This window comes from Rahnella sp. BCC 1045, assembly GCF_019049615.1.
Classification (GTDB): domain Bacteria; phylum Pseudomonadota; class Gammaproteobacteria; order Enterobacterales; family Enterobacteriaceae; genus Rahnella; species Rahnella contaminans.
The window spans coordinates 57,672-115,342 of the sequence record NZ_JAFMOZ010000125.1 but is presented as its reverse complement, the minus strand read 5'-3'; the positions used below and the strand labels follow the sequence as shown (position 1 = coordinate 115,342).

At 53.4% G+C, this 57,671-nt stretch carries 48 protein-coding genes and 1 other annotated feature (2 of these 49 cut by a window edge); of the genes, 21 read left to right on the top strand and 27 right to left on the bottom strand.

All coding sequences use genetic code 11. The features are described 5' to 3' along the window. Both acrB and J1782_RS12350 read right to left on the bottom strand, forming a co-directional pair. On the bottom strand, positions 1 to 2,648 hold the 5' portion of the coding sequence (acrB, locus tag J1782_RS12355) for a multidrug efflux RND transporter permease subunit AcrB (protein ID WP_152327893.1). 505 nt of this gene lie to the left of the window's left edge; the window shows 2,648 of its 3,153 coding nt (coding positions 1–2,648); its start codon is at positions 2,646 to 2,648; its stop codon lies off the left edge, out of view. A gap of 16 nt (positions 2,649 to 2,664) precedes the next feature. Continuing rightward, the gene (locus J1782_RS12350) at positions 2,665 to 3,840 is read right to left on the bottom strand and encodes an efflux RND transporter periplasmic adaptor subunit (RefSeq protein WP_152327894.1); all 1,176 of its coding nucleotides are present in this window, start codon (positions 3,838 to 3,840) and stop codon (positions 2,665 to 2,667) included. Positions 3,841 to 3,981: 141 nt separating this feature from the next. Here J1782_RS12350 and acrR point away from each other — a divergent pair, with 141 nt between their 5' ends. Together acrR and mscK are read left to right on the top strand one after the other, a co-directional pair. Then, positions 3,982 to 4,629: a multidrug efflux transporter transcriptional repressor AcrR gene (acrR, locus tag J1782_RS12345; protein ID WP_195814286.1), complete on the top strand. Its 648-nt coding sequence runs from the start codon at positions 3,982 to 3,984 to the stop codon at positions 4,627 to 4,629. A gap of 180 nt (positions 4,630 to 4,809) precedes the next feature. Further along, positions 4,810 to 8,193: a mechanosensitive channel MscK gene (mscK, locus tag J1782_RS12340; protein WP_371819777.1), complete on the top strand. Its 3,384-nt coding sequence runs from the start codon at positions 4,810 to 4,812 to the stop codon at positions 8,191 to 8,193. A gap of 64 nt (positions 8,194 to 8,257) precedes the next feature. Here mscK and rsmS read toward each other — a convergent pair whose 3' ends face one another. Then, positions 8,258 to 8,431 carry a pleiotropic regulatory protein RsmS gene (gene rsmS, locus J1782_RS12335; RefSeq protein ID WP_101075801.1) on the bottom strand — a complete coding sequence of 58 codons (174 nt, stop codon included), beginning with the start codon at positions 8,429 to 8,431 and terminating at the stop codon, positions 8,258 to 8,260. Positions 8,432 to 8,526: 95 nt separating this feature from the next. After that, positions 8,527 to 9,063, bottom strand: a complete 537-nt coding sequence (gene priC / locus J1782_RS12330; RefSeq protein WP_152327897.1) for a primosomal replication protein PriC — start codon at positions 9,061 to 9,063, stop codon at positions 8,527 to 8,529. Positions 9,064 to 9,198: 135 nt separating this feature from the next. Between priC and J1782_RS12325 the strand changes: the two genes are divergently transcribed. The 9 genes from J1782_RS12325 (at position 9,199) to J1782_RS12285 (ending at position 18,731) form a co-directional block, all read left to right on the top strand. Then, positions 9,199 to 9,567 (top strand): DUF454 family protein, encoded by a 369-nt coding sequence (locus tag J1782_RS12325; protein ID WP_152327898.1) that lies wholly within the window; start codon positions 9,199 to 9,201, stop codon positions 9,565 to 9,567. A gap of 184 nt (positions 9,568 to 9,751) precedes the next feature. Next, positions 9,752 to 10,303 carry an adenine phosphoribosyltransferase gene (apt, locus tag J1782_RS12320; RefSeq protein WP_152327899.1) on the top strand — a complete coding sequence of 184 codons (552 nt, stop codon included), beginning with the start codon at positions 9,752 to 9,754 and terminating at the stop codon, positions 10,301 to 10,303. Positions 10,304 to 10,378: 75 nt separating this feature from the next. Further along, positions 10,379 to 12,343, top strand: a complete 1,965-nt coding sequence (dnaX, locus tag J1782_RS12315) for a DNA polymerase III subunit gamma/tau (protein ID WP_217153248.1) — start codon at positions 10,379 to 10,381, stop codon at positions 12,341 to 12,343. Continuing rightward, positions 11,676 to 11,740, top strand: a sequence feature (DnaX frameshifting element). (Overlaps the previous gene by 65 nt.) A 41-nt stretch (positions 12,344 to 12,384) precedes the next feature. After that, complete coding sequence (locus J1782_RS12310) at positions 12,385 to 12,714, top strand: YbaB/EbfC family nucleoid-associated protein (RefSeq protein WP_013576599.1); 330 nt, start codon at positions 12,385 to 12,387, stop codon at positions 12,712 to 12,714. Then, positions 12,714 to 13,319, top strand: a complete 606-nt coding sequence (gene recR / locus J1782_RS12305; RefSeq protein ID WP_095924987.1) for a recombination mediator RecR — start codon at positions 12,714 to 12,716, stop codon at positions 13,317 to 13,319. Before J1782_RS12310 ends, recR begins: the two co-directional genes overlap by 1 nt. A 169-nt stretch (positions 13,320 to 13,488) precedes the next feature. Further along, positions 13,489 to 15,354 (top strand): molecular chaperone HtpG, encoded by a 1,866-nt coding sequence (htpG, locus tag J1782_RS12300; RefSeq protein ID WP_165059721.1) that lies wholly within the window; start codon positions 13,489 to 13,491, stop codon positions 15,352 to 15,354. 181 nt (positions 15,355 to 15,535) lie between these two features. Beyond that, positions 15,536 to 16,180, top strand: a complete 645-nt coding sequence (gene adk, locus J1782_RS12295; protein WP_217153247.1) for an adenylate kinase — start codon at positions 15,536 to 15,538, stop codon at positions 16,178 to 16,180. A 230-nt stretch (positions 16,181 to 16,410) separates the two neighbouring features. Continuing rightward, on the top strand, positions 16,411 to 17,373 hold the full coding sequence (gene hemH, locus J1782_RS12290; protein ID WP_217153246.1) for a ferrochelatase: 963 nt from the start codon (positions 16,411 to 16,413) through the stop codon (positions 17,371 to 17,373). Between the two features lie 38 nt (positions 17,374 to 17,411). Next, entirely contained in the window at positions 17,412 to 18,731 is a 1,320-nt protein-coding gene (locus J1782_RS12285; RefSeq protein WP_152327904.1) for an inosine/guanosine kinase, read from the top strand. A 58-nt stretch (positions 18,732 to 18,789) separates the two neighbouring features. Here the strand turns inward: J1782_RS12285 and J1782_RS12280 are convergent, their stop codons facing one another. From J1782_RS12280 to copA, 6 genes are all read right to left on the bottom strand, one after another. Next, complete coding sequence (locus J1782_RS12280) at positions 18,790 to 20,034, bottom strand: sensor domain-containing diguanylate cyclase (RefSeq protein WP_152327905.1); 1,245 nt, start codon at positions 20,032 to 20,034, stop codon at positions 18,790 to 18,792. Positions 20,035 to 20,180: 146 nt separating this feature from the next. Continuing rightward, positions 20,181 to 21,872: a YbaL family putative K(+) efflux transporter gene (gene ybaL / locus J1782_RS12275; RefSeq protein WP_165059330.1), complete on the bottom strand. Its 1,692-nt coding sequence runs from the start codon at positions 21,870 to 21,872 to the stop codon at positions 20,181 to 20,183. A 230-nt stretch (positions 21,873 to 22,102) separates the two neighbouring features. Then, complete coding sequence (locus J1782_RS12270; protein ID WP_217153245.1) at positions 22,103 to 23,320, bottom strand: MFS transporter; 1,218 nt, start codon at positions 23,318 to 23,320, stop codon at positions 22,103 to 22,105. Between the two features lie 62 nt (positions 23,321 to 23,382). Beyond that, positions 23,383 to 23,862 carry a Cys-tRNA(Pro)/Cys-tRNA(Cys) deacylase YbaK gene (gene ybaK / locus J1782_RS12265; protein WP_152327908.1) on the bottom strand — a complete coding sequence of 160 codons (480 nt, stop codon included), beginning with the start codon at positions 23,860 to 23,862 and terminating at the stop codon, positions 23,383 to 23,385. 247 nt (positions 23,863 to 24,109) lie between these two features. Beyond that, positions 24,110 to 24,910: a TraB/GumN family protein gene (locus J1782_RS12260; protein WP_217153244.1), complete on the bottom strand. Its 801-nt coding sequence runs from the start codon at positions 24,908 to 24,910 to the stop codon at positions 24,110 to 24,112. A 49-nt stretch (positions 24,911 to 24,959) separates the two neighbouring features. Then, on the bottom strand, positions 24,960 to 27,509 hold the full coding sequence (copA, locus tag J1782_RS12255) for a copper-exporting P-type ATPase CopA (protein WP_217153243.1): 2,550 nt from the start codon (positions 27,507 to 27,509) through the stop codon (positions 24,960 to 24,962). Positions 27,510 to 27,703: 194 nt separating this feature from the next. On the opposite strand from copA, the gene J1782_RS12250 reads away from it, so the two are divergent. From J1782_RS12250 to cueR, 3 genes are all read left to right on the top strand, one after another. Beyond that, entirely contained in the window at positions 27,704 to 28,624 is a 921-nt protein-coding gene (locus tag J1782_RS12250; protein ID WP_208949908.1) for an extracellular solute-binding protein, read from the top strand. Next, positions 28,590 to 29,381, top strand: a complete 792-nt coding sequence (locus J1782_RS12245) for a molybdenum ABC transporter permease (protein ID WP_217153242.1) — start codon at positions 28,590 to 28,592, stop codon at positions 29,379 to 29,381. The genes J1782_RS12250 and J1782_RS12245 overlap by 35 nt, the downstream gene beginning before the upstream one ends. 71 nt (positions 29,382 to 29,452) lie before the next feature. Further along, positions 29,453 to 29,854: a Cu(I)-responsive transcriptional regulator gene (cueR, locus tag J1782_RS12240; RefSeq protein WP_152327913.1), complete on the top strand. Its 402-nt coding sequence runs from the start codon at positions 29,453 to 29,455 to the stop codon at positions 29,852 to 29,854. A 9-nt stretch (positions 29,855 to 29,863) separates the two neighbouring features. Here cueR and J1782_RS12235 read toward each other — a convergent pair whose 3' ends face one another. The 5 genes from J1782_RS12235 to tesA form a co-directional block, all read right to left on the bottom strand. After that, entirely contained in the window at positions 29,864 to 30,319 is a 456-nt protein-coding gene (locus tag J1782_RS12235; protein WP_101075535.1) for an NfeD family protein, read from the bottom strand. Continuing rightward, positions 30,319 to 31,239 (bottom strand): SPFH domain-containing protein, encoded by a 921-nt coding sequence (locus tag J1782_RS12230; RefSeq protein ID WP_152327915.1) that lies wholly within the window; start codon positions 31,237 to 31,239, stop codon positions 30,319 to 30,321. Before J1782_RS12230 ends, J1782_RS12235 begins: the two co-directional genes overlap by 1 nt. Positions 31,240 to 31,474: 235 nt before the next feature. Continuing rightward, positions 31,475 to 32,332 (bottom strand): co-chaperone YbbN, encoded by an 858-nt coding sequence (locus tag J1782_RS12225; protein ID WP_152327916.1) that lies wholly within the window; start codon positions 32,330 to 32,332, stop codon positions 31,475 to 31,477. Positions 32,333 to 32,429: 97 nt separating this feature from the next. Then, positions 32,430 to 33,206: an SDR family oxidoreductase gene (locus tag J1782_RS12220; protein ID WP_217153241.1), complete on the bottom strand. Its 777-nt coding sequence runs from the start codon at positions 33,204 to 33,206 to the stop codon at positions 32,430 to 32,432. A gap of 111 nt (positions 33,207 to 33,317) precedes the next feature. Beyond that, complete coding sequence (gene tesA, locus J1782_RS12215; RefSeq protein WP_254303068.1) at positions 33,318 to 33,947, bottom strand: multifunctional acyl-CoA thioesterase I/protease I/lysophospholipase L1; 630 nt, start codon at positions 33,945 to 33,947, stop codon at positions 33,318 to 33,320. Here tesA and ybbA point away from each other — a divergent pair. Next, complete coding sequence (gene ybbA, locus J1782_RS12210; RefSeq protein ID WP_165059341.1) at positions 33,918 to 34,604, top strand: putative ABC transporter ATP-binding protein YbbA; 687 nt, start codon at positions 33,918 to 33,920, stop codon at positions 34,602 to 34,604. The genes tesA and ybbA overlap by 30 nt on opposite strands. Then, complete coding sequence (ybbP, locus tag J1782_RS12205; protein WP_217153239.1) at positions 34,601 to 37,033, top strand: putative ABC transporter permease subunit YbbP; 2,433 nt, start codon at positions 34,601 to 34,603, stop codon at positions 37,031 to 37,033. Before ybbA ends, ybbP begins: the two co-directional genes overlap by 4 nt. A gap of 155 nt (positions 37,034 to 37,188) precedes the next feature. Here the strand turns inward: ybbP and purK are convergent, their stop codons facing one another. Both purK and purE read right to left on the bottom strand, forming a co-directional pair. Further along, on the bottom strand, positions 37,189 to 38,253 hold the full coding sequence (gene purK, locus J1782_RS12200) for a 5-(carboxyamino)imidazole ribonucleotide synthase (RefSeq protein WP_217153238.1): 1,065 nt from the start codon (positions 38,251 to 38,253) through the stop codon (positions 37,189 to 37,191). Further along, positions 38,250 to 38,759, bottom strand: coding sequence for a 5-(carboxyamino)imidazole ribonucleotide mutase (purE, locus tag J1782_RS12195; protein ID WP_152327922.1), 510 nt, complete (start codon positions 38,757 to 38,759; stop codon positions 38,250 to 38,252). The genes purK and purE overlap by 4 nt, the downstream gene beginning before the upstream one ends. Positions 38,760 to 38,939: 180 nt before the next feature. Between purE and J1782_RS12190 the strand changes: the two genes are divergently transcribed. Next, positions 38,940 to 39,572, top strand: coding sequence for a tRNA-(ms[2]io[6]A)-hydroxylase (locus tag J1782_RS12190; RefSeq protein WP_152327923.1), 633 nt, complete (start codon positions 38,940 to 38,942; stop codon positions 39,570 to 39,572). Here the strand turns inward: J1782_RS12190 and lpxH are convergent. Continuing rightward, complete coding sequence (gene lpxH / locus J1782_RS12185; protein ID WP_152327924.1) at positions 39,556 to 40,278, bottom strand: UDP-2,3-diacylglucosamine diphosphatase; 723 nt, start codon at positions 40,276 to 40,278, stop codon at positions 39,556 to 39,558. The two genes, J1782_RS12190 and lpxH, sit on opposite strands and share 17 nt — an antisense overlap. Before the next feature lie 11 nt (positions 40,279 to 40,289). After that, positions 40,290 to 40,784, bottom strand: a complete 495-nt coding sequence (gene ppiB / locus J1782_RS12180; RefSeq protein ID WP_152327925.1) for a peptidylprolyl isomerase B — start codon at positions 40,782 to 40,784, stop codon at positions 40,290 to 40,292. A 227-nt stretch (positions 40,785 to 41,011) separates the two neighbouring features. Here ppiB and cysS point away from each other — a divergent pair, with 227 nt between their 5' ends. Next, positions 41,012 to 42,403 (top strand): cysteine--tRNA ligase, encoded by a 1,392-nt coding sequence (gene cysS, locus J1782_RS12175; RefSeq protein ID WP_217153237.1) that lies wholly within the window; start codon positions 41,012 to 41,014, stop codon positions 42,401 to 42,403. An 89-nt stretch (positions 42,404 to 42,492) separates the two neighbouring features. Further along, the gene (gene alkA, locus J1782_RS12170; protein WP_254303067.1) at positions 42,493 to 43,356 is read left to right on the top strand and encodes a DNA-3-methyladenine glycosylase 2; all 864 of its coding nucleotides are present in this window, start codon (positions 42,493 to 42,495) and stop codon (positions 43,354 to 43,356) included. Here the strand turns inward: alkA and J1782_RS12165 are convergent, their stop codons facing one another. The 3 genes from J1782_RS12165 to J1782_RS26390 all read right to left on the bottom strand — a co-directional run bounded on the left by J1782_RS12165 (position 43,357) and on the right by J1782_RS26390 (position 47,491). After that, positions 43,357 to 45,624 carry a PAS domain S-box protein gene (locus J1782_RS12165; protein WP_217153235.1) on the bottom strand — a complete coding sequence of 756 codons (2,268 nt, stop codon included), beginning with the start codon at positions 45,622 to 45,624 and terminating at the stop codon, positions 43,357 to 43,359. Positions 45,625 to 45,829: 205 nt separating this feature from the next. Beyond that, positions 45,830 to 47,269, bottom strand: coding sequence for a magnesium transporter (mgtE, locus tag J1782_RS12160; protein ID WP_208949917.1), 1,440 nt, complete (start codon positions 47,267 to 47,269; stop codon positions 45,830 to 45,832). A 9-nt stretch (positions 47,270 to 47,278) separates the two neighbouring features. Then, a complete protein-coding gene (locus J1782_RS26390) occupies positions 47,279 to 47,491 on the bottom strand; it encodes a YfgG family protein (protein WP_152327930.1) in 213 nt (70 codons plus the stop codon). 510 nt (positions 47,492 to 48,001) lie between these two features. On the opposite strand from J1782_RS26390, the gene J1782_RS12155 reads away from it, so the two are divergent. After that, positions 48,002 to 50,233, top strand: a complete 2,232-nt coding sequence (locus tag J1782_RS12155; RefSeq protein ID WP_235937366.1) for an EAL domain-containing protein — start codon at positions 48,002 to 48,004, stop codon at positions 50,231 to 50,233. A 72-nt stretch (positions 50,234 to 50,305) separates the two neighbouring features. Here the strand turns inward: J1782_RS12155 and ppx are convergent, their stop codons facing one another. The 5 genes from ppx to purM all read right to left on the bottom strand — a co-directional run bounded on the left by ppx (position 50,306) and on the right by purM (position 56,756). Beyond that, on the bottom strand, positions 50,306 to 51,856 hold the full coding sequence (gene ppx / locus J1782_RS12150) for an exopolyphosphatase (RefSeq protein WP_152327932.1): 1,551 nt from the start codon (positions 51,854 to 51,856) through the stop codon (positions 50,306 to 50,308). A gap of 22 nt (positions 51,857 to 51,878) precedes the next feature. Beyond that, positions 51,879 to 53,948, bottom strand: coding sequence for a polyphosphate kinase 1 (ppk1, locus tag J1782_RS12145; RefSeq protein ID WP_152327933.1), 2,070 nt, complete (start codon positions 53,946 to 53,948; stop codon positions 51,879 to 51,881). Positions 53,949 to 54,252: 304 nt separating this feature from the next. Next, positions 54,253 to 54,828, bottom strand: a complete 576-nt coding sequence (gene speG, locus J1782_RS12140; protein ID WP_152327934.1) for a spermidine N1-acetyltransferase — start codon at positions 54,826 to 54,828, stop codon at positions 54,253 to 54,255. Between the two features lie 224 nt (positions 54,829 to 55,052). Then, entirely contained in the window at positions 55,053 to 55,691 is a 639-nt protein-coding gene (gene purN / locus J1782_RS12135; protein WP_217153234.1) for a phosphoribosylglycinamide formyltransferase, read from the bottom strand. Between the two features lie 27 nt (positions 55,692 to 55,718). After that, positions 55,719 to 56,756, bottom strand: a complete 1,038-nt coding sequence (gene purM / locus J1782_RS12130; protein ID WP_165059354.1) for a phosphoribosylformylglycinamidine cyclo-ligase — start codon at positions 56,754 to 56,756, stop codon at positions 55,719 to 55,721. Between the two features lie 358 nt (positions 56,757 to 57,114). Here purM and upp point away from each other — a divergent pair, with 358 nt between their 5' ends. After that, positions 57,115 to 57,671 carry the 5' portion of a uracil phosphoribosyltransferase gene (upp, locus tag J1782_RS12125; RefSeq protein WP_104922995.1) on the top strand. The gene runs 70 nt beyond the window's last position, so the window shows 557 of its 627 coding nt (coding positions 1–557); it begins with the start codon at positions 57,115 to 57,117; its stop codon lies off the right edge, out of view.

Here is a 57,671-nt window from a genome sequence, read left to right as displayed (position 1 = left end):
ACGACAATCAGTGAGATGGCGTACAGTGCCGGAGCCTGGTTACCTGACAGACGTTCCTGATAAGACAAACCAGTCCAGTCAAAGCCGATACCGTTTGGCAGTTTAGAAGCCAGAGACTCCATCATTGCCATCGCATCACCACTACTTTTACCCGGTGCTGGCTGACCCAGGATTTCCATCGAAGGCAGACCATTATAACGTTCCAGACGCGGTGAACCGTATTCCCATTTCGCGCTCGAGAACGCGGAGAACGGTACCATCTGGCCTGCGCTGCCACGGACATACAGATTATTAATATCGGAAGGCAGCATGCGATATTTGTTTTCAGCTTGTACGTACACCTTCTTCACACGACCACGGTCGATGAAGTCGTTGACGTAGCTACCACCAATCGATGCACCTAATGTGGTGTTGATGTCGGAAATTGAAACGCCAAGAGCCGTTGCTTTTTCCTGATCAATTTCGATTTTGAACTGTGGTGTATCTTCCAGACCGTTTGGACGAACCTGAGTCAGTAAGTCAGGATGCTGAGCAACCATGCCCAGCAACTGGTTACGTGCCTGGGTCAGTTTGTCATGCCCAAGGTTAGCCTGGTCAATCAGCTGGAAGTCGAAGCCTGTTGCCGTACCTAACTCAACAATTGCCGGTAAGTTGAACGGGAACACCAGCGCATCTTTGATGGTACTGAAAGCGCCCATTGCACGGCCTGCAATCGCAGGAACCTTGTTCTCAGCTCCGCCACGTTCAGACCAGTCTTTCAGACTGACGAACGCGATACCGGTGTTCTGACCACGACCTGCAAAGCCAAAGCCGTTAACGGTAAACACGGAGTTTACGTTGGCCTTTTCTTTGGTCAGGTAGTAATTGCTGACTTCATCGAGCACTTTCTGCGTACGTTCCTGCGTCGCACCTGCTGGCAACTGCGCCATGGTCAGGAATACGCCCTGGTCTTCTTCCGGCAGGAAGGAGGTTGGCAGGCGAATAAACAGGAACGCCATGCCGACAACGATCAACAGATAAATCACCAGATAACGACCGGTGCTGCGCAGAATGTTGCCTACGCTGTCGGTGTAGTGGTGCGTGCTTTGCTCAAATTTCTTGTTAAACCAGCCGAAGAAGCCTTTCTTCTCGTGATGCTCGCCTTTGGCAACCGGCTTAAGCATGGTCGCACACAGCGCTGGCGTCAGGATCATCGCCACCAGAACAGACAACACCATGGCCGAAACGATAGTGATGGAGAACTGACGGTAGATAACACCGGTAGAACCGCCGAAGAAGGCCATCGGGATGAATACTGCGGACAGCACCATCGCGATACCGACCAGAGCACCCTGGATTTGCTCCATGGATTTCTTGGTGGCTTCTTTTGGCGGCAGGCCGTCTTCGACCATCACGCGCTCGACGTTTTCTACCACCACGATGGCATCATCGACGAGCAAGCCTATCGCAAGCACCATCCCGAACATCGTCAGGGTGTTTATCGAGTATCCGAATGCTGCCAGAATCGCAAATGTACCGAGCAATACGACCGGAACCGCGATGGTTGGGATCAGCGTTGCGCGGAAGTTTTGCAGGAACAGGAACATGACGAGGAACACCAGAACGATAGCTTCGAACAGTGTTTTACCCACTTCCTTGATCGAGATTTTAACGAACGGCGTTGTATCGTACGGGTAAACGACTTCCAGGCCAGCCGGGAAGAATGGCTGAAGCTTAGCCAGCGTTGCCTTGACCGATGCTGCTGTATCAAGGGCGTTAGCGCCGGTCGCCAGTTTGATCCCTAAACCAGAAGCAGGTTGTCCGTTGAAGCGGGCAATAACATCGTAGTTTTCACCACCGAGTTCAATTTTTGCCACATCTTTCAAACGTACCTGAGAGCCATCCTGATTCACTTTCAGAATGATTTTACCGAACTCATCAGCGGACTTCAGACGAGTCTGCGCCACGATAGAGGAGTTCAGCTGTTGGCCCGGAACCGGTGGTGTACCACCGAGCTGGCCTGCGGCAATCTGGTTGTTCTGAATTTTGATTGCGTTGATGACATCAACCGGCGTCAGCTGGAAGTTATTCAGCTTGTTCGGATCCATCCAGATACGCATCGCGTACTGGGCACCAAACAGCTGAACGTCACCCACACCGGCGGTACGGCTGACCGGGTCTTTGATGTTCGAACCGACGTAGTCGGCGATGTCATCCTGGGTCATCGTACCGTTGTTGGAGATAAAGCCCGCTACCATCAGGAAGCTGCTGCTCGATTTCTCAACGGAGATACCCTGTTGCTGAACTTCCTGCGGCAGCAACGGTGTTGCCAACTGCAGTTTGTTCTGTACCTGAACCTGCGCGATATCCGCGTCGGTACCAGAAGCAAAGGTCAGGGTGATCTGAACCGTACCAGAAGAGTCACTGGTCGACGACATGTACATCATGTTGTCGATACCGTTCATGTTCTGTTCGATAACCTGCGTGACCGTATCCTGTACCGTCTGCGCATCCGCACCCGGGTAAGTTGCGGTCAGCTGGATAGCCGGTGGCGCAACGGTTGGATACTGTGCAATAGGCAATTTAAGAATTGCCAGTGCCCCCGCCAACATGATGATGATGGCGATCACCCATGCAAAGATGGGACGATCTATAAAAAACTTAGCCATGAATTACCGGCTCCTATTAAGACTTCGTCGCTGTAGCGGGTGCTGCTGCGTTTTGATCAACTTCCTGTGCAGTAACCGGTACGCCTGGCTTAATTTTTTGCAGACCTGTCACGATAACTTTATCGCCACTTTTCAGGCCATCGGTCACGACCCATTTGTCGCCGATTGCCTGCGTTGTGGTGACAGTGCGAAGTTCAACTTTATTGTCAGCACCTACCACCATCGCTGTCGCATCACCGCGTGGGTTACGGGTGATACCTTGCTGAGGAACCAGCAGAGCGTTGTTGTTTACCCCTTCATCAAGACGCGCACGCACGAACATGCCCGGCAGCAACGAACCTTGTGGGTTAGGGAAAATGGCACGCAACGTAATGGAGCCCGTCGTTTCATCAACCGTCACATCAGAGAATTCTAATGTACCCGCCTGCGTATATTCTTTACCGTTATCCAACAGCAGCTTGACCTGTGCTTTACCGTCCACCTGTTTCAGGGAACCATCAGCCAGTTCTTGTTTCAGACGCAGGAAGTCATTGCTCGACTGGGTCACGTCAACATAGATAGGATCCAGTTGCTGCACGGTCGCCATTGCGGTTGTCTGGCCGGTAGAGACCAGCGCGCCTTCGGTCACAGAGGAAATACCAATACGTCCGCTGATAGGGGAGGTCACTTTGGTGTAAGCCAGATTGATACGCGCCGTTTCAACAGCCGCTTTGGCTGTTACAACAGCCGCATCTGCCTGCGCTGCGGTCGCTACAGCAGTATCGTAATCTTGCTTACTGATGTAGTTAGTGCCGAGCAGAGGTTTGTAACGGGTCACGGTAAGACGAGAAATTTGCGCATTAGCCTGCGCTTTTACCAGATCGCCTTTAGCGCTGTCATAAGCGGCCTGATAAGTGGCTGGATCAATTTGATATAAAGAGGTCCCGGCTTTAATTTCGCTGCCTTCAACGAAGTTTCGTTTCAGAATAATGCCGCCAACCTGCGGACGTACTTCAGCAATACGGAAAGAAGCAGTACGGCCAGGAAGTTCGGTAGTCACATTAAGCGGTTCTGTTTTCAGTGTAACGACGCCTACCTGAGGGGCTTGCGGCGCACCTTTTTGGGCGTCTTTATCGTTACATCCTGTAAGTGCTAAACTTCCGGATAGCATCAGAACTACCGCCAGAGGCGTTAACCCTCTGTTTTTGTTCATAAATAAACCTCAAGTGTCCGATTTCAAATTGTCCAATGGATCACAAGACTTAAAATCCATTGCTGCGCTCTTAGTATGTGCATGCTATGTTACATACATTCAAGAATGTATGTAAATCAAACTCCCCTGAAAGATAATCCTATGGCACGAAAAACCAAATCACAGGCGCTGGAGACCAGGCAACACATACTGGATGCGGCTGTGCGTGAGTTTTCTGCCCGAGGGGTATCGTCGACATCACTGACTGATATTGCGAATGCAGCCGGTGTGACACGGGGCGCAATTTATTGGCATTTCAGGAACAAAGTGGAACTGTTTAACGCGATTTGGGAGGCCTATGAGTCCCAGATTAAAGTACTCGAACTAGAGTATCAGACAAAGTTTCCGAATAATCCACTGCGTATTTTGCGTGAAATCCTGATTTACATTCTGGTCGCCACGGTCACTGATCCTCAGCGTAAAGCATTGATGGAAATTATATTCCATAAATGTGAATTTGTTGGGGAGATGACGTCCGTTCATGAAGCCAGAAAATCCCTCTATATGGAAGGATACGGTAAAATTGAACGTATTCTTGAGAGATGTATTAAAGAAAAACAATTACCTGCCACACTGGATACCCGTCAGGCCGCCGTTATTTTGCGGGCTTACCTGACCGGGCTGATGGAAAACTGGTTGTTTATCCCCGAAAGCTTTGATTTACAAAGTAATGCTGAGCGGTTTGTGGACACTTATCTCGACATGCTGCGCCACTCCTCTTTCCTGGTTCTCCCGCCCAAAACCGTGTAATCGTTTTCTCGCAATTAATAAGTCTGCAATCTTTATTGACACCTCAGCCCAAAAATTTCACTTTCTGATGTTGTATTCAGAAACGCTTTTCTCCTTCCTTTAAAGTCGAACGCTGCTATTGTCATCCTTATATTATTCATTCGGCAAATGAGTTGAAGCTGACGTATGTTTATCCGGTGTATGGCCGTTCCTTCAGACAACGTTTCTGTCCTGAAAAAAAATGGGATTTGGCGCGTTTTCACGCTCGTGATTTATCTCTCAATATTGATATTTTCCCTTCCCGGTCATGCCGCCAGCAACGATATTCCGACCCGCAATGAAGTCCAAAATCAGCTGGATGCGTTAAACCGGCAGAAGAACCTGACGCCGGTAGATAAATTGTCGCAGCAGGATTTGATTCACACGCTGGAATATCTGGATGCGTTAGATCGGGTTAAACAGGATGTCACTCAGCTTCATCAGCAGGTTGCCGAAGCGCCGCAGAAACTGCGTGTTGCGATGGACGGGCTTGATCAGTTAAAGAACAGCACCAAAGATGACGTGGATAAAGCGCAGCTTTCCGCGTTGTCGCTGCGTCAGCTGGAGAATCGCCTCAATGATACGCTCGACGATCTCCAGTCCTCTCAGGAAGATTTGTCGACGTTCAACACCCAGCTGATTTCGCTGCAAACCCAGCCCGAACGCGTGCAGAACGCGATGTACAGCTATTCTCTGGCGATTCAGAAAATCCGTAATCAGCTCAACGGAATGTCGCCGGGGCAACAGGACCTTCGCAATACACAACAAACGATGCTGGTGACGCAGCAGGCGCTGCTCAGCGCGCAGATTGATTTACAGCGCAAAAGTCTCGAGGCCAACACCACGTTGCAGGATTTACTCCAAAAGCAACGTGACTACACCAACGCGCACATTAACCAGCTCGAACATACCGCGCAGTTATTGCAGGAAGTGGTAAATGGCAAGCGACTGATTTTGTCCGAGCGGACGGCGAAAGAAGCCCAGACGCCGGACGATACCTCGAACATTCAGAACGACCCGCTGGTGGCGCAGGAGTTGGGAATTAACCGCAAGCTCAGCGAACGTCTGATTGCCGCCACGGAAGAGGGCAACCAGCTGGTTCAGAAAAATATCACGGTAAAAAACTGGCTCGACCGTTCTGCGCAGGCCGAGCATGATCTTAAAGAGCAAATTACCGTACTGAAAGGCAGCTTATTGCTTTCGCGGATCCTGTATCAGCAACAGCAAAATACTATTCCGCCGTCCGGCCTGATCACTGACATGAGTGCGCACATTGCCGATTTACGCCTTGAACAGTTCACCATTAACCAGCAGCGTGACGCGTTATTCCAGGGCGACAGTTACATTCAGGGCGTCGTCGCCACCAGCAAAGAAAACATTAACGAAGATATCAGCGACGCGCTCGATCAAATTGTGGACATGCGCCGTGAACTGCTCGATCAACTGAATAAACAGCTCGGCAATCAGCTTTCTCTGGCAATCAATTTGCAGATTAACCAGCAGCAACTGATAAGTATTAACCAGTCGCTGACCGAAACGCTGACGCAGCAGATTTTCTGGGTGAGCAGCAACAAACCGATGAACTGGGAATTCATAAAGTCGCTGCCTGACGATGTGAAAAACCAGCTGAGCAGTCTGAGTTTTAATTTCCCGCGCGGCGAGCTGATGATGGGCGCGCTGCATTCATTGCCCGCCACGATCCCGGTTTTACTGGTCATTCTGCTTTTACTCTGGCGCCGGAAATATATCAACCAGCGCATCGAATCTCTGAGTAATGATGTCGGGCAACTCAAGCGTGACAGCCAGCTGCACACGCCGCAGGCGCTGATTCTTCTCGCGCTCAATGTGCTGCCGGGTGTGTTTCTGACGCTGGGCATCGGCTACTGGCTTTCACAATGCGATATTGATTCGAGTGATTTTTTATGGACGCTGGCGCAGCGGCTGGCCGTCTTCCAGTTTGTGATGGGCTTTTGCTACCGGATGCTCAAACCGGGCGGCATTAATGAACGCCACTTTAATACGCCGGTTGCCACATGCGCACATTACCGGCGTTCGGTGATCCGCCTGAGCCTGGTGATGTTGCCGCTGATCTTCTGGTCGGTACGCGGTGAAAAAGCGCCGCTGGGGCTGGTGGACGACATCATCGGGCAGATAGTGATATTCCTGACCTTACTGGCGCTGAGCGTGCTGGTCTTCCCGATTGCCCGCGACGGCTGGCGTGAAAAAGATTCTCACAGCATTCGTCTCGTGATGGTCACGGCTATTGCGCTGGCACCGGTTTTCCTGACAGGGCTGGTCGTCACCGGCTACTTCTACACCACGCTACGTCTTGCAGGTCGCTGGATTGACAGCCTTTATCTGCTGATTTTCTGGAACATCATGTATCTCACCGCGCTGCGAGGACTGAGTGTGGCGGCGCGACGGCTGGCTTATCGCCGTGCGCTGGCAAGGCGGCAGACTGCCGCTGCGAAAGAGGGCGCGGAAGGGAGTGAACCGGTAGAAGAAGAGCCGCCGCTGGGCTTGGATCAGATTAACCAGCAGTCTTTGCGGCTGACCACCATGGTGTTGTTCTTCATCTTTGCCACCGTGTTTTACTGGATTTGGTCTGATTTACTGACGGTGATTTCCTATCTCGACAGCATTTCACTGTGGCATTACTCCGGCACAGTGGCCGGAACCGTGACGCAACAAACGGTCACACTGGGGAATTTATTGCTTGGATTCCTGGCGGTGATAGTGGCGTATGTTTTAACGCGCAACTTGCCGGGATTGCTGGAAGTTGTGGTGCTTTCGCGCCTCCAGCTGCGGCAGGGGACGTCGTACGCCATCACCACGATCCTGACTTATTCGATTACGGTGATTGGCGCTATAACTGCACTCGGATCGCTCGGCGTTTCCTGGGATAAATTGCAGTGGCTGGTGGCAGCACTGTCGGTCGGGCTGGGCTTTGGTTTGCAGGAGATTTTCGCCAACTTCGTATCGGGTCTGATCATATTGTTTGAACGCCCGGTGCGTATTGGCGATACCGTTACTATCGGTACGTTCTCGGGCACGGTCAGCCGCATCCGTATCCGCGCGACGACGATTATCGACTTTGACCGCAAAGAAGTGATCATCCCGAACAAAGCATTCGTTACTGAGCGGCTGATCAACTGGTCGCTGAGCGACACCGTGACCCGTGTGCTGATCAAAATCGGTGTGGCCTACGGATCCGATCTCGACAAAGTGAAAGAGATCTTATTGCAAGCGGCGCATGAGAATCCGCGCGTGATGAGTGATCCTTCGCCGCTGGTGTTTTTCCTGAATTTCGGTGCCAGCACGCTGGATCACGAACTGCGGGTTTATGTCCGTGAACTGGGGGATCGCAGTTATACCGTCGATGAGCTTAACCGCAGCATTGATAAACTTTGCCGCGAAAACGACATCAATATCGCCTTCAATCAGTTGGAAGTGTATTTGCATAACCAGGACGGGAATGAAGTGCAGGAACTGAAGCGGTCGCTGAGACAACCGGGAGATGAACCGGACGCGCTGCCGCAGAGCTGATTACCGCCGGACAATTCAGGGGAAAGCGACGAATTCCCCTGAAACAGGCAGCCGGGCGGACGGCTTAGAGATAACTGATAGAAAGCGTGTTTTTGCTGTTTTTCAGCTTTTCCTGATAATCACGCTGAACGATTTCCAGTGCTGCAAGAGCCGTCTCGGGCGCAATTTCATTGCACTCAAGCAGGTAAATCAGATCGACAGCAAGCTGAAGTTCGGGGGGCGCATTTTCTACTGACATATTGGCCAACATTATTAGAAGCAGGTTTTGGACTTATCATTATAGATAAGAAAAGGCGGGCTCTGAATGCCGGATTCAAAAAATGTGATAAAGATTCAAAAACCTTTTTCCTGACGCTCGATTTGTCTCTCAATTTTAGCCAGCGCCTGACGACAACGCATCAGACGGCCTTCCAGTGCAGCCAGTTCTTTCTGTACCCGCTGCTGATCGGCGAAAGTAGCCAGTTGTCCGAGCGTCGTTTCCCGGTCTTCAATCATTGCCACCAGACGGCGCTCAAACTGCTGAGTTTCCGCCAGTCGCGTATAGTTATCATGGCTTTTGCGTTCCGGCGTCTGGTGCGTTTTCCGCAATGTTTGCGTCGCCAGTTCGCGCTGCATGGCGGTAATTTGCGCCACCAGTCGTTCGGCAATAAAAGCCACCTGCGCTGAACGCTTTTCGACAACTTCCTGATTCAGTTGCTGCAAATTGATTTTTATTTCAGCCAGATAATCCCGCAGACGGGTGCCTTTGGTTGAAAACAGGGCGACATCAAAGCGCGCCTGAGAAGCCGAAACGTGGCCAATCGGCTCAATTTCCCGCGCCAGCGTTTCTATCTGCTGATCAAGGACATGTAAAATTCGTTCTGTGCTCACGGCGACTCTCCTTGGATGACGCGCCTAGCTTACCTGTAACCCCCGGCGATACAAGTCTCACCCGGATATGACAGCAATCTCACACTTGTTTACACTGGGACACATCTTTCCTCATTCTAAAACCTTAACCTCTCCATGAAACGTGTTCTGTTGATTATCGGTGGCTGGGTATGTGTCGTGCTGGCCACACTGGGTGTCGTCTTGCCGTTGCTACCAACGACGCCTTTTTTGCTGCTCGCCGCCTGGTGTTTCGCCCGATCATCGCCACGTTTCCACCAGTGGTTACTCTATCGTTCATGGTTTGGCGGTTACCTTCGCCACTGGCAGCAACATCGTGCGTTGCCAAAAGGGGCAAAACCCAAAGCAGTGATCCTGATCGCAGTGACTTTCGCCATTTCGATTTATTTTGTCCCGCTATTATGGGTGCGTATTTTATTGGTCTGCATGATGTTTATGTTGCTGATCATGATGTGGCGATTACCAGTGGTTGACCTTGAGCAATAAAAAAGGTGATCATGTCCGGCTGCGGGTTGCTTTTTAAAGCAGCTTTGCATAGATTTGGGCATCTCGTACGTCGGTGCGCTCCCAATTTCCTTCCTTAAACGGCATGCTTTATATGAGCGTGACGGGGGACATTTGACCGCCCGCGTTTAAGTATGAACAGCAGCTTTATCAGGCAATTAACATTATGACCGCTACCGCACAGCAGCTACAGTTTATTAAAGACAGTATTAAGACCATCCCTGACTATCCTAAGCCAGGCATACTGTTCCGTGACGTCACCAGCTTGCTGGAAGACCCGAAAGCTTATGCTGCAAGCATTCAGTTACTGGCCGATCGTTACCGCGACGCCGGTGTGACCAAAGTGGTCGGCACCGAAGCACGGGGTTTCCTGTTTGGCGCACCGGTTGCCCTGGTTCTGGGCGTGGGTTTTGTCCCCGTTCGCAAGCCAGGTAAATTACCGCGTAAAACTATCAGCGAAACGTATGATCTTGAATACGGTACTGACAGCCTTGAAATCCACGTCGATGCTATTCAGCCTGGCGAAAAAATTCTGGTGATCGACGATTTGCTGGCAACAGGTGGCACGATTGAAGCCACCGCGAAACTGATCCGCCGTCTGGGTGGGGAAGTAACCGACGCCGCTTTCATCATCAACCTGCCGGAACTCGGCGGTGAAAAACGCCTCAACGATTTAAGCATCAACTGCTACAGCCTGGTTTCTTTCGACGGGCATTGATCCAGACAAGCCTCGCCTGCTCAGGCGAGGCTGTGATAGCATTGCCTTCATGATCCCCTGACTTTCCCGGTATTAATGAGCTATCAGGTTCTTGCCCGTAAGTGGCGCCCCCAAACTTTTGCCGACGTCGTCGGACAGGAACATGTGCTGACCGCACTGGCTAATGGCCTGTCGCTCGGGCGCATCCATCACGCTTACCTGTTTTCCGGTACCCGCGGCGTGGGGAAAACCACTATTGCCCGCTTGCTGGCGAAAGGGCTTAACTGCGAAACGGGCATCACGTCCACACCTTGTGGCGTTTGTGATAACTGCCGCGAAATCGAGCAGGGCCGTTTTGTTGACCTGATCGAAATCGACGCCGCTTCCCGCACCAAAGTTGAAGATACCCGCGAATTGCTGGATAACGTGCAATACGCACCGGCCCGTGGCCGCTTCAAAGTTTACCTGATTGACGAAGTCCACATGCTCTCGCGCCACAGCTTTAATGCACTGTTGAAGACGCTCGAAGAGCCGCCGGAGCACGTGAAATTCCTGCTGGCGACCACCGATCCGCAAAAATTACCGGTCACTATTTTATCGCGTTGTTTGCAGTTCCATCTGAAGGCGCTGTACGCTGAACAGATCCGCAAACAGCTCGAACACGTTTTAACTGAAGAAACCATCACGACTGAACCGCGTGCGCTTCAACTGCTTTCTCGCGCGGCGGACGGCAGTATGCGTGATGCGCTGAGCCTTACCGACCAGGCCATCGCCATGGGGCAGGGCGCGGTGACGACAGAAACCGTAGCGCAGATGCTCGGTACGCTTGACGACGAACAGCCGCTGGCCATGCTTGAAGCGCTGGTCAGTGCGGACGGCGGCCAGATGATGGCGCAGGTGGAACAGGCCGCATCGCGTGGCGTGGACTGGGAAAATCTGCTGGTGGAAACGCTGGCATTACTGCACCGCATTGCGATGGTTCAGCTGTTACCTTCCGTCCTCGACAACCATTACGCCGCGATCGAACAACGTTTGCGTGAGCTGGCGCGGGTGATTCCACCAGCCGACGTCCAGCTTTACTACCAGACATTACTGATTGGCCGCAAAGAGCTGGCGTATGCGCCGGACAAACGCATGGGCGTTGAAATGACGTTGCTGCGCGCGCTGGCCTTCCATCCGAAAGTCATTATTGCAGAACCGGCGCCTCAGCCGGTGGCGGCTCCTGCGTACGTTCCACCACAGGCACCGGCGCAGTCCGCCGCGCCGTACAACGCGCCTCAGGCTCCGCAAGCTCCACAGAATTATTCGTCATCGCCGTCGCAGGGCAATGCGGAACCGGCGCAGATGCCGGACACCACCGCCCAGCTTTTGCAGGCGCGAACTCAGTTGCTCAGGCAGGGGAGTACCACCCCAAAAAAAGCTGAGCCGGCAGCGCCAGGAAAAGCGCGGCCGGCAAATTCAGCACTGGAGCGCCTCGCTTCGGTGACTGAACGTGCGCAGACAATGGCCAGCGTGAAGAAAGAACCCGCTGCGCCGGTAAAAGAAGAGGCGTACCGCTGGGTTGCGCAGAACGAACCGGAAGAAGCGCCGGAACCGGTCGCCACGCCAAAAGCATTACGTGCCGCGCTGGAACATGAAAAATCGCCGGAACTGGCTTCGCGTCTCGCCGAAGAAGCTATTGAACGTGACGCATGGGCCGCTCAGATTAGCCAGATGCCAATGCCAAAACTGGTACAACAGCTGGCACTGAATGCATTTTGTGAGCAACCCGAGCCGGGCAAAATTTGCCTGCATCTGCGTTCATCGCAAAAGCACCTGAATTCACCGTCGGCGCAGAAAGTACTGTCGGATGCCTTATCGGCACTGCATCAGACTCCGGTTGAACTGACCGTAGTGGAAGATGATAATCTGGCGGTGAAAACGCCGCTGGAATGGCGTCAGGCCATTTATGAAGAAAAGCTGGCGCAGGCGCGTCAGTCTATTATTGCGGATAACAACATTCAGACTTTGCGTCGTTTCTTCGATGCAGAGCTGGATGAAGAAAGTATTCGCCCTATTTAAACGCCGCGGTTGTGACGCGGCCATTGCTGAGAGAGAAGACTATGTTTGGAAAAGGCGGCATTGGTAACCTGATGAAACAGGCCCAGCAAATGCAGGAAAAAATGCAACAAGCTCAGGCGGAAATCGCTCAGCTGGAAGTCACCGGTGAATCAGGCGCTGGCCTGGTGAAAATCACCATCAACGGTGCGCACAACGTGCGTCGCGTTGAAATCGATCCAAGCCTGCTGGAAGACGATAAAGACATGCTGGAAGATCTGATCGCTGCGGCGTTCAACGATGCGGCTCGTCGTATCGACGAAACTCAGAAAGAAAAAATGGCAGCGGTGTCTGGCGGCATGCAATTGCCACCAGGCTTTAAGATGCCATTCTGATGCAAACCAGCCCTCTCCTTGAATCTTTAATGGAGGCGTTGCGTTGCCTGCCGGGCGTTGGCCCGAAGTCAGCGCAGCGTATGGCATTCCAGCTGCTGCAACGTGATCGCAGCGGCGGAATGCGGCTGGCGCAGTCTTTAACGCGCGCCATGTCTGAAATCGGTCACTGTGCCGATTGCCGTACTTTTACCGAGCAGGAAATCTGTACGATTTGCGCCAATCCACGGCGTAAAGAGAACGGCCAGATTTGCGTGGTCGAAAGCCCGGCGGACATTCACGCGATAGAACAAACCGGTCAGTTTTCCGGTCGCTATTTTGTGCTGATGGGCCACCTGTCACCGCTGGATGGCATCGGGCCGGACGATATTGGTTTAGGCCGTCTGGAAGAGCGTCTTGAGAGTGAAAACATTCAGGAAGTGATTCTGGCGACTAACCCGACGGTTGAAGGTGAAGCGACCGCTAACTACATCGCAGAAATGTGCGGCCAGTATGGCGTGCTGGCGAGCCGTATCGCGCACGGTGTGCCGGTCGGCGGCGAACTGGATATGGTTGACGGCACCACGCTGTCGCATTCCCTCGCCGGACGCAATCCCTTCCGGTTCTGACTATTATCGCCGGGCGCACCTTGCTGCCCCGGCTTAATTTCTGCTATCCCTCTGCATTTCTTCTTAAAAATTTTCCCTTATGCTTGAAAACCCCGGTCCATAACCCCACTTACTCCTCAACGTCTGATTTGGTCACTAACAGTATCTGGATTGAGGTAATTTGATGAGTATGAAAGGACAAGAGACACGCGGGTTCCAGTCTGAAGTAAAACAACTGCTTCATCTGATGATCCATTCTCTGTATTCAAACAAAGAAATTTTCCTGCGCGAGTTAATCTCTAACGCTTCCGATGCCGCTGACAAACTGCGCTTCCGTGCGCTGTCTACGCCTGAACTGTATGAAGGCGACGGCGAGCTGCATGTGCGTCTGGCGTTTGATAAAGAAAAACGCACCCTGACGCTGAGCGATAACGGCATCGGGATGACCCGCGATGAAGTCATCGACAACCTCGGGACTATCGCGAAATCCGGCACCAAGGCTTTCCTGCAATCTGTCGGTTCAGAACAGGCTAAAGACAGCCAGCTGATCGGCCAGTTTGGTGTGGGCTTCTACTCTGCCTTCATCGTGGCAGACAAAGTGACCGTGCGTACCCGTGCGGCGGGCGCCAGCGCTGATGAAGGCGTGTTCTGGGAATCCGCCGGTGAAGGCGAGTACACCCTGGCAGACATCGAAAAAGCCGATCGCGGGACCGAAATTACCCTGCACCTGCGTGAAGATCAGGACGAGTTCCTGGATGACTGGCGCGTGCGCTCCATCATCAGCAAATATTCCGACCACATTGCGCTGCCGGTTGAAGTCGAAACCCGCAACGAAGAAGACGGCACCGTGACCTGGGAGCAAATCAACAAAGCGCAGGCTTTGTGGACCCGTGGTAAAGCCGAAGTCACCGATGAAGAATATAAAGAATTCTACAAACACATTTCCCATGACTTCAGCGATCCGCTGAGCTGGAGCCATAACCGCGTTGAAGGTAAACAGGAATACACCAGCCTGTTGTACATCCCTTCGCAGGCGCCATGGGACATGTGGAACCGTGATCACAAACACGGCCTGAAACTCTATGTTCAGCGCGTGTTCATCATGGACGAAGCCGAGCAGTTCATGCCGAACTACCTGCGTTTCGTGCGGGGCCTGATAGATTCCAACGATCTGCCGCTGAACGTTTCGCGTGAAATCCTTCAGGACAGCCGTATTACCCAGAACCTGCGCAGCGCGCTGACCAAGCGTGTTCTGCAAATGCTGGAAAAACTGGCCAAAGACGACAACGAAAAATACCTGCAATTCTGGAAACAGTTTGGTCTGGTATTGAAAGAAGGCCCGGCAGAAGACGGCGCGAACAAAGAAGCGATCGCCAAACTGCTGCGTTTCGCCAGCACCCGCAATGACAACAGCGCGCAAACACTGTCGCTGGAAGAGTATGTGGCGAACATGGTGGAAGGTCAGGACAAGATTTATTATATCACCGCTGACAGCTATGCCGCGGCGAAGAGCAGCCCGCACCTGGAACTGTTCCGCAAAAAAGGCATTGAAGTTCTGCTGCTGTCTGACCGCATCGACGAATGGATGATGAGCTATCTGACTGAGTTCGATGGCAAAACCTTCCAGTCCGTCAGCAAAGCCGACGACACGCTCGACAAACTGGCTGACGAAAGCGAAGAGCAGAAAGAAGCTGAGAAAGCGCTGGAGCCGTTCGTTGAACGTGTGAAAACGCTGCTGGGCGATCGCGTGAAAGAAGTGCGTCTAACGCACCGTCTGACCGACACGCCAGCTATCGTCACCACCGGTGCCGATGAAATGACCACGCAGATGGCAAAACTGTTCGCCGCTGCCGGTCAGGACGCGCCGGAAGTGAAATACATCTTTGAGCTGAACCCGGAACACGCGCTGGTGAAACGCGCGTCTGATGTGGCTGACGAAGACCAGTTCAGCGAATGGATTGAACTGCTGCTCGATCAGGCGCTGTTTGCTGAGCGCGGTACGCTGGAAGATCCAAACCTGTTTATCCGCCGCATGAATACGCTGTTGCAGGCATAATTGGCTGAAATAACACTGAAAAGGGCATCGTGAAAACGAGGCCCTTTTTTTATGGCCGCTGCGTTTTCCGTTGCGTTAACCCGGTGCCCGCAGGGGTTGTTCCTTGAGCAAAAGTGCTCAGAATGGTATGGTTGACCGGTTTTCGAGATTCATAATAATTACATGCAAGGGGATTTACGCAATGCGTATCATTCTGCTGGGCGCTCCGGGCGCAGGTAAGGGTACTCAGGCTCAATTCATCATGGAGAAATTTGGTATTCCTCAGATTTCTACCGGTGATATGTTGCGCGCCGCTGTGAAGGCCGGAAGTGAGCTCGGCAAGAAAGCAAAAGAGATTATGGATGCCGGTAAACTGGTCACCGATGAACTGGTTATCGCACTGGTGAAAGAACGTATTCAGCAGGAAGATTGCCGTAAAGGTTTCCTGTTAGACGGTTTCCCGCGCACGATCCCGCAGGCTGACGCCATGAAAGACGCAGGCATCAGCGTGGATTACGTGCTGGAGTTCGATGTGCCGGATGAACTGATCGTTGACCGTATCGTTGGCCGTCGTGTACACCCGGGCTCTGGCCGTGTGTATCACATCCAGTACAACCCGCCGAAAGTTGAAGGCAAAGACGATGTCACTGGCGAAGAACTGATCACCCGTAAAGACGATCAGGAAGAAACCGTGCGTAAACGTCTGGTGGAATACCATGAGCTGACTGAGCCGCTGATTTCCTACTACAGCAAAGAAGCCGCTGCGGGTAACACCCGATACGTCAAAATCGACGGTACACAGCAGGTTTCCGCAGTACGTGATGAACTGGCTAAAATTTTAGGCTAATTCTCACAAGTTCTGCACTATCACGGGGTGACTTCGGTCGCCCCGTTTGTTTTTCTGCAACCCGAAGTATGACGGGTAATTAATAACAATTCGCATTGATAGCTATTGCCGTTGTTCCGATTGTCTTTGTTTTCGTTACAATGACGTGCGCCACTTTGCCATGTCTCAGTTAAACGGCGGCGCCCATCTTTTCACACTGGCTTCAGGGCCTTCAATTTAGGAAATTCCGCATGACGCAGACCAAATTCGGTGTCCTTCTGGTCAATCTCGGGACACCGGAAGCACCAACTCCGCAGGCCGTTAAAAAATATCTGGCTGAGTTTTTGAGTGATATCCGCGTTGTGGATACCCCACGTCTGCTGTGGTGGCCTATTCTGAATTTCGTGATTTTGCCCCTGCGCTCTCCGCGCGTTTCTAAACTGTATAAAGCGGTCTGGATGGAAGAAGGTTCGCCTCTGATGGTGTTCAGCCGCCGTCAGCAAAAGGCACTGGCAGAGCGTCTGCCGGGGACGCCGGTGGAACTGGCGATGAGTTATGGCAAGCCGGGCATGAAAGAGCCGATTGAAAAATTGCTGGCGCAGGGCGTAACGAAAATGGTGGTTCTGCCGCTGTATCCGCAATATTCCTGTTCCACCAGCGCGGCCGTTTTTGACGGCGTGGCGCGTGTGCTGAAATCCCGGCGTCGCCTGCCTTCCCTGAGCTTTATCCGCGATTACGCCACGCATCCGGCGTACATTTCTGCGCTGAAAGCCAGCATCGAACGTTCATTTGCTCAGCATGGTGAACCGGATCGTCTGGTATTGTCCTTCCACGGGATACCGAAACGTTTTGTAGCGGAAGGCGATGATTATGAAAAACGCTGCCATGAAACGGCGCAGGCGCTGACCGAGGCGCTGCAACTTCCCGCCGGCAAAATTATGCTGACGTTTCAGTCGCGCTTTGGCCGCGAACCCTGGCTGACGCCGTATACCGATGAAACGCTGAAAGGCCTTCCGGCTCAGGGCGTTAAGCACATTCAGATTATCTGCCCGGGCTTTGCGGCGGACTGTCTGGAGACGCTGGAAGAAATCAAAGAAGAGAACCGTGAGATTTTTATTCATGCAGGCGGAGAGCGCTTCGAATATATTGACGCCTTAAACGACCAGCCCGAGCATATCGATTTGCTGCAACAGCTGGTCACTCAGCACTTCTGACTGAAGCCTGAGCTTTTTGAATTTCCCGAGAACAATGAATGAAATTTCCTGGTAAACGTAAGTCTAAACACTATTTTCCGGTCAGCGCACGTGACCCCTTATTGCGTGACTCCATGTTGCAGGAGATGCAGCCGGAATCCGAAGGCGGCGCGTCTTATATCGTGGGTATCGACCAGACCATGGTCGATATTGAAGCGCGCGTTGATGAAAGTTTTGTGGCCCGCTACGGGCTGACGCCCGGCGAATCCAACATTCTGAATGATGAAATGTCGGAAGCGCTTTATCAGGAACTGAGAAGTCATGATCTCATTTCTCATCAGTTTGCGGGCGGTACCGTCGGCAATACCTTGCACAACTACTCCGTGCTGGCCGATGACCGTTCCGTCCTGCTCGGCGTGATGTGCAGCAACGTGAAGATTGGCGATTACGCCTACCGGTATCTTTGTAACACCTCCAGCCGTGTTGATCTCAATTACCTGCAAGGCGTGGATGGCGCAATTGGCCGCTGCTTCACGCTGATAAGCGATACCGGCGAGCGTACGTTTGCCATCAGTCCGGGCAAAATGAACGAACTGCACGCCTCAAGCGTGCCGGAAGAGGTCATTGCCGGGGCGTCCGCGCTGCTGCTGACGTCCTATCTGTTACGCAGCAAACCCGGCGAACCGATGCCGGAAGCTACGATGCAGGCGATTGAATACGCGAAAAAACATCAGGTGCCGGTGGTCTTAACGCTCGGTACGCAATACGTCATTGCCGATGATCCTCAGGCCTGGCGTGATTTCCTGCGTGATCACGTTTCGATTCTGGCGATGAACGAAGACGAGGGTTTCGCACTGACTGGTCTTAAAGACCCGCTGATGGCCGCCGACAAGGCTCTGGAGTGGGTGGATCTGGTGTTGTGTACCGCCGGACCGAACGGCTTATTTATGGCGAGTTATACCGAAGAGGAATTCAAGCGCACCACGCAGCATCCGCTGCTGCCGGGCGCAATTGCTGAATTCAACCAGTATGAATTCAGCCGCGCCATGCGCCGCGACTGCTGCCAGCAGCCAATGAAAATTTATTCGCATATCGCGCCGTATATGGGCGGGCCGGAAAAAATCATGAATACCAACGGGGCGGGCGATGGCGCGCTGTCTGCGCTGCTGCATGACATTGCGGCTAACGGTTTCCACCGTACTTCTGTGCCGAATTCCAGCAAACACGCCCGTGAGTATCTGACGTATTCCTCGCTGGCGCAGGTGTGCAAATATGCCAACCGCGTCAGCTATCAGGTACTGAATCAGCATTCTCCGCGTCTGACGCGAGGATTGCCGGAACGTGAAGACAGTCTGGAAGAAAGTTACTGGGAACGATAAACGTGGCCGGGAACGGGAAGTGAAAAGGGCGGGGGGATTTGAACCTCCGCCCTTTTTTTCAGCCCGCCTGAACCTGATTCCTGCCTGACGTTTTCGCGCGATATAACGCGTCATCCACACGTTTAAACAGCCGGGTGAAGTCTTCCCCCGTTTCATACTGCACCACGCCGACGCTCACGGTCATTGCAGGTAAATCATTGTGCGTAAATCCTTCCACGGCTAAGCGCAGCGTCTCAGCGACATGTAATGCGCCTTCCAGGCCGGTCAGCGGCAGCAAAATCAGAAACTCCTCGCCACCCCAGCGAAACACAGTATCGCTTTCGCGGATCCCCGTTTCCAGCGTTCGCGCCAGCATTACCAGCGCATCATCGCCTTTGTTATGACCGTGCTGATCATTAATCGTCTTGAAGTGATCGGCATCCACCAGCATCAGACTGAAATTATGCGTTCGCTGCGGGTTTTGCGTCCGCGCGTTTTCCACCAACTGCATAAACTGGCGGCGGTTGCCCAGCCCGGTCAGCGGATCACGGAGCGCCGCGTGTTCCAGCTCCTGCTCAAGGCGCTTTTGCTCGGTAATATCATGAATGATGCACAGCATCAGCCGCACGCCATCCACGTCCACCGGGCCGGCATAGGTCTGCACATGACGCAGATTGCCGTCTGCCAGTTTGTGCATAAACGTCAGCGGCTTATGCCCGCCGGGCAAACGCGCGATTTCATGCATCACGGGTAATACATCCTGCCCCATCGCATTAATTTCCCATGTGTGTCTCATGCACATTTCATCGCGTGAATAGCCATAGAATCGTGTCGCCGCCAGATTTGCATCCACAATTTGCCCGTTATTGTCCGGGTCAATCAGCAGCATCGGCGCGGTGTTGGTCTGGAAAAATCGTTCATAGAAACCGCTCTGATCACGGCGGTAAGGTCGGGCTTCGCTCAGGAATGAACCGGGTGCCGGAACATTGGCCGCAGAGGTATGCGTGCCTTCGAACACGATGACCTGTTCCTGCAAGCCAAACTGTGCCAGAGAAAGACGACAGCTCAGAGGGAAGGCACGACCTTCTTTGTGGATGGTCCAGATTTCAATCACCTGATCGCCTTTTTTCAGATGTGGCAGATAGGACTCGAGGGATTGCAAAGACCGGGCCGAAAACTGACCGTTGCGCAGGGGACCAAGCAAACTGTTACCCGCAAGTTTTCTGGCCGCTGTATTGGCGAAAAGAATTTGCTGGTTATGTAATGAGACAACCCAGACCGGCGTGCTCAAAATGTTCAACGTTTCCAGATGGGATAGCAACATCGCAGTACCGGTCAATTTTTGGCATAAAAAGAGGATACCGCGAAACGATCTGATTTGGTTCTTTTTATGTTGCGCAAGTTAAAGGGAAATTTGTGCGGGAAGGGGACGGGCGCAGCAAAAGTACTGCGCCCGGCATTCAGAAAGAATCAGATGGGGCAAAATGGCCGTTTCTGGTCTTCGGTCAGGGTGTCTATTTGCAGCATATCGATCATGCTGTTGGCGATTTCACGCTCGCCCATCACCACACGGTCCGCGCCGCGCTCCATGATGTAGGTGACTTCATCGTCATAGTGCGCACGGGCGATGATCTCAATATTGGGCCGTTTTGCGCGGGCTGATGCGACGATTTCACCGGCTTCATAACCGTTCGGAATCGTCACCAGCAGCCAGCGGGCACAGTCAAGACGCGCCAGATCCATAATTTCCTGATTGGCGGCATTCCCCAGCACCGTGCTTATTCCCTGATCGCGCAATGCTTCGACGCGCGGACGCGAATTTTCAATCACCACCAGCGGAATACCGGCAGCCTGAAGCTTCTCGCCAAGCAGGCTTCCCACGCGGCCATAACCGACCAGCAGGGCGTGATTGCACAGATCAAACGGGATCTGTTTTTCGTCTTCCACCGCTTCTTCAACGCTCTGATCTTCGATGGTCTCGGTTTTTTCCAGATATTTTTCCAGCAAACTGAACAGCAGCGGGTTAAACATAATCGATAAGATTGCGCCCGCCAGAACCAGATTGCGGCCATGCTCAGACAGCAGCCCCAGCGAAATACCCAGACCTGCGAGGATAAAGGCGAATTCACCAATCTGCGCGAGACTGACTGAAATCGTCAGCGCCGTGCGCCGCGAATGCCCGAACATCTTCACCAGTAAGAAGGCGGCAATCGACTTGCCGAACACAATAATCGCCAGCGTAGCGACGACTGTCAGCGGTTCGCGCACCAGAATCATCGGGTCAAACAACATGCCGACCGACACAAAGAACAGCACGGCGAAAGCATCACGCAGCGGTAACGTATCGTGCGCGGCGCGCTGGCTGAGTTCGGATTCGTTCAGCACCATCCCGGCGAAGAACGCGCCCAGTGCAAACGACACGTCGAAGAATTCTACCGCGCCGTAGGCGATGCCCAGTGCCAGTGCCAGAACCGACAGCGTGAACAGCTCGCGTGAACCGGTGCTGGCGGTTTTTGCCAGGATCCAGGGCACCACGCGGCGGCCGACAACCATCATCAGCACCATAAAGGCAATGACTTTGCCGATAGTAATCGCCAGTTCAGTCAGCAGGCCGGTAATGCTGGCGTGGTTGCTTTCGAGCATGCTGCTGAATGCTGGTAACAAAACCAGCGTCAGTACCATCACCAGATCTTCGACAATCAGCCAGCCGATGGCGATTTGCCCGCGCTGACTTTCAATGAGTTGCCGTTCTTCCAGCGCACGCAGCAGAACTACGGTACTGGCGGTGGACAGGCAGAGGCCAAACACCAGCCCGGTCGCCATGTCCCAGCCGAGTAAACGCGATAAACCCATCCCAAGCAGCGTCGCTACCGCGATTTGCGCTACAGCGCCGGGAATGGCTATCGACTTTACCGCGAGTAAATCTTTCATGGAAAAATGCAAACCGACGCCAAACATCAGCAATATCACGCCGATTTCGGCCAGCTCCGGTGCAAGTGAAGTATCAGCAACAAAGCCCGGTGTAAAAGGACCGGCCAGCACGCCTGCGGCGAGATAGCCAACCAGAGGGGATATTCGCAGGCGGTTGGCGAGCATTCCTAACAGGAAAGCGAGTACCAGACCGCCGACGATGGTAGTGATGAGAGGCGTAGAATGATGCATTCAGTCTCCTTCTGGTTATGCATGGCACAAATGTGTTGCAGATTGTTTCTAAGTTTATGGTAAAAATCGTTTACGCGTTGGTATTTTTTGGCCTTTTTTGCGCTAAATGCACGACAGACCGAAAAAAAAATTCGAACGGGAGATTTAAATGGGTTTTCGCGGGCGAATCTCAAGAGGCAACGGCTTTTTTTGCTGCCGATAAATCATTATCGGCAGTGGAAGGGAATGCTTCAGGCTTGTTTACGTTCAATATTTGGCAGGAATGCCGTCAGTATCCCCAGCAATGGCAGGAAGGCACAAATTTGATAAACCAGCTCGATGCTGGTTCTGTCCGCCACATAGCCCAGCACCGCAGCGCCAAGGCCGCCCATGCCGAACGCCAGGCCAAAGAATAGCCCCGAAACCATACCGACTTTTCCCGGCATCAGTTCCTGGGCAAACACCAGAATTGCCGAAAACGCCGAGGCCAGAATCACGCCGATAATGACGCTGAGAACGCTGGTCCACATCAGATTGGCGTGCGGCAAAAGCAGGGTAAATGGCGCGACGCCGAGAATTGACGCCCATATGACGTATTTGCGCCCAATCTTATCCCCAACCGGACCGCCGATAATGGTTCCGGCTGCCACGGCAAACAGGAAAACGAACAGATGGATTTGCGCATTCTGTACGGAAACACCAAATTTATGAATCAGATAGAAGGTGTAGTAACTGCTCAGGCTGGTCAGGTAAAAATACTTCGAGAACACCAGCACCAGTAAAATCCCCAACGACATCGCCACAGTTTTACGCGGCAACAAGGTCACGGTATTTTTCACCGGTCCGCGCTTTTTCGCCATCAGATGCTGCTGGCGATACCACTTACTGATTTGCAGCAGAACGACAATGCCGAGCAGCGCCGCCAGCGAGAACCACGCGACGTTGCCTTTACCGTAGGGCGCGATGATTAACGCCGCCAGCAACGGGCCAAGCGATGCCCCGAAATTCCCGCCGACCTGGAACAGCGATTGCGCCAGCCCGTGGCGTCCGCCGGAAGCCATACGCGCCACGCGGGACGATTCAGGATGGAACACTGACGAACCTGTACCGACCAGCGCGGCGGCCAGCAGCACCACCGGGAAACTTTGCGCCACGGCTAGCAAAAGCAAACCAGACAGCGTAAAGCCCATGCCGACAGGCAACGAATATGGCTGCGGATGTTTATCGGTGTAATAACCAATCAGCGGTTGTAGCAGCGACGCGGTAATCTGATACGTCAGCGTGATCAGGCCAATCTGAGTAAAGCTGAGTGAGAATTCGTTTTGCAGCAACGGATAGATCGCCAGAATCAGCGACTGAATCATGTCATTGAGCAGATGAGAAACGCTGATCGCCGCCAGAATAGAAAACGCAGTCTTTTTGACTGCGTCTTTCTGCGGGCTGTCTGGCGTGGCCGTATTGTCGGTCATAGCAGATGAACCTGTCTTATTTGTGCATATAGGAAATGCGTGTAGGGAACCAGTCGATCCGGTCAGTCGGCTTTTGCGATCTCAGCAAACTGGCCTTTCAGTAAGCGGCAAAGATCGCCTGCCGCAAGTTCAAGATCAAGCCCGCGTTTACCACCTGAAACATAAATGGTAGAGAAAGTCTGCGCCGGGCTATCGATCACCGTCGGCAGCAGCTTTTTCTGCCCCAGGGGGCTGATGCCGCCCACCAGATAACCGGTGACGCGCTGGGCGATGACGGGATCGGCCATGTCGGCTTTTTTGGCGCCGAGCGCTTTGGCGACTTTCTTCAGATCCAGCATTGATGCCACCGGCGTGACGGCAACGGCGAGATTTTTGGGATCGCCATTCAGTGAAACCAGCAATGTTTTGTAGACCTGACGCGCATCCAGCCCGAGCTTTTTTACCGCCTCGTCGCCAAAGTTGGTTTCGTCGCTGCTGTGTTCATACGGGTGAAGGGTAAAACTGACTTTATTTTTTTCCAGGAGCAATACGGCAGGGGTCATACCTGTCTCCTTATTTTGTTTTTTTGTTCGAAAAAACGTCATCAGCTCAATCTGATGAAATTTAACAACAAAGTATCTTTATTACGCGGAGGGGAAATAGTAGAGCAATGAATGGTTATTGCCAAGACCCGCTACAGGTTGCTACCCTGTGCGCGCCGGTGCTGTGCCTGAAAAGGCCGGTACTGAAGCTATAACAAAAAAATGAAATTCCTCTTTGACTGGCCGGCCTTAAAAACCGGCCATTTTTTTATCCTTTCAGCAATTCCGGCAGATTCCCTTCACCATACAAATGCAGCGCCCCTACGGCGACCACGTAATTTCCCGGCGGAAGTTCGGAAAGCTGTTTTTTCCAGCGCACATTGCGCTGATTCATCAGAATATCGTAGAGATCGTTGCTGAACGTATTCGGCAGCTGTTCAATCGCCAGCCCCGGTTTGGCATCAAGCCACCAGCTGATCATCGTTTGCAGTAATCGGGCGTTGGTGTGCCAGTGTGTCAGCGTATCTTCGAGCAGCGCTCTGCCGCCGTCGGGCAGTTGCTGCAACAGTTCAAACTGTTCCTGCGGCCCTTCGAGTTCGATGACCCGCGTGTTTTGCTGCTTTGCCGATTGCAACAACTGATAGTCGATGCCGTAATCCCCGCGCAATCCCAGACGCTGTGCCTGTGTTGCCTGCAACATCAGCGCGACCTGCCAGGAAGGAAGCGGGTTCAGCGTCCACATTGAAACGCCAAGCTCTTCGCATAAGCGCTCAATGTGGAGATATTCGGATTCGGTCAGACGATCGGCCAGAGGCGGAAATTCGCCGGACATGCTGAAAGGGGATTCTGTTCCGCTGATATCGGCTTCGACAATCAGGGCATCGGCTTTTTGCAGGCGGCGTAACAAAGCCGCGGGCAGCGGTTGCATATCCTGCGTGCCCATATGAATGCTGCCGACCAGATGCAGCGAGCGGTTGCCGGGAAGCCGGATATCCATGGCAGGATATGAATACTCGACAGGAAACAGCCTGCGTAGCCAGCTGAAAGCCTGGTTGAAAAACTGTGCCATATCGCATGGTCTCCCGAAAAATGAGAGACCATGCTAACGCGTCAGCGTTTTAGCGAACAGAGGAAACGTCTTGTTTTTTCGGGGTAAAGCGTAAGAGGCGGTTTGCGTTAGTGACAACGGTAATGGAAGACAACGCCATCGCCGCGCCTGCGACAACCGGGCTGAGCAATGTGCCGGTCAGCGGGTAGAGCACGCCTGCGGCAACCGGAATGCCAATCACGTTATACACAAACGCGCCTAACAGGTTCTGCTTCATATTGCGCAGCGTGGCCTGTGACATGGCCAGTGCATCGGCAACGCCGTTCAGGCTTGGCCGCATCAGCGTGATGGCCGCCGTTTCAATCGCCACATCGCTGCCGCCGCCCATTGCAATCCCGACATCTGCCTGCGCCAGTGCGGGCGCATCGTTAATGCCATCGCCAATCATCGCAACCTGCTGGCCTTTGGCCTGCAACGCTTTAATCGCCTCGGCTTTTCCTTCCGGACGAACACCGGCAATCACCGTATCGATGCCTGCCTGCGCGGCAATAGCTTGTGCCGTGCGCGGATTATCGCCGGTCAGCATCACCAGCTGATAACCCAGCTGATGCAGGCGTTGCAGCGCGGCAATGCTGTCACTGCGCAGCGGATCCCGCAGGGCGAACAGCGCGGCAATTTCACCGTCTGCCGCCAGAAGCACCGGCGTTGCACCTTGCTCAGACATCGCTTCCAGCAGCGCATCGGTCTGCTGTGTATCGACGCCGTTTTCCTGCATCAGCGCCTGATTCCCCAGCAGCAGCGTTTTGCCTTCTGCTTCACCGCGCAGGCCCAGCCCGCCAAGCGTGCGGAAATTCTGCACGTCAGGTATCGCCAGACCCTCCGCTTTATCGACAATCGCCTGCGCGAGCGGGTGGTGCGAGCCCTGTTCCAGCGCGGCGGCAAAGCGCAGTGCCTGCTGTTCACTGACACCGCCGAAGGTGTGAATATCCGTCACTTTCGGCTGGCCTTCTGTCAGCGTCCCGGTTTTATCGAAAACCAGCGTCGAAAGCGTACTGGCTTTTTGCAGGGCATCGGCATCACGAACCAGCACACCCAACTCAGCGGCGCGCCCGACACCGGCGGTAATCGACATCGGCGTTGCGAGCCCCAGTGCGCAAGGGCAGGCGATGATCAGCACCGTGGTGACGATCACCAGCGTGTACATCAGCTGCGGCTGCGGGCCGAAGAAATACCAGATGGCACCGCTGAACAGGGCAATCAGCACCACGACGGGAACGAAGACGGAAGAAATTTTATCCGCCAGTTTGCCGATTTCCGGTTTGCTGCTTTGCGCTTCCCGCACCAGTTTGATGATGCGAGAAAGCGTGGTCTGGCTGCCAATCGCATCCGCGCGGAACAATACGCTGCCGTCTCTGACCAGCGTACCGGCATGCACTTTTTCGCCCTGAGATTTTTGTTGCGGGACAGGTTCGCCGGTCAGCATCGCTTCATCCATCCACGCTTCGCCGCTCTGAATTTCGCCGTCAACCGGAACGCGGTCGCCGGTGGTCAGGCGCAGCGTCATACCCTGCTGCACATCGGCCAGCGGCAGCGTTTTTTCGCCTTCCGGAGTCACCACGCGCGCCGTCGGCGGCGTGAGATCCAGCAGGCGTTCCAGAGCTTGTGACGAGCGCTGACGCCCGCGTTGTTCCAGCGCATGGCCGAGGTTAATCAGGCCGATGATCATCACGCTGGCTTCGTAATAAAGATGCCGCGCCTGCATCGGAAAGGCATCCGGCCAGAGGCTGACAGAAATGGAAAATATCCACGCCGCACCGGTACCAAGTGATACCAGCGTGTCCATATTGGCGCTGCCATGCATCAGGCTTTTCCACGCGCTGCGGTAGAAGTGGCCGCCTGCGACAATCATGATCAGCAGCGTCAGCAGGCCGACAATCAGCCAGCCGGTCTGGTTGCTGGCGGTGACCATCATTTCGCCGCCCAGCAATCCCCACAACATCAGCGGGATACCCGCCGCCAGCCCGACCGCCGCCTGCCAACTGAAACGGATCATGCTGCTGCGCGCCGTTTGCTGCTGGCGCTCGCGGCGTCTGGTTTCATCAATAATGATTTCAGCGCCGTAACCCGCGCGTTCAACCGCCGCAATCAGGGCATTCTGGTCAGCATCACCGCTGACCAGCGCACTGCGTTCCGCCAGATTGACACGCGCACGTTCGACGCCGTTCACGCCTTCCAGCGCCCGCTGCACTTTACTGACACAGCTGGCGCAGCTCATACCGCTGAGCAACAGCTGCACGCTGTCATCAGAGGCTGAGGTTTGAAGAATGTGGTTTTCAGCCGGAACAGGTGACGCGGCCGCTGACAGGGGTTCCGGCAAAACACTCGCCTTATCGGTCAGCGGCTCAGATTTTGGGGACGCGTCTTCCAGCAGTTGTGCTTCATATCCGGCATTTACGACGGCGTCGATCAGGCTCTGGCTGCTGGCGTCGCCTTTCACAATGGCTTTATCCAGAGAAACTTCAACGGCGGTGGTGCCGTCAACCGCTTCGAGCGCTTTACGCGTTGAAGCCACACAATGCCCGCAGGACAGGCCTTGCAGAGATAATACGGTGGTGGTCATAGTGGTTTTCCTTGGGTTAACTTTCACTAAGAACAGAGGATAAACCTTCCAGCAAGGGGAAGGTCAAGCAACGGTTTCGCCTTACCGGTATTTTTCATTTTTCTCTCATTTACACTTTATTTAGAAATTCCCTTGCAGATTGGCTTATCGTTATCTCCCAAATTATATAACGATGAAGGGTAAGGGGATTTTCAATGGCAAAAATGCAGACAACACTTCTGCTGATGGCAGGACTGATGGCGGCGCAGGCTTCACAAGCCGCTGACGATTTTCGCGTCACCTACGCCGGTTCGATGGGCGTGGTAATGGACAAATATCTGGGGCCGGATTTTGCGAAGCAGAACAAGGTCAATTATCAGGGCCAGGGGCAGGGCGCTTACGGCATGGCGAACTTGCTGGCGTCGAAAAAAGTCGTGGCGGATGTGTTCGTTTCGATAACGCCGGGGCCGGTTGAGATCCTGCAAAAAGCGGGCATGGCCGGGCAGGCAATCCCGGTGGCCAGCACCAGCATGGTCATTGCTTATAATCCGAAAGGCAAATATGCCGAAAAATTTGCCGCGATAAAGGAAGGCAAAGCGGGCGCTGAGCCGTGGTGGAAAGTGCTCCAAACTCCCGGATTACAGTTCGGCCGTACCGATCCGGTCAGCGATCCTCAGGGTCAGAACATTATTTTCACCATGATGCTGGCCGAAAATTACTACAAACAGCCGGGTCTGGAAAAAGCCGTGCTGGGCGATGTACAGAATCCGAAGCAGATTTCGGGCGAGGGCGGTCTTCTGACCCGTCTGGAAGCCGGTCAGGTTGATGCCGCGTCGGGCTACGAAAGTGCCACGATTTCCGCGCACCTGCCGTACATCAAACTGCCGGATGAAATTAACCTGAGCAATCCGCAGATGTCGAAAGACTGGTACAGCAAGGTGACTTTCAACGTCAAAGATTCCACCGGCAAAGAGAAAACGCTGAGCACGCAGCCGCTGGTCTTCTACGCGGTGGTGCTGAACAACGCGCCGCATCCGAAACTGGCGAAAGAATTTATCACTTACCTGCAAAGCGCCAAAGGTCAGAAGCTGTTTGAACAAAATGGCTACGACAAACCTAAAGGCGGAAACCTTTAAGTTGCGTGCGTCAGGAATGGCGGTTCCCGCGCTGGCACTGCTGATGGTGCCTTTTGTCACGCTGCTTTTCCTGACGCCGTGGTCAGATTTTCATCTGGCTTACGGCGACAGCCATGCGGTGGTGGTGTCGCTCGGCCTGAGTCTGATATCGGTCGGCCTGATTATTCTGCTCGGGCTGCCGGTCGCGTTCTGGCTGGCAAAAACGGCCTCACGCTGGCGCACTTTGGTGGAAGTGCTGGTGCTGATCCCGCTGCTGACGCCTCCGCTGGCGATGGGGATTTTGCTGGTGTCGGTTTACGGGCCTTACGGTTCGGTCGGTGAAACACTTTCTGCCATCGGTATGACGCTCAATAACAATGCGCCCGCGTTTGTGATGGCGCAGATTTATGGGGCGCTGCCTTATTTCATTCTTTCGGCGCGCGGTGCACTTGAAGCGGTGCCGCGCGATGTCGAAGAGGCTGCGCAGACGCTGGGCGCACGGCCTTTTCAGGTGCTTATCCGGCTCACGTTGCCGCTGGCCTCACGCGGAATTGCCGCCGGTGTGGCGATTGCCTGGGTACGCGCCATCGGAGAGTTCGGCATTGTCATGGTGTTCTGTTATTTCCCACAGGGTATTCCGGTCAAAATGTTTATCAACCTGCAAAACGACGGCGTGACGTCGGTTTACTCGCTGCTGTGGATCCTGCTTATCGTGACGTTGCCGCTGCCCATGTGGTTGCTGATGCGCACCAAAAAACAGACCGTGCATTACAGTTGAGGATTTTCGTAAAACCGTAAACACGTATACTGTTCAGATAAAGTGCAAAAACAGGGCGACGCGGAGGCGAAATGAATATCAGTGATGTGGCGAAAAAAACCGGGCTGACCAGCAAGGCGATTCGTTTTTACGAAGAGAAAGGGCTGGTGACGGCACCGGCGCGGAGCGAGAACGGATACCGCCGCTATGCACAAAAACATATCGAAGAACTGACGTTGCTTCGTCAGGCGCGGCAGGTGGGGTTTACGCTGGAAGAGTGTCAGGAGTTAGTGGCGTTATTCCATAATCCGGATCGCCACAGTGCAGATGTGAAAGCACGCACTTTAGAAAAGGCCGCCGAAATTGAGCGGCACATTGAAGAACTTCAGCTGATGCGCCAGCGCCTGCTGACGCTGGCGGAATCCTGCCCCGGCGATGACGGCGCAGACTGCCCGATAATCGATAATCTTTCTGGCTGTTGCCACAAACACTAACGTCAGGCGTTACTGCGCAGGGCGTTCTACGCGCAGCGTCGCGCCCTCGACACCGGTAATTACCACTTTATCACCGACTTCCAGCGGCGAAGCGCAGGACGCCCGCCAGCTGCTGTCGCCGATTTGTACCCGCGTATACTGATTTTTCAGCGGTTCGAGCACGGTGGCGTAAGTACCTACTAACTGCTGTCCGCGCTGGTTCAGCGCCGAATTACCGCTGGTTTTGTCCGTGCGCTGATTCAGCCATTTCCACCACAGCCAGGCGGCGATAATGGTCAGAAGCGCAAACGCCACGCCCTGCCATTCCCACGGCAGCGGCAAAATCCACGTCACCAGCCCGACCAGCGCCGCCGCTACGCCACTCCACAGTAAGTAACCACTTGCTCCTACCAGCTCTGCCGCCAGCAACAGGCCGCCCAAAGACAGCCAGAACACATGCGGACTTGCCATGAAATCGCGAAGCATTATTTGCCGCCTTTGGTTTCTTTCAGCAGCTCAGCAATCCCGCCAATCGAGCCCATCAGGCTGGTGGCATCCAGCGGCATCATGATGACTTTGCTGTTGTTCGCCGAGCCTATTTTGGTCAGCGCATCGGTATATTTCTGTGCCACGAAGTAGTTAATAGCCTGAACATCTCCGGCAGCAATCGCTTCAGAGACCATTTTGGTGGCCTGCGCTTCCGCTTCCGCCGCACGTTCGCGGGCTTCAGCTTGCAGGAACGCCGACTGACGCTCACCTTCGGCTTTAAGGATCTGCGACTGTTTTTCACCTTCCGCACGCAGGATGGCGGACTGACGAACGCCTTCGGCTTCCAGAATGTCGGCACGTTTTGTACGTTCCGCTTTCATCTGTGCGTTCATCGCAGAAATCAGCTCAGCCGGTGGACGCACATCACGGATTTCGATACGCGTAATTTTCACGCCCCATGGATTGGTGGCTTCATCGACGATATGCAGCAAACGTGCGTTGATGTTGTCGCGTTGTGACAGCATTTCGTCGAGCTCCATCGAACCCAGCACGGTACGGAAGTTGGTCATGGTCAGGTTCACGATCGCCTGTTCCAGATTGCTGACTTCATAGGCGGCACGCGCCGGATCAATAACCTGGATAAAACACACAGCGTCGATGGCGACATTGGCGTTATCGCGGGAAATCACTTCCTGAGAGGGGATATCCAGAACCTGTTCCATCATATTGATTTTGCGGCCAATGCGGTCAACAAATGGCACAACCAGGTTCAGCCCCGGCATCAGGGTTTTGGTATAACGGCCAAAGCGCTCTACGGTCCACTGGTAGCCCTGTGGCACGATTTTGATCCCGGCGTAAACCACCAGCAGCGCCAGTACGATCAGAATAAGGATAGGAATGGGAATGAGGTCAAACATAGTATGAAACTCCTGTAAAACTGTGTCCTGAATATTCCGGCGGAATATTCGAGTAAAAACATGTCCCTGGCGCACTCCCCGAAAGTCAGGCGCGTGCGCAATTGTCGCACAAATAACTTACGCGTCGTATTAATAAAGGATAGTTCAGGGGATAAAAGGCAGGGGAAAAGGCGAAAAAAAACGCACGTCAGGAAGGGGGGAATGCCCGACGCGCGTAAGAAATTTTTAGCGTGAATCAGTACAGCAGGGAATATAACTGGCGACGATATTTAGCCGCCAGCGCGTCGCCGGTGCCGAGTGCCGCCATGATATCCATCAGCGTTTTGCGTGCCGCGCCGTTTGCCGCACCTAAATCTTTTTTTAGCGGAGCCATCAGCAGTTCCAGCGCTTCTTCGTTACGCCCGACCTGATGCAGTTGCAGGCTGAGTTTAACCACCAGCTCGGCGTTGTCAGGATCCTGCTGTAATTCCTGTTGCAGCAGCTGAATTTCAGGGGTGTCAGCCGCCTGTTTCAGTAGTTCAATCTGGGCAATCAGCCCCTGATAACGGGAATCTTTATCCTGCAAGGGAATGGTGGCCAGCACGGCTTCCGCGTCGTCGGAACGGTTCAACTGAATCTGAACTTCCGCCAGCGTCATCCCGATATCACTGCGGTAGTTGCTCACTTGCCATGCATCTTTCAGCAGCGGAAGGGCATCGGCGAAGTTACCTTCTTGTATCAGTTCCTGCGCCTGAGCCAGTTTCAGCTCTTCTTCTTTCGGCAGGACTTTCTGCAGCAGTTCGCGGATCACTTCTTCCGGCTGCGGCCCCTGGAAACCATCCACCGGCTGACCATCTTTAAACAGGTAAACTGCCGGGATAGAACGCAGGCCAAACTGCTGGGCAATCATCTGCTCGGCATCACAGTCCACTTTCGCCAGAACCAGCTGACCGGCATATTCCGCCGCCAGTTTGTCGAGAATTGGCCCCAGTTGCAGGCAATGCTGGCTGCGCTCAGACCAAAAGTAGAACATCACCGGCACCGACATGGATTGTTCCAGCGTCTGATGCAGATTGGTTTCATTGATATCGATAACAGTAGGTTGTGCAAGCATGAATTCTGTCTCTCTCGCGCTAAGGCTCAAAGTCATTTAAAGCATTAAATACCAGATGGGGGCAGGTTTTACGGCTTCAACCCCCGGCTGTGTTTACTTAGCTGTTTCCGCGCAATATTTTGTCCAGCAAACGCGAAGGTAAAAGGCGTTTCAGCACAGTGAGCACATGGGCGACCAGCGTAACCGGATACCGCAGACGCGCCTTCGGGTTTTCTAAAGCATGGTGCAATTTCGGCAAAACGGCCTCCGGCGGCAGCGTAAAACGCCGCGCGATCCCCGGGTTTTCGACCGGCCGGTCGGCCTGTGACTGATTCACGTTAGCCGTAAAGTTGCTGCTCAGCGGGCCGGGTTCAATCAGGCTCACCTGAATGCCCGTGCCGTGTAACTCCATGCGTAACGTATCTGACCAGGCTTCGAGCGCGAATTTGCTGGCGGCATAGGTTCCGCGGCCCGGCGTCGTCACCAGCCCCATCACCGAGCTGGTCTGAATAATGCGGCCTTCGCCGTGCGGCAACATTGCGGGCAGTAATAGCTGCGTCAACTGATGCGTGCCGAACAAATTGGTGGAAAATTGTTGCTCAAACTGCTCGCGGCTGATGGTGTTCAGCGGGCCGTAAACACCGTATCCGGCATTGTTGAACAGGCCGTAAAGACGATTGCCGGTCAGCGCGATAACCTCCGCGGCGGCAAGCTCTACGCTGTGTTTGTCATCAAGATCGAGCGCAATAGTTTCAAAACCGAGTTGGCTGAGCGTGTCGATATCTGCACTTTTACGGCAGGCGGCCAGCACCCGGTAGCCGCGAGCCCGTAAATCTTGGGCGGCAACCAGCCCTATTCCGCTGGAGCAACCGGTAATTAATACTGCTTTTTGCATAACTTTACCTGTGAGGTGTCCCTATTTTTCATGGCTGTGATTTACTAGGGAGTCGGGTGAAAAAGGTAACGTCTTGGTTTTAATCACGTCACGGTATTATTTATTGTAACCCTACTGCGTCACCAGCGGCGCGAGTTTGTCGGCCATCCAGTCGGCGATAAAAGACTGTGCCGCCAGTGCGGGATGCAAACCGTCGTCCTGCATCCACTCGGGTTTTGCGGCGACCGGCTCCATAAAGAACGGCACCAGCGGGATGTTTTCCTGCTTCGCCAGCGCCGGATAAATGGCGTAGAACGCATCACCGTAACGGCGGCCATAATTTGGCGGCAGGCGGATTTGCATCAGCAGCGGTTCGGCGTTGGCCTGTTTTACCTGACTGATAATCTGCGTCAGCGTTTGTGAAATGTTTTGTGGCGGAAAGCCGCGCAGTCCGTCATTCGCGCCCAGTTCAATCAGCACCCAGCGCGGATGATGTTGTTGCAGCAAAGTCTGTAAACGGGCCAGCCCCTGTTCGGCGGTATCTCCGCTGATGCTGGCGTTAATAATCGTGGGTTTATCCCCTTCTTTTTGCCACTTATTATTGAGCAACGACGGCCAGGATTCGGCTACCGGAAGGCGATAGACGGCGCTTAAACTGTCGCCGATAATCAGTAAGTTATCAGCAGCTATGGCGCGAAAACTCAGCAATCCCAACAACATAAGGAAGGGGAGATGCCAGCGGAAAACGTTCTTGAAGTTCATCATCTTAGTAAGCACGTCGGTCAGGGTGAAGGACAGCTCACCATCCTGTCCGGTGTCGAGCTGGTTGTCAAACCTGCCCAGACAATTGCCCTGATTGGCGAATCCGGTTCCGGTAAATCGACGTTGCTGGGGATCCTCGCCGGACTCGACGACGGCACCTCGGGCGACGTGATGTTGCTCGGCAAATCCCTGAACTCTCTCAATGAGGAAGGGCGCGCCGCACTGCGGGCAAAAAACGTCGGATTTGTATTTCAATCCTTCATGCTGGTGCCGACGCTAAATGCGCTGGAAAACGTGCAACTTCCGGCGTTGTTGCGCGGTGAAAGCGACAGCAACAGCCGTCAGCAGGCGGTGCAGTTGCTGGAAAGTCTCGGGCTGGGCGGGCGTTTGAATCATCTTCCGGCGCAGCTTTCCGGTGGCGAACAGCAACGTGTGGCGCTGGCGCGTGCGTTTATCGGCAAACCTAAACTTCTGTTCGCCGATGAGCCGACCGGCAATCTGGATCGCGCCACCGGCGAACGTATCGTCGATCTGCTGTTCTCACTGAACCGAGATGCGGCCACCACGCTGATTCTGGTCACGCATGACGAACAACTGGCGGCGCGTTGTCAGCGGCGTCTGCGTCTGCGTGACGGGAAATTGTGGGAGGAAGCATGATCTGGCGCTGGTTCTGGCGGGAATGGCGATCGCCTTCGCTGCTGATTGTCTGGCTGGCGCTGACGCTGGCGGTGGCCTGCGTGCTGGCGCTGGGCAGTATCAGCGACCGCATGGACAAAGGGCTGAGCCAGCAAAGTCGTGAGTTTATTGCGGGAGACCGCGTGCTGCGTTCTTCTCATCCGATTACTGAAGCCTGGTTGCATGATGCCGAAACGCAGGGGCTGAAAGTCAGCCGTCAGCTCTCTTTCATGACCATGACCTTTGCCGGAAACACGCCGCAGCTGGCGTCGGTAAAAGCCACTGATCTGGCGTATCCGTTATACGGGGCGTTGCAGACGGAACCGGTGGGGCTGAAACCGCAGCCGGGAACCGTGCTGGTGGCACCCCGTTTGCTGGCGCTGCTGAACGTGAAAGTGGGCGATGATCTGGATGTCGGCGACAGTACGCTGAAAATTGCCGGTGTGATTGTTCAGGAACCGGATGCCGGTTTTAACCCGTTCCAGACCGCGCCGCGCGTAATCATGAATCTTGATGATGTGCCGAAAACCGGCGCGGTTCAGCCGGGCAGCCGCCTGACGTACCGCTATATGTTTGCCGGTTCCCCGCAGGCCATTCAGACCTACGGCGATGCCATTAAAGGGCTGCTGAAACCCGATCAGCGCTGGACCGGCATGGAGGATTCCGAAGGCGCGCTGGGCAAATCATTACAGCGTTCACAACAATTCCTGACGTTGTCAGCCCTGCTGACGCTGATGTTGTCGATTGCCGCCATTGCCGTGTCGATGGGGCATTACTGTCGAAGCCGGTACGATCTGGTGGCAGTGCTGAAAACATTAGGCGCCGGGAAAAAGGCGCTGCGAAAACTGATTATTGGTCAGTGGCTGGCAGTTCTGGTACTGGCGGGAATTTGCGGCAGCATCGTCGGACTGGCCTTTGAAGCCGTTCTGATGAAAGTGCTCGCGCCGGTTCTTCCCGCACAATTGCCGCCTGCCGGTGGCTGGCCGTGGGTCTGGTCGATGGGTGCAATGGTCGTGATTTCACTGCTGATTGGCATCCGTCCTTACCGTCAGTTGCTGGCCACGCAACCGCTGCGCGTGCTGAGAAATGACGTTGTGGCGAACGTCTGGCCGCTGCGCTATTTCCTGCCGGTGATGGTGCTGGTGGTCGTCGGGTTACTGGCGGCGCTGATGGGCGGCAGTTCGCTGCTCTGGTCACTGCTGGCGGGCGTGCTGGTGCTTTCGCTGTTGCTCGGTGTGATTGGCTGGGGCGCTTTGCTTTTGCTGCGCCGCCTGACGTTCCGCCAGCTTCCGTTGCGTCTGGCGGTCAACCGTCTGCTGCGACAGCCGTGGGTAACACTCAGCCAGCTGGCGGCGTTTTCCATGTCGTTCATGCTGCTGGCGCTGTTGCTGGTGATGCGCGGGGATCTGCTGAACCGCTGGGAGCAACAGCTTCCGCCGGACAGTCCGAACTTCTTCCTGCTCAACATCACCAAAGAGCAGGTTCCGCAGGTGACGGATTTCCTGCATCAGCATAACGCGCAGCCGGAAGCGTTCTATCCGATTGTACGGGCGCGTTTGACGAAGATTAACGGCGAAGCCGCGACGGACAAAATCAAGCCGGACGATGCGGGCGGGGAAGCGGTAAACCGTGAACTGAATCTGACCTGGATGGACGGATTGCCGGATCATAATCCGCTGACCGCAGGTAATGGCGCACCGAAAGCGGGTGAAGTGTCCATCGATGAAGGGCTGGCCGGACGTCTCGGACTGAAAATCGGCGATTCGGTGACCTTCACCGGTGATACGCAGGATTTCACCGCTAAGATTACCAGCCTGCGAAAAGTGGACTGGGACAGCCTGAAGCCGAATTTCTACTTTATCTTCCCGACGGGCGCACTGGATGCCCAGCCGCAAAGCTGGCTGACCAGTTTCCGTTATCACGGTGATGACAGCACCATTACGCAACTGAACCGTCAGTTCCCGACGCTCAGTTTGCTGGATGTCGGTTCGATTCTGCGGCAGGTCGGACAGGTCTTACAGCAGGTCAGCCGGGCGCTGGAAGTGATGGTGATTCTGGTGATGCTGTGCGGCGGTTTGCTGTTGCTGGCACAGATTCAGGTCGGGATGCGTCAGCGCCGTCAGGAGTTGATCGTTTATCGCACGTTAGGCGCGAGTAAAAAAATGCTGCACCGTACTCTCTGGTGCGAATTTGCGGTTCTTGGACTCGTGGCGGGCATTGCGGCGGCGATAGGTGCCGAAGTGGCGTTATGGTTGTTGCAGCGAAAAGTGTTTGATTTCCCGTGGGAACCGGATTACCTGATGTGGATCGCCGTTCCGGTGGTGAGCGCGTTGCTGCTGTCTGTCTGCGGAGGCTGGCTGGGTGTACGGTTGCTGCGGGGGCGGGCGCTGTTCAGGCAATACGACTCGTAACCGTCATACTTCGAGCCACAGGTGCGTTGGCTGCGTTCAGTCACCCGAATCACTTACCTGAGTAAGCTCATCGGGATTCCTTGACTTGCCGCCTTCCTGTAACTCGAATTATTTAGGTTACCAGAGCATCTCCTTTTAATAAGGAGGTGCTCAAATCAAAGCTTTTCAACTGCCCATTCAATGCCGCTGGCATATTCGGCCGGCAGCATCGGGATCAGTGCATTCAGGTTTTCTTTCAGCAGGCTGGCGCTGGCATCATTGAGATTCAGGTGTCCGACTTTACGACCCGGACGCACGTCTTTCTCGTACCAGTGCAGATTGACCAGTGGCAGGTTCAGCCACTGTTCTGACACATCCGTGCCAATCAGATTCACCATCACCGACGGCGTACTGACCACCGGTTTTGGCAGCGGCAGACCGAGTATGGCACGCAGGTGCATTTCAAACTGGCTGTAGGATGCGCCGTTTTGCGTCCAGTGCCCGCTGTTATGTACGCGCGGAGCCAGTTCGTTGATGAGCAAACCTTCGCTGACCATGAAACATTCCATCGCCATCACGCCGACATAATTCAGTTCGTTGAGAATGGCGGACAACATGCTTTCTGCCTGCTGTTGCAGCGCAGCGTCCGGCTCCGGCAGTGCGACGCTGGTGCGCAGAATACCGTCCTGATGCAGATTGTGCGTCAGCGGATAAAAAACGGTTTTCCCGTCGTGACCACGCGCACCTACCAGCGACACCTCACCGGAGAAATTGATGCCCTGCTCAACGATACATTCGCCGTAGCAATCTTGTGGCAATGTATTTTCTTCGCCGGAACGCAAGCGCCACTGACCACGACCGTCATAACCGCCGACGCGACGTTTCACAATCGCCAGTTCGCCAAGCTGTGAAAAAACCTGCGGCCATTGTGCGGCATCTGCCAGCAATTGCCACGGTGCAGTCGCCAGACCGAGCTGGTCGAGCAACTGTTTCTGCGTCAGGCGATCCGCAAGACGCGGGAAAATGTCGCGGTTAACGAACGCATTATGCGTTGCCAGTTCGCGGGTCAGTGCGGTTTCCGGCCAGCGTTCGATTTCTGCGGTAATGACGCTTTGCTGATACGGCACGGCTTCCGGTTCGGCATCAAGTCCGACCGGATAAACGGCAATGCCCAGCGGTTCACCGGCCTGACGCAGCATTCTGCCTAACTGACCGTTTCCGAGTACGCAAACCGGTTTCATGCTTCCTCCCGTGGATCGGGATTATTCAGCACTTCATCCGTTTGTGCGACACGCCACGCGGCCAGATTTTTGGCAATTTCAGTATCATGCAGCGCCAGAATTTGTGCCGCCAGCAACGCAGCGTTAGCGGCACCCGCTTTACCAATTGCCAGCGTACCGACCGGAATACCGCGCGGCATTTGTACGATGGAATACAGGCTGTCGATGCCGCTCAGGGCCGCGCTTTGCACGGGCACGCCGAGCACCGGCACCAGCGTTTTCGCCGCCAGCATGCCGGGCAAATGCGCCGCGCCGCCTGCGCCTGCGATGATCACATCAAAACCATTGGCCGACGCCTGTTCAGCAAAGGTGAACAATTTGTCCGGCGTGCGGTGTGCGGAGACGATATCGACATGGAAAGGAATATTCAGCGTTGTGAGCACTTCGGCGGCGAACTGCATGGTCGCCCAGTCACTTTTAGACCCCATAACGATGGCGATTTTTGCCGGGGTAACGTTGGATGACATGTCTGTATAGCTCCTGTGATTCGGATTTAAAGCGTGTGAGGGCGCAAATGATATCACGCTCACGAAGCAAGGAAAACGGTTGCGTAGCCGGAATACGGTGCATTTTTGATGAGAAGTGCGCGACAGATTTGTATAATCCCAGCCACGATAATATTCGCCATCCCCACTGGAAACTGAACTATGACGCAGGCTTTACTGGCACCGATTTATGATTTTCTTCACTGTGAAACACCTGCGTTATGGGTGGATGTGGCGCTGGAAAATCAGACGGTCATGCTGATTGACCACGCTAACTGTGAAAAGAAGGCGGCGGCCACGGCGATGAGCCTGATGACCAAATATCTTGAGCGTACCGAGTTGCTGTTTTGCGCGGCACGTCTGGCGCGCGAAGAGCTTCATCACTTTGAGCAGGTGGTGGAAATCATGCAGAAACGCAATATTACTTATACCCAGCTTTCACCGTCGCGCTACGCCAGTGGCATGATTAAACATACCCGCCATCATGATGACCTGAATATTCTGGTGGACCGTCTGATTATTGGTGCGTACATCGAAGCGCGTTCCTGCGAGCGATTTGCCAAGATTGCTCCGCATCTCGATGAAACCCTGTCACGCTTTTATACGTCGCTGTTGCGCTCAGAATCACGCCATTTTGCCGATTATCTGGCGCTGGCCGAACAGTATGCGGGAACCGATATCAGTGAACGGGTGGAGGAGTTTGGCAGGATTGAAGCGGAACTGATCTTAACGCCAGATGAACAATTCCGTTTCCACAGTGGAGTCCCAGTCTGCGGGCTTAAAACGGGAAGCTGATCAGTTCCACGTTACCGGCGGTGACTTTCACCATCGAGCCTTCTTCGTGCCATGCGCCGAGTACTACGCGGTGGCCGGTTTTATTTTCTAAAGGCACATCATGAATAGCCGGGCGGTGCGTGTGCCCGTGGATCATCCACTCGACGCCTGCCGCCTGCATTTCACTGATCACCGCCTGCGGATTCACGTCCATAATTTCCAGCGATTTTCCCTGATTAGACGCTTTGCTGTTGGCGCGCATTTTTGCGGCAATCGCCAGTCGCCATTTCAGAGGCAGCATCAGGAATAATTTCTGGATAAACGGGTTATGAACTTTTTTGCGGAAATTCTGATAGGCAACGTCATCGGTACACAGCGTGTCGCCGTGCAGGATGAGCACGCGGCGGCCATAAAGCTCGAGAACTTTTTTCTCTGGCAGCAGCGTCATCAGGCTTTCACGCGCAAAACGTCTGCCGAGCAGAAAATCGCGGTTACCGTGGATGAAAAAGCAGGGCACGCCTTGCTGGCGGAGCTGGTTTAACGCCGCAGCGATTTCTGCGTGTAACGGTTCCGGGTCATCGTCACCAATCCAGGCTTCGAATAAATCCCCGAGAATGTACAGCGCATCAGCCTGCGGCGCATCTTCGCGAAGAAAACGCAGAAAACCGGCAGTGATTGCCGGTTCCTGTGCGCAAAGATGGATATCTGCGATAAAAAACGTGGTCATCCCGACGCTAATTATTCGCTGATGGTGACGCTTTTGATCACAACATCTTCTTTTGGAACGTCCTGGTGCATACCGCTGCGGCCTGTTTTCACGGCTTTGATTGCGTCAACCACGTCCTGACCTTCAACCACTTCTGCAAATACGCAGTAGCCCCAACCCTGCGCGTTTTTGCCGCTGTGGTTAAGGAAATCGTTGTCAGTAACGTTGATGAAGAACTGTGCGGTGGCAGAATGCGGATCGTTAGTACGCGCCATCGCCAGCGTGCCTTTGGTGTTTTTCAGGCCGTTATCCGCTTCGTTATCGATAGGTGCGTCAGTGTTTTTCTGGTTCATGCCTGGCTCAAAACCGCCGCCCTGGATCATGAAACCGTTAATCACACGATGGAAAATTGTGTTGTCGTAGAAGCCTTTACGGCAATAGTTCAGGAAGTTTTCAACCGTGGCTGGCGCTTTGTCAGCGAAAGTTTTAATGACGATGTCGCCGTGGTTGGTGTGGAAAGTGACCATAATTATCATCCTGCTAATGTTGATGTGTGCTCTCTGTAAGAGTCGTTACTATAGCCTTTTCTTATACCATAACTCAAAAGTTGCCGTCAGCAGCGCCTTTGTGACCACTAAAGCCCGTCCGGCGGCCTTATGCCGTTTCGGTGAAATCATTTTCGTTATATTATGGCCGTTAGTGTCGCTTAACTGCGCCAACGTCATTTTCTACGCCCAACACACGGAATAGCCTGATGCTGAAGATTTTTAATACCCTGAGTCGCCAAAAAGAGGAATTCAAGCCAATTCATGCCGGTAAAGTCGGGATGTACGTGTGTGGGATCACTGTTTACGACCTGTGTCATATCGGCCATGGCCGCACCTTTGTGTCTTTCGATGTGGTATCGCGTTACCTGCGTTACCTCGGTTATGACCTGAAATATGTGCGTAACATCACCGATATCGACGACAAAATCATTAAACGTGCCGCTGAAAATGGCGAAACTTTTATGGCATTGACCGACCGTATGATCGCCGAAATGCACGCGGATTTTGCTGCCCTGAATATTCTGCCGCCGGATTCTGAGCCGCGCGCGACCGGACACATTCATGAAATCATCGATATCGTGCAGAAGCTGATCGACCGCGATCACGCTTATGTCGCCTCCAATGGCGACGTGATGTTCTGGGTAGAGAGCGACCCGGATTACGGCGTGTTATCCCGTCAGGATTTGGATCAGTTGCAGGCTGGCGCACGCGTCGAAGTTGAAGCTAACGTGAAGCGTAATCCGATGGATTTCGTGCTGTGGAAAATGTCCAAACCGGGCGAACCGAGCTGGACCTCTCCGTGGGGCGAGGGCCGCCCGGGCTGGCACATTGAGTGTTCTGCGATGAACTGCAAGCAGCTCGGTGCGCACTTTGACATTCATGGCGGCGGTTCAGACCTGATGTTCCCGCACCACGAAAACGAAATTGCGCAGTCAAGCTGCGCACACGACGGCCCGTATGTGAACACCTGGATGCACTCCGGCATGGTCATGATTGACCGCGAAAAGATGTCCAAATCGCTGGATAACTTCTTTACCGTGCGCGATGTGCTGAAATATTACGATGCGGAAAGCGTGCGTTACTTCCTGATGTCCGGCCACTATCGTAGCCAGCTGAATTACAGCGAAGAGAACCTGAAACTTGCGCGTACCTCGATGGAACGTCTGTACACCTCTCTGCGTGGTACTGACGCCAGCGCAACGCCTGCCGGTGGCGACACGTTTGTGGCGCGTTTTCGTGCGGCAATGGACGACGATTTTAATACGCCGGAAGCCTATTCCGTGCTGTTCGATATGGCGCGCGACATTAACCGTCTGAAAACGGAAGATATGGCGGCGGCAAACGGTCTGGCAGCAGAACTGCGTCAGCTGGCGGGCGTGCTCGGCTTGCTGGAGCAAGATCCGGAGCAGTTCCTGAAATCCGGTGCGCAGGCAGATAATGACGATGAAGTCGCTGAAATCGAAGCGTTAATCAAACAGCGTAACGATGCCCGCGCCAGCAAAGACTGGAGCATGGCGGATAAGGCGCGCGACCGCCTGAATGAAATGGGTATCGTGCTGGAAGATGGGGCAAACGGAACCACCTGGCGCCGTAAATAATCTCCTTCAGACTCCATTTTTTTGGAGATGCAAGATCTCAACAGCCTCCTTTCTGGAGGCTTTTTTATAAGGACTGTCCTGTGACTCAAATGCTTCTGACGTATCAGCCTCCGTATGACTGGCAGTGGATGACCGCGTTTCTTGGCGCACGTGCCTTGCAGGGCATCGAGCAGCAGGACGGCGAATTTTATCAGCGCACACTGGCGGTGATGCACAACGGCGTGCGGCTGAGCGGCTGGTTGCGGTTGCGTCCTTTGCCGGACCTTAACAGTGTCGAACTGGAGGTTTCGCCGTCGCTGGCTCCGGTTGCAGAAAATGTAGCGCAGCAGGTGCGGCGGTTACTGGATCTGGATGCGCAGCCATTACTGATCGCTGAAGGTTTAGGTCCGCTGGCCGAAAATGCCGTGGGACTCCGTCTGCCGGGCTGTATAAATCGTTTTGAGCTGACGGTGAGGGCGATACTGGGTCAGCTGGTCAGTGTGAAAATGGCGGCAACGCTGGCGACGCGGCTGACGGAAAAATGGGGCGAACCGCTGAGCACGCCTTTTGCGGCGCTGACGCATCTGTTTCCGTCTCCGGCGGCAATCGCGAAATTAATGGTCGATGATTTACGCGGTATCGGTGTGCAGGCCAAACGCGCGGCGTGCCTGATTAATATTGCACAATCGGTGGAAGAAGGGCGGTTGCCGCTCGATGACATTACCGATGTGCAGGAAGGTGTCAGACAGTTGCTGGCGATGCCGGGCATTGGCAGCTGGACGGCGAGTTATGTGGCGATGCGCGCGTGGTCTGCGCCTGATGTTTTTCTGGGCGGCGATTATCTGATTAAGCAGCGCTTTCCCGGAATGACGCCGGGGAAAATCGCCCGTTACGCCGAGGTCTGGAAGCCGTGGCGCACTTACGCCACGCTGCATTTATGGTTCAACAATGACTGGCAGCCTGATTTGCCCTGACTATTCCGTTCCGTTCTGAGGCGGCGACACGGATTGCGGGGCGTGGGCGGTTGCGGTTTTCTGGTCGGCTTCGTATTTGAAAACCTGCCCGCGGCCGTTACGTTTGGCGGTATAACAGGCCATATCGGCCTGCGCCATAAATTCACTCCCGCTGATGTGCGGATTACAAATTTGCGTCAGCCCTGCGCTGGCGCCGATGCGGTACATTTTCTCTTCCCACATAAAGTGGTACGCGTTGATCTTATCCACCAGTTGCTGAACCATGCCGAGCCCTTGTTCCATCGGACAATCAAACAGAATCAGCGCAAATTCATCACCACCCAGACGCGCGAGACGATCGCTGTTGCGGATATGTTCCTGCATCAGCGTGCTCAGCTGACGCAACAACTCATCGCCCGCTGCGTGGCCCGCACTGTCATTGATCGCTTTGAAACGGTCGAGATCGATAAACGCCAGCGTGTGAACCTGATGACGCGTCGCCGTCAGGTTTAGCGCTTTTTTCAGGCTCGATTCAAAACTGCCGCGGTTAGACAGGCCGGTCAGCAAATCGTGGGACGCGCTGTAGCTGAGTTTGCGCATCAGCTCGCGGGATTTACTGACGTCCTGAAGTACCAGCACGATACCGATCGGCTCATCTTTCAGCGTGCGCAGCGGCGAAACGGCCAGCTGGACATCAAACAAACCGGTGTCGTGGCCGTGCAGCACAAGGGAACGTTCCACGGAAGAGTGCAGGTTTTCGTTGATATCAAATTGCAGCAGGTTGTCGATAAGCGGCCCGTCAGGCCCTTTGCTGATCAACACGATCCGGTTTACCGGCTGCCCCTGCGCCTGCTGCTCTGACCAGCCGGTCATTTTCTCCGCCACCGGATTCATGAACGTAATATTCATATTCCGGTCGGTGGAAATCACGGCTTCATTGATCGAATTCAGGGTGATGTGCAGCAGCTCTTTTTCTTCATGCAGCGCTTCAGACAGCCGTTTGTTGGTCATTTCCGTGTGTTTGAGTTCGTTAATATCCTCAATCTGAGAAATGAAATACAGCGGGTTGTGGTGTTCATCACGCACCAGCGAAACCGCCAGCAAAGCCCAGACGAGTTCACCATTGCGGCATAAATAGCGTTTTTCCATGGTGTAGCTCTGGATTTCATCATCAAGCAACTGCTTGAACAACGTGAGATCTTTGCCTAAGTCTTCCTGATAGGTTATTTCCTGAAACGACAGCGTAGTCAGATACTCTGCTTCATAACCCAAAAGGTTGCACAGCGCCTTGTTGACCTGGAGCAGTTTTCCCTGCGGAGAAACCAGTGTCATTCCGATGGCCGAATATTCCATGGCATTACGAAAGCGGTTTTCGCTCTGGGTAATGTGCGATTTCTCCATGCGCAAGGAATGCATGGCCATGGCCATCGCATTAGCTGGCATCAGGATCAGCAGAAGCGGCAGGAAAATTAACCCCTGCGGGATTTGCATCACTGTATGGGGCTGAACGTTGATAATCCCGCTGGTGTGCAGCAGAGCAATCATCAGGGTCATCGAAAGGAAAATAATAAAGGCTTCAATACGCGGCAGGCGGATGGCGCACCACAGCAGCGGAATGGTGATAAACGCGAAGGTGTAAGGCAGCCATTTCAGTGCGAGAAAACCGGCGATCAGCGTCAGAACCAGTGTCAGAGTCAGCTCAAAAAAACGCTGAGAAGTGAGATTTTTGCTGAAATATCCGCGCTGATAAATCAGCCCCAGCGGCGTGAGTGCCAGGATCGCCACGGCCTCAGACATAAACCAGGTTGCAAAACGGTTTTGCAATTCGCCTGGTGAATGAATGTGCAGGATGAACAGCATCATGATCACCGAACTGACCAGCGGGCAGAAAACCACGGCAATCAGCAAAAACTTCACCCAGGAACCGAGACCGGAAAGCGGATCCCGCTGTGGCAACATCCGGCGCAACAATACTGCACACAAAGAAGCTTCAATCAGGTTGTTGAGCAGATAAGGAAAATAGCGCGGGAACGGCGTGCCCATGACCGCATGGGCGGCGGCAATGCCCAGAGACGCGGCGCAAAGCAACGGCAGCCACTGGCGATAAGGGTGATGAAAAAGGACCGGGATAAGCAACGCAGTGGGCAGCCATAAACCCGCCAGGCTCGACTGTCTCTGAATAACGTTCATGCACGCAAGCGCCAGCAGGCAGATAGCAATACCTAAAAGCAGGGGGGCTTTCCAGTCTGCCCTGTGAACTATGAGAGAAGGTGGTTGGCTTCTTTCCACGATGAAAACCCTTTTCTGACCGGCGGCGAATGACAAACAAATGCAGTAATAGCTGTTGTTCTATTTTTTACTCGTCGCGGCAGTGTGGGGATCGCGCGGCGGCATGTTATCAGTATCGGAAAATCAGAATGAATTATTAATATAAATTCTACATTACGGTGTAATAGATAACGAATATTCCGGCCCGAAAGCCGGAAAGTGTGCGTCAAAGCAAGAAAATAGTGGCAAGGCCCAGGAAGATAAAGAAACCGCCGGTGTCAGTCAGCGCGGTGATCATCACGCTGGAACCCACGGCAGGGTCACGGCCAAGGCGAACCATGGTCAGAGGAATAACCACGCCCATCAGCGCGGCCAGCAGGAGATTCAGCACCATCGCCAGCGTCATCACAGCGCCCATCTGCCAGTCGCTGTACAGCAGCCACGTCACCACGCCCATCAGCCCGCCCCAAACCAGGCCGTTGATCAGCGCTACACCCAACTCCCTGAACATCAGAAATCTTAGGTTACCGAGCTGAACATGGTGTAGCGCCAGCCCGCGGACAATCATCGTGATGGTTTGATTGCCGGTATTACCGCCGATCCCGGCGACAATCGGCATCAGCGCGGCAAGGGCCACAAGTTGTGAAATAGTATGTTCAAACAGGCCGATAACGCGCGAGGCGACAAACGCCGTACACAAATTGATAGCCAGCCAGGCCCAGCGGTTTCGTACGGCCTTTCTGACCGGAGAAAACACATCTTCTTCCGGGCTCAGGCCGCCCATCCGGCGCAGATTGCTGTCGGTGTCGTTATTCACGAAATCAACAATCTCTTCCACCGCCAGACGTCCCATCAGTTTGCCTTTTTTATCCACCACCGGGGCGGTAATCAGGTCATAACGTTCAAACGCGCTGGCTGCGTCTTCGGCCTTATCTTCCGGCTCAAAACTGGTGAAGTCGGTGATCATGACGTCAGAAACCGGCGTATGCGGCGGGTTCAGTAAAATTGTGGTCAGCGGGAGTTCGCCGAGCAGCGTATTTTTCCGGTCGGTAATGAATAACTTATCGGTCGCTTGCGGAATGGTTTTACGCAGACGAAGAAAGCGCTGCACGGTGCCCAGCGTGACATCCGGGCGAACGCTCAGCAGCTCGAAATCCATGATACGGCCCACGCATTCCTTGCTGAACTTCATGACTTCGCGGACTTTATCGCGCTGGCGCGGGTCGAGCGACGTCAGAACCCGGCCAATCAGGTCACGCGGAAGGTATTCGGCGAGATACACCTGATCGTCCACGTCGAGCAGCGACATGGTTTTGAGCAGGTCTTTATCGCTCATCTCTTCAATCAGGCTGTCCCAGACGGTTTCTGAAACTTCGACCAGCGCTTTACCGCGCGCCGACGGCTCAACCAGGCTCCACAACGCCAGACGTTCACGGATAGGTAATGCTTCCAGCACGTCGGCGACGTCCGCCGCATGCAGTTTTTGTACGCGCGCGCTGAGTTCGGCGGTGTTATCCATCAGCGTGGCACGCGTTGCGTCATCCACATCCAGGTCTTCGCCCAGTATGCTCTCAGCCAGATTGTCGGTATTCAGAAGGAGATCGAGGATCCTGCTGCGGCTTTCCGCCAGCTTTTGGCCGTAATTCTTAGGTTTTTCGGCAGACATTCGAGATCCTTATTCCTTGAAGTAACGGCAACTTTTCAGCGTGCCGGTACATGTTTTTTCGGGGGTCTGATCTCGTCGGGTTTCGGTTGGCGTTTCGGACTGTTTTTGGTTCTGATGATGCGTATACGCGCCGATAGCTGAGTAGACGAGACGGCCGAACAAAATAATGAAGCTTATCGATAAAACGATTTTCGTCATCTTGATGTTGGATTTTCGAGACATAATTAAGATCGCTTAAGTGGTTCCTGGCTCCGGTAGCGGGAAAGAAAGAGGATAAATAATAATATTTACAATATATAACAGAACTAAACGGGCAACCAGATAATCAAAAAAAGCGCAAAAAAGGCGATTTGACCTCCGGTGAAAGCCTCACTGCATAGAATTTTTCTCTTTGTTTCATGATTCTAATCTAAATAAGATTTTTCACTTCATTCATCGCGTGATTAATTTGTTTTGGATGATTTTTAGTGAAAATCGTAAAGATTCTGTTTAATGATCTGCATCAAAGGATTTAAGATAAGTCGCATTAGAATCCAGCCATAATTTAAATATCTGCGACCAGGCTTTCGTCCGCTGTATTCTTTTCTTCCGCATTTTTTTCTGTGAAATGACATTTTTACAATGATAACGGAGAGCGGACCTGTCGCCACTGCTGCCGGATTGCCTGACGTCCGTGACATCCTAAATCACTCACCGCTGCATGAAGCTCATGCGCAAACGTAGATGGACTTGATGCGTAAAAATTTCTCCTGGCATGACCTGCGCCACAAATGGTGGGGACTTCCCGTTATTTGCGCGCTGGTATTGATTCCAGTGACGTCATGGCTTTCGCCGATCATTATGCTGCCGGAAGGCCGGACGTATCTGATCTACATGCCGCTGGCAACGTGCGTTGCCTTACTGATGGTATTTGACTGGGCGGCTTTCCCGGGCATTGTCCTCACGCTTTTCCTGCGTTATTACCTGCGTGTCGGTTTTGACATGAGCGTGCTGATGACGGTGATTTATTTCACGTCACTGTTTCTCGCATGGCTGGGTTATCGCTGGCAGGCCGGGAACCGCTGGTCGGCTCCGTTGGGATTAATGACGCTGGCGAAAGTTCGTGTTGGCTGGCTGCTGATTTTTCTGACGTTCTTTTTTATGATCGTCTTGCAGATTGTCGTGGAAAGCGGGCTTTTACCCGGTTATCTGGGCATGGCGACCGCAGAGTTTGTCACCCTCAGAACGCTGGTCAATTTGCAGGCAATGATTTTAGGGATCTTGCTTAACTCTCACGTTATTTATCTGGTTATCCGCCTGATCCGTCAGCCACGTTATTTCCGCGTGTTGCGCATGATGTTGAGAAAACAGCGTGCGCCGGGCGTGAAACGTCTCGAAGTGCTGCTGTGGTTTGTTGTGCTGACCTTCATGGTGACGTTGCTGTGCATTCCGGGGCTCAGCGAGCCGTTTACCAAGATTTTGCTCAGCGACTATACGCTGACACTGCTTTTCCCGGTGCTGCTGTTCGGCGCGCTGCGTTATGGCTATTACTTCATCAGCATCGTCTGGACGGTTACGCTTACCGTATTATTCAATAACTATCAGGGTTTTATCTCTGAACACGGGTTTACACATAATCTGGTCTTTGTTTCTGCGCTCATGCTGGTTTATACCGTGACGCTGTTACTCATGTCGGTGCTTTCTTCCCGTCAGCGTTTGCTGATGAAAAAATTCAGCGCCGCGGCGTTGCAGGATCCGGTCTTTGGCCTGCCCAACCTGCGTGCGTTTAACCGTGATCTGGCCCGTCATCCGCGCTCAATGTTGTGCTTCATCCGCGTTTCGGACATGGATGTGCTGAGCCGCAACTACGGCATGCAGTTGCGTATCCAGTTTAAACAGCAACTGGCGCTGGGGCTGAATCCTTATTTGCAGGACGGTGAGCGGGTTTACCACCTGCCGGGATATGATTTGGTTCTGCGTTTAAACTGCGAAGACGCCGATAAAAAGCTTCAGTATTTGCATGATTATCTGGAAGATTTCCGGCTGATCTGGAACGGTCTGCCGCTGCATCCGAACATCGGCTTATCCTATTGCACAGTCTATTCCCCGGTTGAGCATTTGCCGATTTTGCTCGGCGAACTCAGTGGTATTGCGGAAGTTTCCCTGACCACCGGTCAGCCAGAATCCAATAAAAGCGACCACAGTCAGGTTCAGCTGGAGATTAAAGAGAAAGTCGACATGCTGCATAAAATCCAGCGTGCCCTTGATGACGACCGCTTTGTGCTGATGGCGCAGCCGATACTGGGCGTGCGCGGCGACAGTTATCATGAGATTCTGCTGCGCCTGTTTGATGGTGAACAGGAATCACTGGTGACGCCGGATAAATTCCTGCCGGTGGTGCATGAGTTCGGTCTTTCTTATCAGATGGATATGTGGGTTCTGCGGCACACGCTAATGTTTATTCATCAGAACCGCGTGCGTCTTCCCAGCCTGCGCTTTGCCGTGAACTTTACACCATCCACGCTTTGCCGCCCGACGTTTACCCGCGATTTTAAAACGCTGATGCTGGAATTTGAGATCGAACCGTTCCAGATCGTTTTAGAAGTTACGGAATCGCATTTACTTCAAAACATGAAGTATGCGGATTATGCGATGCGTGAACTGCGTTCTTATGGCTGCCGGATTGCGATTGACGACTTCGGCACCGGTTACGCCAGTTATGGCCGCCTCAAGGCGATTCAGGCTGATATTTTGAAGATTGACGGCAGTTTTGTGCGCAACATGCTGACTGATCCGCTGGACGGATACATTGTGCAGTCAATTTGTCAGGTGGCGCGCATGAAGCATCTGTCGATTGTGGCGGAATACGTGGAAACCGAAGAGCAGAAAGCGGCACTTCACGCACTGGGCGTGGATTATATGCAGGGGTATCTGGTGGGCAAGCCTCTGCCGCTGGCCTCGCTGCTGGAATTTCAAAAAAACTGATTTATCAGTACGCTGAAAAGTTAAAAGCCCTCTGAGCATAAAATGCCAGAGGGCTTTTTTTATTGTCCGGATTTATTTGTCAGAAGGCTCAGCGTCTTCTTCTTCGAGCATCAGTTTCCAGCCCGTGACATCGTTCCAGTAGCTTTGTTCGCGTTCGAAATCGAGCTGAACCAGGTTATTCTGGGCCAGATATCCCGCCGGGAAACGCAGCGTCCAGTGATTATCATCGGTCGATAACCGCAGGGATTCCGGCGTGGTTGTCGACTGGCGCTGGTTGTTGAGCAATGCCCCCAGACGCAGCAGCTGAATCAGCGGAATATAATGCTTCTTCTTAAACAAATTCAGGCGCGGCAGTTCTTCGAGCTTGATGGCTTTGCGGTGAAAACGCACCAGCGTCGCCAGCAGCGTTTGCTGTTCCTGATTAAAGCCCGGCAAGTTGGTATTTTGCAGGATATAAGAAGAATGCTTGTGCATGCCGGTGTGGTTGATGCTCAGGCCGACCTCATGCAGCATGGCGCTGAATTTCAGCAGAGATTCGAGCTGCGGCTGTACCAGTTTGGTATTTTGCGCCAGCCATTGGGCATACAACTGTTCCGTCGTTTCAAGCACGCGGCGCGCCTGTTCCCGGTCGATATTGTAATGCTCGGCCAGGCTTTTCGCCGTGCGGGTGCGGATATCCTGATGACGGAACCGGCCTTCCATTTCATACAACACGCCTTCACGCAGCGCGCCGTCGGAAAGGCGTAATTCTTTCACCGCCAGCGCATCAAACACGCCGCGCAGAATCGCCAGGCCGGGAACGAATACCGACTGACGATCTTCTGATAAGCCCGGCAACTCCAGCGCACTGAAATTCTTAAAGTTCAGCACGGCTTCGGTCAGCATTTCCAGCCGTTCAGGGGTAATCAGACCGTCTTTTTCACCCATTTCGACCAGCACTTCATGGGCGGCTTTGATACTGCCTGAGGCACCCAGCGCATACTGCCAGCCTTGCAGACGATACTGCCACGCCAGTGTTTCGAGTTTCTGTGCGGCGGCGAGTTGTGCGCGTTTGAAATTGCTGCGGCTGATTTCACCGTCGGGGAAAAACATTTGCGCAAAACTGACGCAGCCCATGCGGCGGCTTTCGGCCAGTAGCGGCTCGAAATCTTCGCCGATGACCAGTTCAGTCGAACCGCCGCCAATGTCGACCACCAGCTTGCGGCCTTTTTCAGGTTGCGTGTGTTCAACGCCCATAAAAATCAGACGTGCTTCTTCCTGACCGGAAATAATTTCTATCGGATACGGGATTACTTCGGCGGCGCGCTTGAGGAATTCCTCAGCGTTCACCGCCTGACGCAGCGTATGGGTTCCAACGATAGTGACGTTATTTTCCGGAAAACCCTGCAGGCGTTCAGCAAATAAAGCCAGGCAATCCAGCCCGCGTTGAATGGCTTCTTCACTGAGCACATTTTTATTGTTGAGGCCATCGGCCAGGTGAACGCGCTGTTTCAGGCGTCCCAGCACCTGCAATGCGCCGTTAACGACGCGGGCGATCACCATATGGAAACTGTTCGATCCGAGGTCGATCGCAGCAATTTCCTGTGGCTTGGCATTCAATGGGCTGCTGCTTTTAAGGGGCATAGTTGTGTAACGCTCCAGAGGTTCAGGCTTGCTGACTTTGTTGTTCCAGATCTTTGAGATATTCGTAAATCGCCAGTTGTGCGCGCACTTTGCGACGATTTCCGCGTGGAACATACCGGTTGCTCAGTTCTTTATCAATCACTCTGGCTTTTACCGTGTCGCTGAACAGCAGTTCGAGAATGTCCAGAACGCGTTGTTTCAGGCGCGGATCGAGCAGGGCGACAGCCACTTCAATGCGGTAATCAATATTTCGGGTCATCCAGTCAGCGGAAGACAGGAAGACTTTGGTATCGCCGCCATTTTCAAAGACATAAACGCGATCGTGTTCAAGATAGCGGTCGATGATACTGGTGACCTGAATGTTTTCGCTGAAGCCGGGTAAGTTGGGCACCAGTGAACACATGCCGCGGATCAGCAGGCGGATTTTGACGCCCACATTCGACGCGACGTACAGACGATCAATCAGCCCTTTGTCCACCAGATTGTTGATTTTCAGCGTAATGCCACCGGTTCCGCCAGCCTGTACGTTGGCGATCTCTTTGTCGATCAGGCGGTAAAGCATGTCGCGCGAGTTTTGCGGCGACACCATCAGATGTTCGAAAGAAACCGGGCGGTAAGGGTTTTCAATAAAGTTGAAGACGCGACGGACTTCGTTGGTGATACGCGCATCAGCGGTCAGCAGCGAATAGTCGGTATAAAGCCGCGCGGTTTTCTCGTTAAAGTTACCGGTCCCAATATGAGCATAGCGGACAATTTCATCGCCTTCGCGGCGCGAGATAAGAAAGAGTTTTGCGTGAATTTTCAGACCCGGCGCAGAGAAAATAACGTGTACACCGGCTTCCGTCAGACGTTTCGCCCAGTGAATGTTAGCTTCTTCATCGAAACGCGCCTGCAACTCAACAACAACCGTCACTTTCTTGCCGTTATGCGCGGCGTGGATCATCGATTCAATAATGCGTGAGTCTTTTGCCACGCGGTAAATATTGATTTTTATCGATAAAACGTTCGGATCAAACGATGCCTGGCGCAACAGTTCGAGAACGTGCTCAAACGTGTGGTATGGGTAATACAGCAACACGTCCTGTTCACGAATGGCGGCAAAGCCGTTACGGAATTTATCGAACCACAAATGACGCAGGCGTGGCAGAGGGCGGTTGACCAGATTGGCTTTGCCGACGTTTGGGAAACCAATGAAATCTTTAAAGTTGTGGTAACGGCCACCGGCAATCACAGAATCGTAGTTGGAAATACCGAGCTTGCCGCGCAGCAATTCCACCATTTCATCCGGCATGTCGCGCTGATAGACAAAACGCACCGGCTCAGCGGTCAGACGCTGTTTCAGGCTCGATGACATGAGTTCCAGCAGGCTGGATTCCATTTCTGTGACCAGATCGTATTCGGCGTCGCGGGTCATTTTCATCGAATAGGCATTCAGCGCATCGTAATCGAAGAAGCCTTTGAAAATGTCGTCGAGGCAATAACGCAGAATGTTATCCAGCAGGATCATCGGCTTGCGGCGGCGCGGCGCTTCCGGTGGCAGGTTAACGAAACGCGGAACTTTATCGGACGGGATTTCCAGCAGGGCGTAGTGAATCTCTTCGCCGCGGATAATTTCTACCGCCAGATAGGTGTAATCGTCTTTGAGGAATTGCACCAGATTGGTGTCGTGATTAATGAGGATCGGCGTAATGTGCTGGCGCAGCTGATGTTTGAAATACTGACGCAACCAGGCTTGCTGGTTTTCCGACACCTGACGCTCGTTAATCAGGAAAATTTGATTACGTGCCATTTCCAGCAGTAAATCGTTGTAGAGACTGTCAAATTCCTGATCAATGCGAAGCACTTTTGCCTGAATTTTTTTCAGCAAATGACGGGACGCGCCAAGAAAACCCTGTTCCTCACTGATGAGGATCCGCCGTTTTAAATCAGCAAAGCGGACTTTATAAAACTCATCCAGATTATTGGAGTAAATCCCTAAAAAACGCATCCTTTCGATCAGGGGATTACTTTTGTCTGCCGCTTCCTGCAACACGCGCTCATTGAAGGACAGCCAGCTTAGTTCTTTCTCGATATAAAGCTTTTCCTGACCCATTTTCACTCCGTTCATTTGGCTTACAACCTGGCCCATACAGGCAAATCGCCTGAAAAACACTGCAATTTAGCTCAACGTGATCTTCATGTTACCCGTCTGTTTCAAAGCCGGGCGCAACAGGAAGCCTTTTGTGAGAGGGCCTAGTGTCTACTACCAATATTGCGAAAGATTGACAGGAAAGTCCAACACTACAGGGGATGAATTAAGGAGAGTTTATGCAGGGGGAATAAATGAGGATCAAAAGCGGGAAAAGTCTTACCGGTGAAGGCGTTGTCGCCCTCACCGGTAAGGTATTTATGCGAAATCAGACGGCGCTGGCACCAATAAGAGATTCAGGTTTGACCTGAACAGGCTTAGTTTTATATTTCGCCAGGAACTGAGGCTGGAAAATACACATGCGGATGGCGCTGCGATATTCGCCGTTCACAAAGAATTCCTGCTTCAGTTCGCCTTCAAGTTCAAATCCGAGTTTGCTGTAAATATGAATCGCCTTTTTATTTTCTTTGTCGACGATTAAATACAGCTTATAGAGGTTCAGAACGGAGAAGGCATAATCCATGGCCAGACGGACGGCATCACCGGCAAAGCCTTTACCCTGATGCTGCGGGTCGATGATTATCTGAAATTCCGCGCGGCGGTGAATATGATTAATTTCGACCAGTTCGACTAATCCGACCGGCCCGCCCTGGAATTCAATAATAAAGCGACGCTCGCTTTGGTCATGAATATGTTTGTTATAGAGATCTGTCAGTTCGACGAACGCCTCGTAAGGCTCTTCAAACCAGTAACGCATGATGCTGGCGTTATTATCAAGACGGTGAACAAACGACAGGTCATCCTTTTCCAGTGGACGTAATCTGACGCTGTTATTGCTAAACATGGGGTGTTCCTCAAAAAATCAAAAAGCCGTTTTACCTGAGGTAACCTTCGTGAATATGAGATCTGAAACAACCGTGTTTCAGATGAAGGTCGGCGCACAAACGACGTTTAAACGTGCGCCGGGATGGGCATTATATCGGGTGAAATGTAAACAAGTGTCAAATGACAGAAAATAAAAAACCGGCACGAGGCCGGTTTATAGTGAAATCATCGCGCTTAAGCAGATTAATCCGCCGCGTAACCCTGTTCAGGCAGTGGATTATTATCCAGTAGCGCCTGTCCGTTTTGCAAGGACAAACGTCCTTCAACAAACCAGCTGACCACCAGCGGATAAATGCTGTGTTCCTGCGTTTGCACACGCGCCACCAGCTCTTCTTCAGTGTCTTCGGTAAACACCGGGACTTTCGCCTGCAATATGACAGGGCCACCATCGAGCTGCTCAGTGACAAAATGCACCGATGTGCCGTGCTCGGTATCCTGATTTTCAATCGCCTGGCGGTGAGTGTGAAGACCCGGATATTTCGGCAACAGGGAAGGGTGGATGTTGATCATCCGTCCGGCAAAGCGCTGAACGAATTCTGCGGTGAGGATACGCATATACCCGGCGAGTACCACCAGATCGGGCCGGAACGTGTCGATGGCATCGGCCAGTGCGACATCAAACGCGGCGCGATCTTCGTAGGCTTTGACATCCAGCGCATGCGCCGGAATGTGGGCAGTACGGGCTCTTTCAAGCCCGTAAGCGGCGGATTTGTTGCTGAAAACAGCGCAGATTTCTGCGTTGATCCTTCCCTGCTGGCAGGCATCGATCAGGGCCTGTAAATTGCTTCCCTCGCCCGATACCAGAACCACAATCCTTTTCATTTCTATACCTGTCTTCAGTGAGTTGAATTACTGGATGACAACACGTTCAGCGGAGTCAGAGGCTTTAATGTAGCCAATTTTCCACGCTTTTTCGCCATTATCGTTCAGTAAAGCAATCGCCTGTTCAGCCAGCTCAGCCGGAAGTGCAACCAGCATGCCAACGCCACAGTTGAAGGTACGGTACATTTCGTGACGGCTGACGTTGCCGGCGGTTTGCAGCCAGGTAAAGACATCCGGCCACTGCCAGCTTGATTCATCAATGATGACCTGAGTATTTTCAGGAAGAACGCGCGGAATATTTTCCCAGAAGCCGCCGCCGGTCAGGTGGACGATACCGTGCACCTCGACGTTTTCGATCAGATTCAGGATCGATTTCACGTAAATTTTGGTCGGTGCCAGCAGATGGTCGGCCAGCGATTTGCCTGCCAGAACGGTGGTTTCCGGATTGGTTTTGCTGACTTCCAGAATTTTGCGCACCAGCGAGTAGCCGTTGGAATGCGGGCCACTGGCGGCCAGGCCGATCAGCACGTCGCCGTCAGCTACTTTGCTGCCGTCGATAATTTCTGATTTTTCCACCACGCCGACGCAGAAGCCCGCGACGTCGTAATCTTCGCCGTGGTACATCCCCGGCATTTCAGCGGTTTCGCCGCCAACTAACGCACAGCCAGACTGTTTACAGCCTTCTGCAATACCGGTGATCACGCTGGCGGCAGTGTCGACATCCAGTTTGCCGGTGGCGTAGTAATCGAGGAAGAACAGCGGTTCAGCGCCCTGAACGATCAAATCGTTGACGCACATCGCGACCAGGTCGATACCGATGGTATCGTGGCGTTTTAAATCCATCGCCAGACGCAGCTTGGTGCCAACGCCGTCGGTACCCGAAACCAGCACGGGTTCACGATATTTTTGCGGCAGCGCGCAGAGAGCACCAAAACCGCCCAATCCACCCATAACTTCCGGGCGACGGGTCTGTTTTACTACACCTTTAATGCGGTCTACCAATGCGTTACCGGCATCGATATCTACGCCTGCGTCTTTATAGCTGAGAGAGGTTTTGTCGGTCACTGCGAAGTCCCCACGGCGGTTTGGGTTGGTGGTTGAAAAATAATGCGCGGCAATTCTAACAGTGGAAGCAAACGTTTGCGAGCGCCTTATTGACTGTGTCTATCTATACTGATTTTAGAAGCCAATGAGAGAGCTTATCCAAAGTCAGTCTGATTGCAGCAAGGCGGCAAACGCACGAATCCCGATGAGCTGACATGAGTCAGTGATTCGGGTGAGAAAGTGCAGCCAACACCGCAGCAGTTAGACTGACGAAGGATATGTTGATCCGGATCAGGCAATTGGCAGTGGCGTTCAAAAAAAATGGCGTTATAATCTCGCGATTTTTTTTTGCAGCCCAACCACCTTAGGAGAATAAACAATGAAGATCGTCGAGGTGAAACACCCGCTGGTGAAACACAAGCTGGGCCTGATGCGTGAAAATGACATCAGCACAAAACGTTTTCGCGAACTGGCTTCTGAGGTGGGTAGTCTTCTGACGTATGAAGCGACTGCCGATTTAGAAACTGAAAAAGTCACTATCGAAGGCTGGTGTGGTCCGGTTGAAATCGACCAGATCAAGGGCAAGAAAATTACCGTTGTGCCAATTCTGCGTGCCGGTCTGGGCATGATGGAAGGCGTACTGGAACACGTCCCGAGCGCGCGTATCAGCGTGGTGGGTGTGTACCGTGATGAAGAAACCCTGAAGCCTGTGCCGTATTTCCAGAAGCTGGTTTCTAACATCGAAGAACGTCTGGCGCTGGTGGTTGACCCGATGCTGGCAACCGGCGGTTCCATGATCGCAACCATCGACCTGCTGAAAAAAGCGGGCTGCCAGAGCATTAAAGTTCTGGTGCTGGTGGCGGCACCGGAAGGGATCGCCGCTCTCGAAGCTGCGCACCCGGACGTCGAGCTCTACACCGCCTCGGTGGATCAGGG

Bases quoted from the DNA above. Each gene is read 5' to 3' on its own strand.
- hemH (WP_217153246.1), top strand. From the start codon at position 16,411: ATGACGCAGACCAAATTCGGTGTCCTTCTGGTCAATCTCGGGACACCG.
- J1782_RS12225 (WP_152327916.1), bottom strand. From the start codon at position 32,332: ATGCTTGCACAACCTACTGTTATCGATATCAATGAAACCAATCTGCAT.
- purN (WP_217153234.1), bottom strand. From the start codon at position 55,691: ATGAAAAGGATTGTGGTTCTGGTATCGGGCGAGGGAAGCAATTTACAG.
- htpG (WP_165059721.1), top strand. From the start codon at position 13,489: ATGAAAGGACAAGAGACACGCGGGTTCCAGTCTGAAGTAAAACAACTG.
- cysS (WP_217153237.1), top strand. From the start codon at position 41,012: ATGCTGAAGATTTTTAATACCCTGAGTCGCCAAAAAGAGGAATTCAAG.
- dnaX (WP_217153248.1), top strand. From the start codon at position 10,379: ATGAGCTATCAGGTTCTTGCCCGTAAGTGGCGCCCCCAAACTTTTGCC.
- J1782_RS12235 (WP_101075535.1), bottom strand. From the start codon at position 30,319: ATGCTTCGCGATTTCATGGCAAGTCCGCATGTGTTCTGGCTGTCTTTG.
- alkA (WP_254303067.1), top strand. From the start codon at position 42,493: ATGCTTCTGACGTATCAGCCTCCGTATGACTGGCAGTGGATGACCGCG.
- purK (WP_217153238.1), bottom strand. From the start codon at position 38,253: ATGAAACCGGTTTGCGTACTCGGAAACGGTCAGTTAGGCAGAATGCTG.
- J1782_RS12350 (WP_152327894.1), bottom strand. From the start codon at position 3,840: ATGAACAAAAACAGAGGGTTAACGCCTCTGGCGGTAGTTCTGATGCTA.
- ppiB (WP_152327925.1), bottom strand. From the start codon at position 40,784: ATGGTCACTTTCCACACCAACCACGGCGACATCGTCATTAAAACTTTC.
- J1782_RS12230 (WP_152327915.1), bottom strand. From the start codon at position 31,239: ATGTTTGACCTCATTCCCATTCCTATCCTTATTCTGATCGTACTGGCG.
- copA (WP_217153243.1), bottom strand. From the start codon at position 27,509: ATGACCACCACCGTATTATCTCTGCAAGGCCTGTCCTGCGGGCATTGT.
- J1782_RS12260 (WP_217153244.1), bottom strand. From the start codon at position 24,910: ATGGCACAGTTTTTCAACCAGGCTTTCAGCTGGCTACGCAGGCTGTTT.
- ybaK (WP_152327908.1), bottom strand. From the start codon at position 23,862: ATGACCCCTGCCGTATTGCTCCTGGAAAAAAATAAAGTCAGTTTTACC.
- mscK (WP_371819777.1), top strand. From the start codon at position 4,810: ATGGCCGTTCCTTCAGACAACGTTTCTGTCCTGAAAAAAAATGGGATT.
- J1782_RS12245 (WP_217153242.1), top strand. From the start codon at position 28,590: ATGGCTACGACAAACCTAAAGGCGGAAACCTTTAAGTTGCGTGCGTCA.
- J1782_RS12190 (WP_152327923.1), top strand. From the start codon at position 38,940: ATGACGCAGGCTTTACTGGCACCGATTTATGATTTTCTTCACTGTGAA.
- rsmS (WP_101075801.1), bottom strand. From the start codon at position 8,431: ATGTCAGTAGAAAATGCGCCCCCCGAACTTCAGCTTGCTGTCGATCTG.
- J1782_RS12325 (WP_152327898.1), top strand. From the start codon at position 9,199: ATGAAACGTGTTCTGTTGATTATCGGTGGCTGGGTATGTGTCGTGCTG.
- mgtE (WP_208949917.1), bottom strand. From the start codon at position 47,269: ATGTCTGCCGAAAAACCTAAGAATTACGGCCAAAAGCTGGCGGAAAGC.
- ppk1 (WP_152327933.1), bottom strand. From the start codon at position 53,948: ATGGGTCAGGAAAAGCTTTATATCGAGAAAGAACTAAGCTGGCTGTCC.
- lpxH (WP_152327924.1), bottom strand. From the start codon at position 40,278: ATGACCACGTTTTTTATCGCAGATATCCATCTTTGCGCACAGGAACCG.
- ybbP (WP_217153239.1), top strand. From the start codon at position 34,601: ATGATCTGGCGCTGGTTCTGGCGGGAATGGCGATCGCCTTCGCTGCTG.
- acrR (WP_195814286.1), top strand. From the start codon at position 3,982: ATGGCACGAAAAACCAAATCACAGGCGCTGGAGACCAGGCAACACATA.
- cueR (WP_152327913.1), top strand. From the start codon at position 29,453: ATGAATATCAGTGATGTGGCGAAAAAAACCGGGCTGACCAGCAAGGCG.
- J1782_RS12270 (WP_217153245.1), bottom strand. From the start codon at position 23,320: ATGACCGACAATACGGCCACGCCAGACAGCCCGCAGAAAGACGCAGTC.
- ybaL (WP_165059330.1), bottom strand. From the start codon at position 21,872: ATGCATCATTCTACGCCTCTCATCACTACCATCGTCGGCGGTCTGGTA.
- ybbA (WP_165059341.1), top strand. From the start codon at position 33,918: ATGCCAGCGGAAAACGTTCTTGAAGTTCATCATCTTAGTAAGCACGTC.
- apt (WP_152327899.1), top strand. From the start codon at position 9,752: ATGACCGCTACCGCACAGCAGCTACAGTTTATTAAAGACAGTATTAAG.
- J1782_RS26390 (WP_152327930.1), bottom strand. From the start codon at position 47,491: ATGTCTCGAAAATCCAACATCAAGATGACGAAAATCGTTTTATCGATA.
- J1782_RS12285 (WP_152327904.1), top strand. From the start codon at position 17,412: ATGAAATTTCCTGGTAAACGTAAGTCTAAACACTATTTTCCGGTCAGC.
- purE (WP_152327922.1), bottom strand. From the start codon at position 38,759: ATGTCATCCAACGTTACCCCGGCAAAAATCGCCATCGTTATGGGGTCT.
- J1782_RS12250 (WP_208949908.1), top strand. From the start codon at position 27,704: ATGGCAAAAATGCAGACAACACTTCTGCTGATGGCAGGACTGATGGCG.
- ppx (WP_152327932.1), bottom strand. From the start codon at position 51,856: ATGCCCCTTAAAAGCAGCAGCCCATTGAATGCCAAGCCACAGGAAATT.
- tesA (WP_254303068.1), bottom strand. From the start codon at position 33,947: ATGAACTTCAAGAACGTTTTCCGCTGGCATCTCCCCTTCCTTATGTTG.
- J1782_RS12280 (WP_152327905.1), bottom strand. From the start codon at position 20,034: ATGTTGCTATCCCATCTGGAAACGTTGAACATTTTGAGCACGCCGGTC.
- J1782_RS12220 (WP_217153241.1), bottom strand. From the start codon at position 33,206: ATGCAAAAAGCAGTATTAATTACCGGTTGCTCCAGCGGAATAGGGCTG.
- J1782_RS12310 (WP_013576599.1), top strand. From the start codon at position 12,385: ATGTTTGGAAAAGGCGGCATTGGTAACCTGATGAAACAGGCCCAGCAA.
- speG (WP_152327934.1), bottom strand. From the start codon at position 54,828: ATGTTTAGCAATAACAGCGTCAGATTACGTCCACTGGAAAAGGATGAC.
- recR (WP_095924987.1), top strand. From the start codon at position 12,714: ATGCAAACCAGCCCTCTCCTTGAATCTTTAATGGAGGCGTTGCGTTGC.
- J1782_RS12155 (WP_235937366.1), top strand. From the start codon at position 48,002: ATGCGTAAAAATTTCTCCTGGCATGACCTGCGCCACAAATGGTGGGGA.
- adk (WP_217153247.1), top strand. From the start codon at position 15,536: ATGCGTATCATTCTGCTGGGCGCTCCGGGCGCAGGTAAGGGTACTCAG.